This window comes from Actinotignum sp. usb-actsch-rep-73, from assembly GCF_059082735.1.
The window spans coordinates 1-57,671 of record NZ_JBHNPV010000074.1; the positions used below are offsets into that span (position 1 = coordinate 1).

Annotated in this window: 53 protein-coding genes and 1 tRNA gene; 11 read left to right on the top strand and 43 right to left on the bottom strand. The window is 56.7% G+C overall.

Annotated features, from left to right (window positions below; all coding sequences use genetic code 11):
* Positions 1–2,072: Cna B-type domain-containing protein (locus tag AC5RE1_RS06420; protein ID WP_493938465.1), on the bottom strand; the 2,072-nt coding region annotated here is incomplete at its 3' end.
* Positions 2,073–2,484: 412 nt separating this feature from the next.
* Here AC5RE1_RS06420 and AC5RE1_RS06425 point away from each other — a divergent pair.
* Together AC5RE1_RS06425 and AC5RE1_RS06430 are read left to right on the top strand one after the other, a co-directional pair.
* Positions 2,485–3,279: a hypothetical protein gene (locus AC5RE1_RS06425; protein ID WP_493938466.1), complete on the top strand. Its 795-nt coding sequence runs from the start codon at positions 2,485–2,487 to the stop codon at positions 3,277–3,279.
* A gap of 1 nt (position 3,280) precedes the next feature.
* Positions 3,281–5,326: a Cna B-type domain-containing protein gene (locus AC5RE1_RS06430; protein ID WP_493938467.1), complete on the top strand. Its 2,046-nt coding sequence runs from the start codon at positions 3,281–3,283 to the stop codon at positions 5,324–5,326.
* 182 nt (positions 5,327–5,508) lie between these two features.
* Here AC5RE1_RS06430 and AC5RE1_RS06435 read toward each other — a convergent pair whose 3' ends face one another.
* Complete coding sequence (locus AC5RE1_RS06435) at positions 5,509–6,345, bottom strand: ADP-ribosylglycohydrolase family protein (RefSeq protein WP_493938468.1); 837 nt, start codon at positions 6,343–6,345, stop codon at positions 5,509–5,511.
* 216 nt (positions 6,346–6,561) lie between these two features.
* Between AC5RE1_RS06435 and AC5RE1_RS06440 the strand changes: the two genes are divergently transcribed.
* The 5 genes from AC5RE1_RS06440 to AC5RE1_RS06460 all read left to right on the top strand — a co-directional run bounded on the left by AC5RE1_RS06440 (position 6,562) and on the right by AC5RE1_RS06460 (position 12,171).
* The gene (locus tag AC5RE1_RS06440; RefSeq protein WP_006681146.1) at positions 6,562–7,989 is read left to right on the top strand and encodes a purine-cytosine permease family protein; all 1,428 of its coding nucleotides are present in this window, start codon (positions 6,562–6,564) and stop codon (positions 7,987–7,989) included.
* Positions 7,990–8,018: 29 nt separating this feature from the next.
* The gene (locus tag AC5RE1_RS06445; RefSeq protein WP_285067357.1) at positions 8,019–9,779 is read left to right on the top strand and encodes an adenine deaminase C-terminal domain-containing protein; all 1,761 of its coding nucleotides are present in this window, start codon (positions 8,019–8,021) and stop codon (positions 9,777–9,779) included.
* 8 nt (positions 9,780–9,787) lie between these two features.
* Positions 9,788–10,786: an adenosine deaminase gene (gene add, locus AC5RE1_RS06450; protein WP_103631843.1), complete on the top strand. Its 999-nt coding sequence runs from the start codon at positions 9,788–9,790 to the stop codon at positions 10,784–10,786.
* Positions 10,787–10,984: 198 nt separating this feature from the next.
* Entirely contained in the window at positions 10,985–11,815 is an 831-nt protein-coding gene (locus tag AC5RE1_RS06455; protein ID WP_493938469.1) for a class I SAM-dependent methyltransferase, read from the top strand.
* A 2-nt stretch (positions 11,816–11,817) separates the two neighbouring features.
* Positions 11,818–12,171, top strand: coding sequence for a cupin domain-containing protein (locus AC5RE1_RS06460; protein WP_493938475.1), 354 nt, complete (start codon positions 11,818–11,820; stop codon positions 12,169–12,171).
* A gap of 106 nt (positions 12,172–12,277) precedes the next feature.
* Here the strand turns inward: AC5RE1_RS06460 and AC5RE1_RS06465 are convergent.
* A tRNA-Val gene (locus AC5RE1_RS06465) sits at positions 12,278–12,351 on the bottom strand.
* An 84-nt stretch (positions 12,352–12,435) separates the two neighbouring features.
* Positions 12,436–12,834 (bottom strand): DUF3052 domain-containing protein, encoded by a 399-nt coding sequence (locus AC5RE1_RS06470; protein ID WP_006681152.1) that lies wholly within the window; start codon positions 12,832–12,834, stop codon positions 12,436–12,438.
* Between the two features lie 282 nt (positions 12,835–13,116).
* Between AC5RE1_RS06470 and aceE the strand changes: the two genes are divergently transcribed.
* On the top strand, positions 13,117–15,855 hold the full coding sequence (gene aceE, locus AC5RE1_RS06475; RefSeq protein ID WP_480939155.1) for a pyruvate dehydrogenase (acetyl-transferring), homodimeric type: 2,739 nt from the start codon (positions 13,117–13,119) through the stop codon (positions 15,853–15,855).
* A 135-nt stretch (positions 15,856–15,990) separates the two neighbouring features.
* On the opposite strand, the gene aspA is transcribed toward aceE, so the two are convergent.
* The 18 genes from aspA to rpsB form a co-directional block, all read right to left on the bottom strand.
* Positions 15,991–17,454, bottom strand: a complete 1,464-nt coding sequence (aspA, locus tag AC5RE1_RS06480; RefSeq protein ID WP_493938470.1) for an aspartate ammonia-lyase — start codon at positions 17,452–17,454, stop codon at positions 15,991–15,993.
* A gap of 211 nt (positions 17,455–17,665) precedes the next feature.
* Positions 17,666–18,019 (bottom strand): acyl carrier protein, encoded by a 354-nt coding sequence (locus AC5RE1_RS06485; RefSeq protein ID WP_493938471.1) that lies wholly within the window; start codon positions 18,017–18,019, stop codon positions 17,666–17,668.
* Between the two features lie 3 nt (positions 18,020–18,022).
* Complete coding sequence (locus AC5RE1_RS06490; RefSeq protein WP_006681156.1) at positions 18,023–18,526, bottom strand: DUF3145 domain-containing protein; 504 nt, start codon at positions 18,524–18,526, stop codon at positions 18,023–18,025.
* Between the two features lie 138 nt (positions 18,527–18,664).
* Positions 18,665–19,156, bottom strand: a complete 492-nt coding sequence (gene def, locus AC5RE1_RS06495; RefSeq protein WP_006681157.1) for a peptide deformylase — start codon at positions 19,154–19,156, stop codon at positions 18,665–18,667.
* Positions 19,156–20,967 carry a proline--tRNA ligase gene (locus AC5RE1_RS06500; RefSeq protein ID WP_285067338.1) on the bottom strand — a complete coding sequence of 604 codons (1,812 nt, stop codon included), beginning with the start codon at positions 20,965–20,967 and terminating at the stop codon, positions 19,156–19,158. The genes def and AC5RE1_RS06500 overlap by 1 nt, the downstream gene beginning before the upstream one ends.
* 86 nt (positions 20,968–21,053) lie before the next feature.
* The gene (locus tag AC5RE1_RS06505) at positions 21,054–21,500 is read right to left on the bottom strand and encodes a hypothetical protein (protein WP_006681159.1); all 447 of its coding nucleotides are present in this window, start codon (positions 21,498–21,500) and stop codon (positions 21,054–21,056) included.
* Between the two features lie 103 nt (positions 21,501–21,603).
* Positions 21,604–22,098 (bottom strand): hypothetical protein, encoded by a 495-nt coding sequence (locus tag AC5RE1_RS06510; RefSeq protein ID WP_006681160.1) that lies wholly within the window; start codon positions 22,096–22,098, stop codon positions 21,604–21,606.
* Positions 22,099–22,115: 17 nt separating this feature from the next.
* Positions 22,116–23,291 carry a flavodoxin-dependent (E)-4-hydroxy-3-methylbut-2-enyl-diphosphate synthase gene (gene ispG, locus AC5RE1_RS06515; protein ID WP_006681161.1) on the bottom strand — a complete coding sequence of 392 codons (1,176 nt, stop codon included), beginning with the start codon at positions 23,289–23,291 and terminating at the stop codon, positions 22,116–22,118.
* A 226-nt stretch (positions 23,292–23,517) separates the two neighbouring features.
* Positions 23,518–24,567 carry a threonine aldolase family protein gene (locus tag AC5RE1_RS06520; RefSeq protein ID WP_285067335.1) on the bottom strand — a complete coding sequence of 350 codons (1,050 nt, stop codon included), beginning with the start codon at positions 24,565–24,567 and terminating at the stop codon, positions 23,518–23,520.
* A gap of 12 nt (positions 24,568–24,579) precedes the next feature.
* Positions 24,580–25,818, bottom strand: a complete 1,239-nt coding sequence (locus tag AC5RE1_RS06525) for a M50 family metallopeptidase (protein ID WP_493938472.1) — start codon at positions 25,816–25,818, stop codon at positions 24,580–24,582.
* Positions 25,815–27,029 (bottom strand): 1-deoxy-D-xylulose-5-phosphate reductoisomerase, encoded by a 1,215-nt coding sequence (gene dxr / locus AC5RE1_RS06530; RefSeq protein ID WP_219585177.1) that lies wholly within the window; start codon positions 27,027–27,029, stop codon positions 25,815–25,817. The genes AC5RE1_RS06525 and dxr overlap by 4 nt, the downstream gene beginning before the upstream one ends.
* Before the next feature lie 15 nt (positions 27,030–27,044).
* On the bottom strand, positions 27,045–27,596 hold the full coding sequence (locus AC5RE1_RS06535; RefSeq protein WP_101627854.1) for a DivIVA domain-containing protein: 552 nt from the start codon (positions 27,594–27,596) through the stop codon (positions 27,045–27,047).
* Positions 27,593–28,840 carry a dual-specificity RNA methyltransferase RlmN gene (gene rlmN / locus AC5RE1_RS06540; protein WP_006681166.1) on the bottom strand — a complete coding sequence of 416 codons (1,248 nt, stop codon included), beginning with the start codon at positions 28,838–28,840 and terminating at the stop codon, positions 27,593–27,595. Before rlmN ends, AC5RE1_RS06535 begins: the two co-directional genes overlap by 4 nt.
* An 8-nt stretch (positions 28,841–28,848) precedes the next feature.
* Positions 28,849–29,739: a phosphatidate cytidylyltransferase gene (locus AC5RE1_RS06545; protein WP_103631876.1), complete on the bottom strand. Its 891-nt coding sequence runs from the start codon at positions 29,737–29,739 to the stop codon at positions 28,849–28,851.
* Positions 29,736–30,293 (bottom strand): ribosome recycling factor, encoded by a 558-nt coding sequence (frr, locus tag AC5RE1_RS06550; protein ID WP_006681168.1) that lies wholly within the window; start codon positions 30,291–30,293, stop codon positions 29,736–29,738. The genes AC5RE1_RS06545 and frr overlap by 4 nt, the downstream gene beginning before the upstream one ends.
* An 18-nt stretch (positions 30,294–30,311) precedes the next feature.
* Positions 30,312–31,028 carry a UMP kinase gene (gene pyrH, locus AC5RE1_RS06555; protein WP_006681169.1) on the bottom strand — a complete coding sequence of 239 codons (717 nt, stop codon included), beginning with the start codon at positions 31,026–31,028 and terminating at the stop codon, positions 30,312–30,314.
* A gap of 90 nt (positions 31,029–31,118) precedes the next feature.
* Entirely contained in the window at positions 31,119–31,946 is an 828-nt protein-coding gene (gene tsf, locus AC5RE1_RS06560; protein WP_006681170.1) for a translation elongation factor Ts, read from the bottom strand.
* A 33-nt stretch (positions 31,947–31,979) separates the two neighbouring features.
* Positions 31,980–32,807 carry a 30S ribosomal protein S2 gene (gene rpsB / locus AC5RE1_RS06565; RefSeq protein ID WP_006681171.1) on the bottom strand — a complete coding sequence of 276 codons (828 nt, stop codon included), beginning with the start codon at positions 32,805–32,807 and terminating at the stop codon, positions 31,980–31,982.
* A gap of 349 nt (positions 32,808–33,156) precedes the next feature.
* Here rpsB and AC5RE1_RS06570 point away from each other — a divergent pair, with 349 nt between their 5' ends.
* Entirely contained in the window at positions 33,157–33,678 is a 522-nt protein-coding gene (locus AC5RE1_RS06570; RefSeq protein WP_006681172.1) for a M23 family metallopeptidase, read from the top strand.
* 45 nt (positions 33,679–33,723) lie between these two features.
* On the opposite strand, the gene AC5RE1_RS06575 is transcribed toward AC5RE1_RS06570, so the two are convergent.
* The 17 genes from AC5RE1_RS06575 to AC5RE1_RS06655 all read right to left on the bottom strand — a co-directional run bounded on the left by AC5RE1_RS06575 (position 33,724) and on the right by AC5RE1_RS06655 (position 49,791).
* Positions 33,724–34,638 carry a tyrosine recombinase XerC gene (locus AC5RE1_RS06575; RefSeq protein ID WP_040318557.1) on the bottom strand — a complete coding sequence of 305 codons (915 nt, stop codon included), beginning with the start codon at positions 34,636–34,638 and terminating at the stop codon, positions 33,724–33,726.
* 10 nt (positions 34,639–34,648) lie between these two features.
* Positions 34,649–35,803, bottom strand: coding sequence for a DNA-processing protein DprA (gene dprA, locus AC5RE1_RS06580; RefSeq protein ID WP_179369706.1), 1,155 nt, complete (start codon positions 35,801–35,803; stop codon positions 34,649–34,651).
* The gene (locus tag AC5RE1_RS06585; protein ID WP_006681175.1) at positions 35,787–37,346 is read right to left on the bottom strand and encodes a YifB family Mg chelatase-like AAA ATPase; all 1,560 of its coding nucleotides are present in this window, start codon (positions 37,344–37,346) and stop codon (positions 35,787–35,789) included. Before AC5RE1_RS06585 ends, dprA begins: the two co-directional genes overlap by 17 nt.
* Positions 37,343–37,753: a YraN family protein gene (locus tag AC5RE1_RS06590; RefSeq protein ID WP_006681176.1), complete on the bottom strand. Its 411-nt coding sequence runs from the start codon at positions 37,751–37,753 to the stop codon at positions 37,343–37,345. The genes AC5RE1_RS06585 and AC5RE1_RS06590 overlap by 4 nt, the downstream gene beginning before the upstream one ends.
* A 111-nt stretch (positions 37,754–37,864) precedes the next feature.
* Complete coding sequence (locus AC5RE1_RS06595) at positions 37,865–38,161, bottom strand: DUF2469 domain-containing protein (RefSeq protein WP_006681177.1); 297 nt, start codon at positions 38,159–38,161, stop codon at positions 37,865–37,867.
* Positions 38,162–38,196: 35 nt separating this feature from the next.
* Entirely contained in the window at positions 38,197–38,880 is a 684-nt protein-coding gene (gene rnhB, locus AC5RE1_RS06600; RefSeq protein WP_179369707.1) for a ribonuclease HII, read from the bottom strand.
* On the bottom strand, positions 38,870–39,577 hold the full coding sequence (gene lepB, locus AC5RE1_RS06605) for a signal peptidase I (protein WP_006681179.1): 708 nt from the start codon (positions 39,575–39,577) through the stop codon (positions 38,870–38,872). Before lepB ends, rnhB begins: the two co-directional genes overlap by 11 nt.
* A 107-nt stretch (positions 39,578–39,684) precedes the next feature.
* On the bottom strand, positions 39,685–40,041 hold the full coding sequence (gene rplS / locus AC5RE1_RS06610; RefSeq protein WP_006681180.1) for a 50S ribosomal protein L19: 357 nt from the start codon (positions 40,039–40,041) through the stop codon (positions 39,685–39,687).
* Between the two features lie 181 nt (positions 40,042–40,222).
* Positions 40,223–41,566, bottom strand: coding sequence for a tRNA (guanosine(37)-N1)-methyltransferase TrmD (gene trmD, locus AC5RE1_RS06615; RefSeq protein ID WP_219585183.1), 1,344 nt, complete (start codon positions 41,564–41,566; stop codon positions 40,223–40,225).
* Positions 41,566–42,090 carry a ribosome maturation factor RimM gene (gene rimM, locus AC5RE1_RS06620; RefSeq protein WP_179369709.1) on the bottom strand — a complete coding sequence of 175 codons (525 nt, stop codon included), beginning with the start codon at positions 42,088–42,090 and terminating at the stop codon, positions 41,566–41,568. Before rimM ends, trmD begins: the two co-directional genes overlap by 1 nt.
* 172 nt (positions 42,091–42,262) lie before the next feature.
* On the bottom strand, positions 42,263–42,502 hold the full coding sequence (locus AC5RE1_RS06625; RefSeq protein WP_006681183.1) for an RNA-binding protein: 240 nt from the start codon (positions 42,500–42,502) through the stop codon (positions 42,263–42,265).
* A gap of 2 nt (positions 42,503–42,504) precedes the next feature.
* Complete coding sequence (gene rpsP / locus AC5RE1_RS06630; protein ID WP_103631881.1) at positions 42,505–42,993, bottom strand: 30S ribosomal protein S16; 489 nt, start codon at positions 42,991–42,993, stop codon at positions 42,505–42,507.
* Between the two features lie 227 nt (positions 42,994–43,220).
* Positions 43,221–44,327: an amidohydrolase family protein gene (locus tag AC5RE1_RS06635; protein ID WP_219585184.1), complete on the bottom strand. Its 1,107-nt coding sequence runs from the start codon at positions 44,325–44,327 to the stop codon at positions 43,221–43,223.
* The gene (gene ffh / locus AC5RE1_RS06640) at positions 44,324–45,916 is read right to left on the bottom strand and encodes a signal recognition particle protein (protein WP_493938473.1); all 1,593 of its coding nucleotides are present in this window, start codon (positions 45,914–45,916) and stop codon (positions 44,324–44,326) included. Before ffh ends, AC5RE1_RS06635 begins: the two co-directional genes overlap by 4 nt.
* A 154-nt stretch (positions 45,917–46,070) precedes the next feature.
* The gene (gene ftsY, locus AC5RE1_RS06645; protein ID WP_493938476.1) at positions 46,071–47,348 is read right to left on the bottom strand and encodes a signal recognition particle-docking protein FtsY; all 1,278 of its coding nucleotides are present in this window, start codon (positions 47,346–47,348) and stop codon (positions 46,071–46,073) included.
* A gap of 88 nt (positions 47,349–47,436) precedes the next feature.
* Positions 47,437–47,781, bottom strand: coding sequence for a hypothetical protein (locus tag AC5RE1_RS06650; RefSeq protein WP_050998791.1), 345 nt, complete (start codon positions 47,779–47,781; stop codon positions 47,437–47,439).
* 117 nt (positions 47,782–47,898) lie between these two features.
* Positions 47,899–49,791 (bottom strand): RNA polymerase sigma factor, encoded by a 1,893-nt coding sequence (locus tag AC5RE1_RS06655; RefSeq protein WP_493938474.1) that lies wholly within the window; start codon positions 49,789–49,791, stop codon positions 47,899–47,901.
* Between the two features lie 198 nt (positions 49,792–49,989).
* On the opposite strand from AC5RE1_RS06655, the gene AC5RE1_RS06660 reads away from it, so the two are divergent.
* Positions 49,990–51,090 (top strand): polyprenyl synthetase family protein, encoded by a 1,101-nt coding sequence (locus tag AC5RE1_RS06660; protein ID WP_103631884.1) that lies wholly within the window; start codon positions 49,990–49,992, stop codon positions 51,088–51,090.
* Positions 51,091–51,194: 104 nt separating this feature from the next.
* Here AC5RE1_RS06660 and AC5RE1_RS06665 read toward each other — a convergent pair whose 3' ends face one another.
* Positions 51,195–51,545: an Rv2175c family DNA-binding protein gene (locus AC5RE1_RS06665; protein ID WP_006681191.1), complete on the bottom strand. Its 351-nt coding sequence runs from the start codon at positions 51,543–51,545 to the stop codon at positions 51,195–51,197.
* A 120-nt stretch (positions 51,546–51,665) separates the two neighbouring features.
* Between AC5RE1_RS06665 and pknB the strand changes: the two genes are divergently transcribed.
* Positions 51,666–53,708: a Stk1 family PASTA domain-containing Ser/Thr kinase gene (gene pknB / locus AC5RE1_RS06670; protein ID WP_103631885.1), complete on the top strand. Its 2,043-nt coding sequence runs from the start codon at positions 51,666–51,668 to the stop codon at positions 53,706–53,708.
* A gap of 369 nt (positions 53,709–54,077) precedes the next feature.
* Here the strand turns inward: pknB and AC5RE1_RS06675 are convergent, their stop codons facing one another.
* The 3 genes from AC5RE1_RS06675 to AC5RE1_RS06685 form a co-directional block, all read right to left on the bottom strand.
* Complete coding sequence (locus AC5RE1_RS06675) at positions 54,078–55,493, bottom strand: class II 3-deoxy-7-phosphoheptulonate synthase (protein WP_285084218.1); 1,416 nt, start codon at positions 55,491–55,493, stop codon at positions 54,078–54,080.
* Positions 55,494–55,501: 8 nt separating this feature from the next.
* Positions 55,502–56,719 carry a pyrophosphate--fructose-6-phosphate 1-phosphotransferase gene (locus AC5RE1_RS06680; protein ID WP_103631887.1) on the bottom strand — a complete coding sequence of 406 codons (1,218 nt, stop codon included), beginning with the start codon at positions 56,717–56,719 and terminating at the stop codon, positions 55,502–55,504.
* Between the two features lie 125 nt (positions 56,720–56,844).
* Complete coding sequence (locus AC5RE1_RS06685; RefSeq protein WP_006681195.1) at positions 56,845–57,663, bottom strand: lysophospholipid acyltransferase family protein; 819 nt, start codon at positions 57,661–57,663, stop codon at positions 56,845–56,847.
* Positions 57,664–57,671 lie beyond the last annotated feature (8 nt).

Sequence of the window (57,671 nt, forward strand, 5' to 3'; positions counted from 1 at the left end):
TCAGCCTCCACATCACCAGACCACCGCTTCTCAACATCAATCGACGTGGGAGGTTCGTTAACGATCTCGACCTCGATCGTCTTTGTGTCTTTGTTTTCCGTCACTACTGCGCCGTGAGACATGTAGCCATCGACGTCATGTTCGACGAAGGTCAGCGGGATCTTCTCGCCTGTCGCGGCGCCAATAAGGGTACTTGGATCGGGATAGTTGGCTAGCTCAGCCTTCCAACCATTCTCCTTTGTGAGCTTGATGGTCTCAAGTACCTTGTCCCCCAGCTTCACGTCCACCGAAATGCTCTCGGGGCGATCCTTGGGATCATCATTAGCCCACTTCTTTTCCAACTTCAGTTCCCACGGTTCAGGTTCGCCGAAGGTCAAAGTACCGTTGTTTGCGATACCTCCACCCGACATTCCTGTGCCGGTGGCTACGTTATCGGTGATCTTCACAGTCGCAAGAGTCTCTGCAATCGCCTTAGCGTCCTTAGTTGGCACCGACTTGAAGGCAATGTTGTTAGTAACTGTTTCGTTTGGTTTGATGGCAGTGTTGTCCCCATCAGCTGAGTAGCGTGGGACCTGGCTTTCAGCGGACCAGTTACTGTGAATATTGTATATGGAACCGTCCTGGAACCAAGCGCGGGGGCTTCCGCCGAGCATACGCTCAGTAACCTCGACCGCATGGCCCGCTACTGGCTTATCGAATTCGTGTTTGATAATGCTGGCGAAATCATCACCGGCACCGGCGAGTGTCCCCTTGACGACGTTAGGAGCCTCGTTATCAAAAATCGCTACGCCGCGCGTCACGTGCATAACGGTGGAACCCGTGGGGCAATTCCACACGCCACCACCTTGAGCGCTTGCAGGATGGTTACCAGCGCCTATCACGAAAACATCCTTGATTTTATTACCGCGTATAAGGCCGTTATAAATCGTCACCTCGGCCTTGGTGTCGTTGTACATCGCCCCGCCACCCCAAAAGCCTTGCGAGGTGTTGTCGCTCAGAATTGCAGCGTGGATCTCGGCTTTTGTAGTTCCACCGAACGAGATGCCTCCACCGGATTTTGCGGCCGTGTTAGAAGTAATGTCTGCGCCAGATATTTCAACCTTGGTATCATCCGCACTGATTGCCCCGCCGAAACCAGTGGATACGTTCTCTGTGAACGTTGCACCGCTGATGTCCAGCGTTCCTCCACTTTGATACAGGCCACCACCTTCACCTTTATACTCCCCGTTGTTGTTGCCTTGAACAACGACTCCACCTGATAGCGAAACATCACTATTGACAAAGGCAAGACCCGCACCTAACTCTGTGGTGTTCTCCTTAACGGTTCCTCCAGCGATATTCGCTGAGGTTCCCTCACCGTAAACCGCACCCCCGTAGCCATAGGACCGGGGGTGGCTGACAACGTTCCCGGTTAGTGTTCCACCCGTCATCTCGAAGGTTGGATGTCCACCGTCTCTGGCCCATAGGCCAATCGCGCCGCCGTAGCGCAACCCGTGGTTGCCGCTAAGCGTTCCACCCTCTACTCGCACGGTGCCGTTGTAGGCGGTGATTGGAGAGTATTTTTCTTTTTCTACCCCCGCCGGGAGAAGTTTGCCGGACTCATCCGAAACGTTGTTGCCAGAAAACTCAGCGTCTCCACTGATCGTCAGCGTTCCGCCATTAACAAAAACGACCGGGCCGGTTACCGCAGTGTCGCAGATCGCGCCGCCCACAAGGTTCATATCGCCCGCAACGCTAAACTGCGCGTTGGTGAAAGTCGGACCGGATAGGGTGAGCGTTCCACCCTCTTCTACCGAGAACAGCGGGGATCTCTTTCCGCTGATCTTTCCACTACCCGTGAAGGTGACTTGTTTCCCCGCGGGCACAACCAGCGGCTGAGCACCGTCCTCTACGGTGATTTCTGATGCGATTGACAGTTCTGTTGACTCGCCGTCACCAAGACCCTCTACCGCCGTAATAATGTCGTCCCAAGAACTAATACCGGCTGCTTGAGCTACTCCCCCGGACAACCCGACTGTTGCCAGCACTGTGGCCAGCAAAATCCCGAATGACCGCACCCAAGGGCCCCTCATTATTTGCTCCTCTCATACGAGCGACCTCCGGTCTGCTCAACAACGGGCCAGATTACGCGCAACGTAACTTCGAGTCTTTCACATATGGGACTCAATTCCCAAGTCTTTTCGCGATCATTTGGCTTAGCGAGATTTCTTGTGTTTCCGGCCACTTTTCACGCCGGGCGACATGCCGGATCGTATCTGACGATCCCCGCTAGGTGTTGGCTCGCGTTGTGATTATTTTGTCTACACAAAGTAGTATCTTGTTTCTTCGCGATTCCTCTGACAGTATGGCTTTAGTCCTACTAAGCTCTCCGGCCATTTTCCGAGGCTCTTCTTGCGCTCTAAAGAAAGAAGAAAAGTGAAAAGCACAAAGCGTTACAGTTTTCTCCCCGCCTTGTGGGCAGCATGTCTAACAGTATTTCTAGTGGTGATGGGCACCGGCCTTCCTCCGGTTGCCGAGGCCGCGCCAGAATCCCCGGACCGGCAGGTCCTCAAGTGCTATGAAGAGGGTCGGGTTCTGTACTGTGAGCCGGACCGCTTAGAAGAACTCATTGCGCAGGCTGGAACTACTCCGACCAGGATTGAAATTGGTAACGGTACCGAGACTCTGCTGACGAAGACTATTGTCATTCCCGCTGGCGCAGACATTGAGCTAGTGGACGCAGACATATCTCCGTGGTCATCAGAAAGCAAGATTATTCGTGATGACGGTGATTTCACCGGCAGCCTACTGAAGGTTGAAAAGGGCGCAAAACTCACCCTCTCTGATGGCACCGGAAAAGGCGAGGGCATCACTATCGACTCGCGCGCACAATACGACAATGTTGTGACGGGCTCCAGCTTCTCACCCACAATTCTTGTGGAGGGCGAACTGGTGATGAACGCGGGCACCGTTACTGGTGCGCGGAAGCTGAGTGGCTTCTATCAAGGTGCTGTCACGGCGCAGGGCGAAGAATCTAAATTCATTATGAATGGTGGAACGATCACCGATAATCACCGCCTGAAAAACAACCCCGGAAGCGTTCAGCGTGGCGCAGGTAACGTTGCATTGAATTCCGGCGCCACGATGGTTATGAACGGTGGCGAGATCTCCAAGGGCGAAACAGATACATCGGCGGGCGCTTACGGTGAAGTAGGCGGAATTGGCGTCTTTAACGGTGCCCAACCTAACAATCAACGGTGGCAAAGTCACGCAAAACACGGGGTGGATTGGGAATATTAATGTGTTCTCCTGGATCTGGGATTGCCCAGCGCGTGATGAAGACACGACGTCAACGCGAGCAACGTTCGAATTCAATGACGGTGAGATCTCAGAAGGTGATGCAAGCTTTGGTGGCGGTGGCATAAACATCTTCGGAAATGCCGACGTCACGATGAACGGTGGCACCATCGAAAACAACCATGCGGGCAACGGCGGCGGCGTAAATGCTATGGACCTGTTCGTGTGGGGCGCGGCTGGCACTTGGCAGGAAGTTGCCGGGGACGGTTTCAACTGCACCAAGGCTAAATACGGCGAACCGAATACGGAAGCCTGGACCAAACTTTCCCCCGGCGGCTTCACTATGAATGGCGGTAGCATTATCGGCAACAGTGCTTCCCGCACAGGTGGCGGCGTAAACGTGGTTTCCAACGGTGTACACCTTAACGCAGGTACGATCGAGGGAAATACTGCTAGCCAACAGGGTGGCGGTATCTACGTTGCAACCAAGTCGTACACCGCCCATTTCAAGGACACCCTCATCACCAAGAACAGCGCAACCGACGGAGGCTGGGTTGCAGTCGGCGGCGGTGTTTGGCTCTGCCCCACAGGGAGCATGCTGATACACGTCACGAACGGCGTAGCGGTATTCGATAACGAATCCCCAACGACTGCTACCGATCATCACTGGGGCGATGACATTGCGCATGATGCCTATGGAGGCTCCACTTCCGCACGCATGCTTATCGATTCGCACATGCTAGGTGGCGGCGAACCTACCCTGTATAAGGATGGCGGATTCAATCAGCCTCGTTTCGATGCCGAGAATCCTGGTAAGAAGCAGGTGTTCGATGGTGAGGAGAGGGAATCCGACGAAACCAGTGATTATCGGACCTCGCTTCACAACGCGGGCCTCAAGACCATTACTGACCAGAACGCGAAGAATAACGCGAACTCCTGGGCAAGGTTGATTATCACGAAGAACCAGTCTCCGCGCGGTGGCGGTATTGGCTCAAACGGTGGACTTGAGTTTGGAACCCCAGAAAAGACCGAGGTAAAGGTTTCCAAGGCGTGGAAGGACTCTAAGGGCAACGACCTTGTTGACGAAGCTTCTAAGGTTGCTGTCAAGGTGCAGCTGGTGGGATCAGTTGGCGGTGAGAAGTTCTACATTGGCCAGCCGGCAGAGCTCAATGCTGACAACAAGTGGACGCATACGTTCAAGGACCTGCCCAAGACCAAGACCGTCAAAGGTGAGCAGGTAGAGGTCACGTACTCGGTTGAAGAGCAGGGCGTTGACGGAGCCAACACAGTTAAATTGGAGGGCACCGCGCAGGACGGCCTGAAGATCACTGCCCCACGAGCTATATCACCTGTAAACGTGCAGCTCCTGCAATCTACCGACGGCATTAACACGAGCCCCGTGGGTGATCCAGTAGTGCTAGATGAAACGAATGACTGGACACATACCTTCGAAGAACTACCAGCCACGAAGATCACTGGGGACGAGGCTTCCGGGAACACCGAGGAACTCAATATCTCCTACTCCGTCAAGGAGCTGGGCGTGAGCGGATTTACCATCAAGGTAGAAGGTGATACAGAGAAGGGCTTCACTGTCACGAACACCCAGGTACCTCAACCCACGCAGGTGGATGTGACCAAGGTGTGGAAGGACAATGAGGGTAACGATCTTGACGCGGGTTCAACGAAACCGGTTAAGGTCCAGCTGACCAGAACAATCAATGAGGAAACCAACCTGGTTGGTGACCCTGTCGAACTAAACGCTGAAAACGAATGGAAGCACACGTTCACAGATCTGCCTCGGTTCATGATCAGCGACGGCAAGCGCGCAAGAATCACTTACGCCGTTGAAGAGCTCCCCGTTGACGGCTTCACCTCTACGGTTTCGGGCAATGCGAAGGATGGCTTCACCATCACTAACGTGAAGAACCCGCCGACGGAGAAGCCACGCAAACCGATGCCACGCACTGGTGCTGAGATTGGCTCGGCTATTGTCCTCGCACTTGCCCTGCTTGGTGGCGGCGTAGTGCTCGTAAGGCGCAACCGGGAATAACACACCACATGCGTCGCCCAATAAACCGGGTAGCGCATAGCCCGTAATAGTTTGGCCGGCCACTTCAAGTGAAGTGACCGGCCAAACTCATTTAAGGAACGTTGCGCATAATCTTTGCTCTACTCCCCGTACAGCGCAAGGCTCGGCAGTACCGTGACGGCGCGTAATGGAAGCAGGCTCGCCTAGAGCTCGGCTAGACCGGCCTCGTAGGCAATCACATACCCGCGAAGGTCTTGGGGAAGGTATTCGAGGGCGGTATCGGACATCAATCGCATTTGGGGATCTACTCCCCCGTTGTGCTTGTAATACGCCCAGGCGATCGAACCGGTGATGGCCCCCATGGTGTCGGAGTCACCACCCAGCCAGATGGTGTTTCGGATTGCCTGCTCAAAGCTTTCCGATTCGAGGAACGCCTGGATCGCCTGCGGCACGGTTTCCTGGCAGGATTCGTAAAATCCGTAGGTGGGTTTGATTTGTTCGATGGTGAAGTCGAGGTCGTAGAAGTTTTCGCGAATGTAGCCTGCTATCTCCTGCTGTGTTTTACCTGTTTGCGCTAGGTAGATCGCGGCAGCTACAGCCTGCGCGCCTTTAATCCCTTCGGGATGATTGTGTGTGACTTCCGCACTGGCCTTCGCTAAATACAAAGCCTCTTCAAGGCTGGTGGCAAGTTCTGCCGCTGGACACACCCGCATCGCACTACCGTTGCCCCACGAGTTGTAAGGCTCTGGATTCTCTTCGCCTAGCCACATCCCAAAACTGCCGCCGTATGCGCCTTTCGGGTCTGGAAACCTGCGCCCCATCGTTTGCATGTGCGATACGAGGATGTCGTGCAGGTTCTGCTCCGATCTGGTTCGCTCATCGAGTGCCTGGTAGTCCTTGATGGCCATGGCAACCGCGATGGTCATCAAGGAGTCATCGGTGAAGTCCGCTGCTTGAGGAAACAGCTCAAAGTCGTAGGTATCAACGGGCTGGAACTCATAGTCTGAGCCCACAATGTCACCAATAATCGCGCCAATCATCCTCTGCTCCCTGTTCAACTATTGTTGCCGCGGATAGGCATTCTGCATCCAGCTTCGGCAACTATCTTTCGCTTTGCAATCCACTCTATTTCTTTAGGGACGGCGTTAAACCAGAAATCGCTTTACAGCAAGTTGAATCGGCCTAGGCGGTTCTATAAACTCGAGATCGGATCCTAACCCAGTTCGGCTGGGCACCTTGAAAACTAAGGAGACAATTTGTCAGATCCAGCGGCTCTTGAAACCTCTTCAGGTATCGATCAACAGGGCATTGATCTCGTGCCACCACATCGTCGGCACGGAAAAGCTATCGACTTATTCTTCCTCTGGGCCGGCACAACCACGAACATCTTCACCGTCTCTTACGGCGCGCTGCTGGTGATTCTTTTCGGCCTCAGTTTCTGGCAGGCTATCGTGGCGATCGTCGTCGGCAACCTCATCGCCTACCCGCTGTTGGCGCTGGCCTCGTTGCAGGGCCCCAAGACCGGCACGACCAACATGACGATCAGCCGCTCTAGCCTGGGTCCTCGAGGCGGACGAGCAAATGGCCTGTTCTCGTGGCTGATGTTGCTCGGCTTCGAAGCTGCTGGTCTGGTGCTCGTTTATTACGCGATTGCCGCGCTACTAGGCATTTTCGGCATCGATATCTCGGGCGTTACGCAGGTCGCGGGCATCGTGGTGCTCGGCCTTATCCAAATGCTGCTGCCGCTGATCGGCTACAACTTCCTGATGGCAGCGCAGAAATTCGCCACGATCATTTTCGCCTGCGCGTTCGTAATCCTGGCAGTACTGATCCTGCCCAAGGTAAACATCGCGACGGGCGAGGTAGGCGCCGACATCAACGCGATGATCAGCGCGATCAGTCTAGTAGTGGTCTCCGGCGGCCTGAGTTGGGCATGCTCCGGCTCGAACTTCTCACGATATTTGCCCGAAGAAACCAGCCCGTTATCGGTTGGCACCTGGGCCGCGCTGGGCGGTTTCGTGCCGTACCTCTTGTTGCAGAGCCTAGGCGCCGCCATGGCTACGGTCGCAGTCGGCCCCGACGTTGACCTCTCCGACCCGCTAGCCGTTCCCGCGATCTTGCCTGCGGGGTTCTCTGTGCCGTTTCTACTTCTAGTGGGCTTCGGCCTGATGGTACAAAACGGCACCAACCTTTATTCGTCGTCACTTAACCTGCAGACCGCCGGCATCCCGGCAAAGCGCCCGGTGGTTGTCGTCACTGACTCGATCATTTGCATCTTGATCACTATCTTCGCGGTCGCCCAGTCGTCGTTCTACGCGCTGCTGAGCGCCTTCGTCGGTTCGCTGAGCGTCTGGCTAGCACCTTGGATCACGATCTATCTCGTCGATTGGGTCATGAGACGCGGCAATTACGATCTGGCTGGCTTGATGAACGACAAGGGCGGGGTCTACTGGGGCGTCGGGGGCGTGAAGCTGCCCGGATTCGTCTCGCTGATTGCCGGAATGATCGCTTCCGCGCTATTTGCCAACACCGGATATTTCATCGGCCCGATTGCAGCTGCGATCTCGCCGCAACACCCGGAATATGCCCCTGACTTGGCGATTCCCGCCGGGATAGTGGTCAGCGGCGTCCTGTTCATAGCACTCACAATCACCAATAAAAAGAAGAACTTAGGGATCGCGTGACCGCGCGCCCCTAAAGCGAAGGAGTAAAAATGCCTAACCGGCACGTAATGGATGTGGCCTACGGCAGGGCACATGCTGACAAAATCATCGAAAACGGCAAGCTGGTTAATGTCCTAACTGGCGAGATCTATCCAGCAGACGTGGCCATCGCGGACGGCCGTGTGGCTGCCGTCGGCGATGTGTCTGTGCAGAAGGGCCCCAATACCGAGATCATCGACGCCGAGGGCCGCTACCTGACCCCGGGTTTGATCGACGGCCACTTGCACATCGAGTGCTCGAAGCTCTCTGTGACGATGCTCGCCGACATGGTCGCACGTTATGGCACCACCTCGGTCATCTCCGGACTCGATCAGGTGTTGGTCGCCGCAGGCATTGACGGCGTCAAGGAGTTCCTGGCGGAGGCCGCCGACTCGTCGGTACACGTCTGGTGGGGAGCACCGGCTAAGGCGCCCTACACCATCCCCGAGTCCAACGTCGGTTATGCGTTCAAGGCCGAAGACCACAAGATAGCCCAGGAGCTGCCCGAGTGCGTCGGCCTCTGGGAGACGGTTCAGGAGATGGTTGAGGACGGCGACGAGGACGTTCTGGCCGCGATGGACATGGCGGAGAAGAACCGACTGCACGCCTTCGGCTGCGCGCCTCTGGTGGACGCCCGCAGGGTGGCTGGATACGCCTCTTCCGGGGTCGTCCTATGTCACGAGTCTTACTCGCCTGAGGAAGAGCTGGAGAAGATGCGCAACGGCATCGACATCATCATCAGGGAGTCGACCGCGGCCCCGATGCTGCGCGAGAACATCAAGCTGGTCACCGAGATGGGCGCCCCGAGCGACCGTGTCGGTTTCTGCACCGATGACATAACCTCGAGCGATGTGCTTGGCCGTGGCCATCTCGACTACGTGGTTCGCCTGGCCATCGAGTGTGGCGTGACCCCGATGCAGGCAATTCAGATGGGCTCGATCAACACCGCTCGCATGTACAAGCTCGATCACAAGATCGGCTCGATCGCGCCCGGCCGCTTCGCCGACATCCTGTTCGTGGACGACCTGAATGACTTCCGACCCGCACGCGTGATGACCGCTGGCCGCATCGTCGCCGAGAACGGCAAGTCGGTCGTAGCTCCGGTGGCGCCCGAGCGCACCTCGGTTGTGACCGACACCTTCAAGCTGAAGGAAGTGGACGCAAGCCGCATCAAGGTCGAGGCCGAGGGCTCCAAAGCAGTCGTTCAGGCGATAGTGCTCAGCAAGGACGTGGCCTTCCGCCGTCCCGGCGCGGAGATCGAGCTGGACATCGTCGACGGCGTGGTTCAGCCCTGCACCGAAAAGGACGCAATCATGGTTGCCGTCGCCGAGCGCTACGGCAAGACCGACAACCTGCCGGTTGCCTTCATCAACGGTTTCGGTATCAAGAAGGGTGCGATCGCGACCTCCAACTCGCCAGATGACAACAACGTCGTGGTGGCCGGAACCAATGCGGCAGACATGGCCCTCGCCATCAACGAGGTGACTAGGCTTGGAGGTGGCCAGGTGGCTGTTGCCGATGGCGAGGTCATCGGCAGGTTGCCACTGCCGGTAGCCGGCATCGTAGCTGACATTCCAGCTGAGGAGATGGCCGCTGCCGAACAGGAGATGGATCGCATCGCCCGCGAGGAGTTGGGCAGCGATCTGCCGTCGCCGTTCGGCCAGCTGTTGTTCCTGTCGATCACCGCAATCCCGGAGTGGGCGATCACCGATCTGGGCCTGATCGACTGCGTCAAGTTCGTCGTCACCGATCCTGTAATTTCCAGCAACTAGGACTCAAAGTGAAGATTTCACCCTTCGTTCAGAAACTGCCCAAGGTTGAGCTGCACCTACACATCGAGGGCACGCTCGAGCCGGAGCTGAAGTTCAAGCTCGCCGAGCGCAATGGCATCAAGCTCGCCGAGGAAACCCCCGACCAGGTTCGCGAATCATACGATTTCGACGATCTGGCGTCCTTCCTGGCTGCGTACTACGACGGCATGAACGTGCTGCTGACCGCCGAGGATTTTTACGACCTAGCCATGGCATACCTGAGCAAGGCAGCCGAGCAGAACGTGCGCTACGTGGAAATATTCTTCGACCCCCAGGCGCACACCTGCCGTGGCGTCTCGTTCCACACCGTCATCCATGGTCTGCACCGCGCCCAGGTCGAGGCCGAGAAGAAGTTGGGCATCAAGTCGGCTCTGATCATGTGCTTCCTGCGCGACTTCCAGGCCGAGTATGCGATGGCCACGCTGACCCAGGCCCTGGATTACAAGCACTGGATCATCGGCGTCGGGCTGGACTCCGACGAAACTGACAATGCGCCCGAGAAGTTCGCCGAGGTCTTCGCTCGCGCTCGCGAGGAGGGCTTCCTGCTGACTATGCACGCCGACGTCGACATTAAGAACTCGATCGAGCACATCCGCCAGCTGATCGAGGAGATCAAGGTTGACCGCATCGACCACGGCACTAACGTCATCGAGAACCCCGACTATGTGCAGTATCTGGTGGACAACAAGATCGGCCTGACCAGCTGCCCGATTTCCAACACCTGGGTTTCGGACGGCTCCAAGACTCAGCTGATCAAGCAGTTATCTGACAAGGGAATGAAGATCTGCATCAATTCCGACGACCCTGCATACTTCGGCGGCTACATCGGCGAGAATCTGCAGCTAGTTGCCGATGAGTTGGACGCAGATGAGGACTTCCTCAAGCAGCTCTGCCTGAATGCGGTGGATATTTCGTGGGCCACCCCGACGCTCAAGAATCAGTTGCGGGAAGAGATTGCCGCCTGCTAAACCTTTCCAGCAACATAATTGGAGCCTTGGCTCAATGAAGCTGCTCCCCCGCACAGCGCGAAGCTCAACACCCCATCTACGTTATTAATAGCTAGCTTACGGATTGCCGCGGACGTACATCGTCTGCGCAATCCTCTCTAACAACACAATGCGCCCTTAGGTTGGGCTCACCTAAATTGTTCTAGTACTGTTGGCATCATGGACACAAATAAGAACGAACCCCGCCTTCCGCAAAGTGACCGGTCAACCCGTGTTGCGGCAGGCCATTGGGTGCTTGCCCGGGCAGGCAAGCGAGTTTTACGCCCGGGCGGATTGAAACTAACGAATCGAATGTTGGATGCGGCCGATCTATCTGGCAAGAAAGTGTTGGAATTCGCTCCGGGATTGGGACGTACGGCCACGCTCATGCTTGAGCGAGGAATCGCCTCCTACACGGGCGTGGATCAAGATCCAGATGCCACCGCACGAGTGCAGGCAATGGTGGGGCCGAGGGGCACAGTTGTCAATGCCAATGCGCAAGACACCGGCCTTGAGTCCGAATCAGCTCAGGTTGTGGTTGGTGAAGCGATGCTGACCATGCAAGGCGATAAAGGCAAGCGAGAGATCATCGCCGAAGCGTTCCGACTGCTTCAACCAGGCGGTTGCTATGCGATCCACGAACTTGGACTCACCCCTGACAGCATAGACGCGGCGCTTGCGGACCAGTTGCGACAGCGCCTAGCCCGCACGATTAGGGTTAATGCTCGCCCTCTTACTCGCGCTGAATGGTGCGGATTGTTAGAACAGTCGGGTTTTTGTATCGAATGGGTGGGGTATGAGCCGATGGCTTTACTGTCCCCACGTCGTAATCTAGCCGATGAAGGCATAGTCGGAGTTGCGCGAATTATGCGTAACGTTGCGCGTGACAAGGATTTGCGTCGCCGTATATTGGATATGCGCGCAACGTTCAACGAATACCGCGACAGTTTAACCGGCATCGCTATCGTCGCGCGCAAACCCACCGCTAGCCTGGAAGAAAAGGAGATGTGATGATGACTGAACTCAAACCATCATCAGCAGGCGCGCTGGGGTTTATTGAAAACCTTGCGCAGCACGTTGAGTATTGTGCGAACTCAACCACTTCTACAACGCTCATGCGCGCTGAGGGGGTGAACGTGGTGTTGTTCTCGTTCGACGAGGGAGAAGAACTATCCGAGCACACCGCCGCGATGCCGGTGATTGTTCAAGCCCTTGAAGGCGAAATCGAAATCAGCGGGGACGGTAAAACGGTGACGTTGCGTCCCGGCGGAATGGTGCATTTTCCTACGCGCCTACCACATGCGGTTAAAGCACTAACCAAAGCAAAAATGGTGCTTTACATGATGAGCCGACCACCGGCGAACTAAGTAATTCACGCCAATTCGCGCAGGAGCGGACCGGAACCGGTCCGCTCCTGCGCGTTGACTTTAGACAGTATTCACGTTGGTGGGAAAAGCACGTGGGTACTAAAAGTGGGCCCGGCCGGATTCGAACCGACGACATCTGCGGTGTAAACGCAGCGCTCTGACCAACTGAGCTACAGGCCCGTTACCCGCACACGCGCGGGAACAGTCGAAAGCATACTGGACTTGCGTTTCTCGCGCGAATCCCAGTGGCTCTTTGAGACTAAATCAACGACCCCGAGGACGAGCCGTCAAACGAATACCCGCCCAGTCATTACCAACCGAGGCAGCGGACGTGGAATGCAATCCCGCAACCTTCGCAGCTTCTTCAACATCAGCAACAGGAACGGTTCCAGCACGACCCGGCTTCGGGATAAAGACCCAGATCAAACCACCGTCATCAAGGTTCGACAGAGCATCAACCAGAAGGTCGGCAAGATCATCTTCTTCAGCATCATCTGCACGCCACCACACGATGGCACCGTCAACGACATCTCCGTAGTCCTCGTCGACGAGCTGTTCGCCCGTCTCGGATTCAATGGAGACGCGAATCTGCTGGTCAGCATCATCGTCGACGTAAAATTCTTGAACAATCTGTCCCGGTGTGAAACCGAGGCTCACCGCCATGATGAACAACCACCCTTCGGCGTGAGCGCACGGAGCGCTGAAGTATCTAACACCCTTTTATCGTATTGCACATCACTGCTGAAACTCCATTTGTCCACGCCGTGAAGACCAGCGGAAAGGTCGAGCACATCTTCCCGATGGCACAGCGTGCAATAATGAGGCATTACTCATGGGTCAGAAGTCCCTGTAGGGGTCGCATGAAGAGCCCGAACAGTGGACAATAGGAACAAGGTCACGAAGCCGTGCACCACCGTAAAAGCTAAGCAATACCAGAGGGGATTCGTGAGTCACTTGAGCGAAAACCATCCCGTTGTTAACGGCCTGATTAGCCAGGTTCCGGACAACGATCCGGCAGAGACCGCCGAATGGATTGAGTCGCTGTCCGGATTGATCGACGAAAAGGGTGGTCCGCGTGCCCGCTACATCCTGCTTCACATGCTGGATCAGGCACGCCACCAGGGCGTCCATGTTCCGCAGGAATACACGACTCCTTACGTCAACACCATCCCGGTGCACGAAGAGCCCTACTTCCCCGGTGACGAGGCCATGGAGCGCCAGTACCGCCGTTGGATCCGCTGGAACGCAGCCGTCCAGGTGACGCGCGCACAGCGCCCCGGCGTCAAGGTCGGCGGACACATCTCGTCCTACGCATCCGTTGCCACCCTGTACGAAGTTGGTTTAAACCACTTCTTCCGCGGTAAGGATCACCCGGGCGGTGGCGACCACGTCTTCTTCCAAGGCCATGCCTCTCCGGGCCCCTACGCACGTGCGTTCGTCGAAGGTCGTCTTTCCGAAGAAGAAATGGACGGCTTCCGTCAGCAGGCATCGACCGAACACGGTCTGCCCTCGTATCCGCACCCGCGCCAGCTCCCCGACTTCTGGGAGTACCCCACCGTCTCCCTGGGCCTCGGCCCGGCAGAAGCCATCTATCAGGCATGGTTCGACCGCTACCTGCACCTGCGTGGCATCAAGGACACGTCGCAACAGCACACCTGGGCATTCATCGGCGACGGTGAAATGGACGAGCCCGAATCGCGTGGCATGCTCCAGCTTGCCGCCCAGCAAGGCCTCGACAACCTGACCTTCGTCGTCAACTGCAACCTGCAGCGCCTCGACGGCCCGGTCCGCGGTAACGGCAAGATCATCCAGGAACTGGAAGCCTTCTTCAAGGGCGCCGGCTGGAACGTCATCAAGGTCATCTGGGGCCGTGGCTGGGATCAGCTGCTCGCCTCCGACAAGGACGACGCTCTTGTCCACGTCATGAACGACACGCTCGACGGCGACTACCAGACCTTCAAGGCCAACGACGGCGCATACGTTCGCGAGCACTTCTTCGGTCGCGACCCGCGCACCAAGGCCATGGTTCAGAACTGGACCGACGACCAGATCTGGGCACTGCAGCGCGGTGGCCACGACTACCGCAAGGTCTACGCCGCTTACAAGGCAGCGATGGAGCACACCGGCCAACCGACCGTCATTCTGGCGCATACCGTTAAGGGCTACGCTCTTGGTTCGCACTTCGCAGGTCGTAACTCAACCCACCAGATGAAGAAGCTGACGCTGGAAGATGCGAAGCAGCTACGAGATCGTCTACAGATTCCGATCACGGACGCAGAGCTCGAACGCGATCCCTACATGCCTCCGTACTACAAGCCGTCTGAGGACGATCCGGCACTCCTCTACATGAAGGAACGTCGCGAGAAGCTTGGCGGTTGGGTTCCCGAGCGTCGTGACGACCGTCAGCCGAAGCTACCACCGTTGCCGACCAAGCCGTTCGAGGGTCTGTCGAAGGGCTCCGGCCCACTCGAGGTCGCAACAACCATGGCACTCGTTCGCCTGTTCAAGGACCTCTTCAAGGACAAGCAGGTTGGCCGTTACTTCGTCCCGATCATTCCTGACGAAGCCCGTACCTTCGGCCTCGACGCGATCTTCCCGTCCGCAAAGATCTTCAACACGCACGGCCAGAATTACACGGCCGTTGACGCTGACATGATGCTCTCCTACAAGGAATCCGAGCAGGGTCAGGTTCTCCACACGGGCATCACCGAGGCCGGCTCCGCCGCTGCCTTCCAGGCTGTTGGCACCGCATACGCGACCCACAACCTGCCGATGGTTCCCGTTTACATCTTCTACTCGATGTTCGGTTTCCAGCGCACCGGCGACCAGTTCTGGGCTGCCGGCGACCAGATGGCGAAGGGCTTCGTCATCGGTGCAACCGCTGGTCGTACCACGCTCGCCGGCGAAGGCCTGCAGCACATGGATGGCAACTCACAGGTTCTGGCTTCCACCAACCGCGCGTTCGTCTCCTACGACCCGGCATACGCCTACGAACTCCGTTACATCATGGAGGACGGCCTGGCACGCATGTACGGTGAGAACGATGGTCGTGACCCGAACGTCATGTACTACATCACCGTCTACAACGAGCCGATTCACCAGCCTGCAGAGCCTCAGAACGTTGACGTTGAAGGTATCAAGAAGGGTATCTACAAGGTCGAGGATCACTCAGGCCAGGGTCACAAGGTCCAGCTACTCGCTTCCGGCGTGGGTGTGCCGTGGGCACGCGATGCCAAGCGCATGCTTGCTGAAGACTGGGGCGTTGACGCAGCCGTGTGGTCAGTTACCTCGTGGAACGAACTGCGACGCGACGGCCTGGATGCCGACGAGCACAACTTCCTCCACCCGGAGGAAGCACCGCGCACCGCGTACCTCACGCAGAAACTGGCCGGTTGCGAAGGTCCATTCATCGCAACCTCCGACTTCGACACACTGACCCAGGATCTGATCCGCCAGTGGGTGCCCGGCGAGTACCGTGTGCTCGGTGCCGACGGCTTCGGTATTTCCGACACCCGCCGTGCGGCACGTCGCTTCTTCCACATCGACGCTGAGTCGCTGGTCGTTCGCACCCTGCAGACTCTCGCCGATCAGGGCAAGATCGATCGTAGCGTCGTTGCTCAGGCAATTACGCGCTACGACCTGTTCAACTGCGGAATCGATTCTGTTGCAGACCAGGCACACTAAGACGAACTACTACCCTGACGCGGCGCTCAGTCGCCGCGTCAGGCCTCGTCAATAAGACAAACGAAAACTGCTGGGATGCTCACCCGAGTGTCCCAGCAGTTTTTTATGCGCCGAGCGTGCGACGCATATGAACGATTACTCTTCGTCCTCCAATTCCACGACCGACGGGTCGCCACCCGAGTAGTATCTCATGTCGCGGTACTTCGGGCGCAACAGGTTTTCAACGCTGAGCAGTTCATCCAGCGCAGCCTCGTCCAGAAGTCCCATTTCAAGAACAACCTCGCGAACGTTGCGACCACTACGCGCACACTCGCGACCAACCGCGTCACCGTTCGCGTGCCCGATCACCTCGTTAAGGTAGGTGACAATACCGATCGAGTTCAGGACATTGTTACGACAGACATCCTCGTTTGCCTCGATGCCGATGACGCAGAGCTCACGCAGGGTCCGTATCGCGTTCGTCAGCAGGTTGATGGACTCAAACAGAGTTTGGCCGATTACCGGCTCCATGACGTTCAGTTGCAACTGGCCAGCTTCAGCCGCGAAGGTCAGCGCCACATCGTTGCCCATCACCTTGAAGCACACCTGGTTCACGACCTCCGGGATCACCGGGTTCACCTTCGCCGGCATAATCGACGATCCGGCAGCGCGTTCAGGCAAGCGAATTTCACCCAAGCCCGCACGAGGTCCAGACGACAGAAGTCGCAGGTCATTGCAGATCTTCGATAGTTTAACCGCAAGACGTTTAATGGAGGCGTGCATCGACACGTAGGCACCAGTATCGGAGGTTGCTTCCAACAGGTTGTCCGCTCCCCTGATCGGCAATCCCGTGACCTCACGCAGGCAGTGAACGACGGTGTCCTGATATCCGTCAGGAGTATTCAGGCCAGTACCAATAGCGGTCGCGCCAAGGTTAACTTCCAGCAGTAGCGCCGAGTTGTTACGCAGACGCGGGATCTCTTCACCCAAGAGCACACTGAATGCTTCAAACTCTTTGCCTAGGCTCATAGGGACGGCATCCTGTAGCTGAGTGCGCCCCATCTTGATGACGTCGCGGAACTGCAAGCCCTTCGATGCGAAAGATTCGATCAAACGCTCAAGTTCATCCACCAGATCGTCGACCTTCTTGTACAAGCCCAAGCGGAAGCCGGTGGGATAGGCGTCGTTTGTCGACTGAGACTTGTTGACGTGATCATTCGGGTTGACGTACGCGTAGCGTCCCTTCGCGTACCCTAGGTGTTCCAGCGCAAGGTTAGCGACAACTTCGTTTGTATTCATATTGACGCTGGTGCCCGCACCACCTTGGAACACGTCGATCGGGAACTGATCCAAACAGCGCCCATCTTCCAGGATTTCGTCGCACGCCCAAATAATCGCATCGGCGATTGTGTCGCTCAGTGTCCCCAGCTTCCGGTTCGCCATTGCTGACGCTTTCTTGACGGCAACCATGCCACGGACAAATTCAGGTTCCTCAGCGATTGTCGAACCGGAGATCTGATAGTTCTCGATTGCGCGGAGCGTGTGAATACCCCAGTAAACCTCGAGCGGAACTTCTCGTGCGCCCAAGAGGTCTTCCTCGATACGCTTCGTTGCCCTCACCTGCGACTCCTTCGTCTGTCGTCTGTGGCTACGTGTGCTGAGCGATGCTTGTGAGCATACTCAGCTTCACTACTGTGTTGCGCTATCTATGGTGACGTAAATCTAGGACGAAAGTCCACGACTTGCCGAAACTACACAAAAGAAAAACCGTCTCATCACCTTTTCTTGACCGAAATCAAAGAAGATGAAAAGACGGTCCTCGAACGCGGTTTCACCTACACATGCCCGCAACACCGGAAAGCACATCGTCCACTGTCTCCCACGCTTCAACCTCAGTATCTCGAATCGATAGCTTCAACTCGTGTTCAATGCGTGCAACGATCGCGTACCTGACCAACGTATCGATATCCAGATCCTTTTTCAGCGTCAGGTCACCGCGCGCATCTTCGGGGGCAAGGTCGACAAATTCCAAGATGGCATCCATCGTCACCTCACGCGCGTGCTCAGTTTTAGGGGACGAGGCCTCCCCCGCTTCATTGATCGCACCGCCTGTTTCAGGGGAGATATCGGACTTCTCCCCTTCAGCGTTGAGCGTGTACCCGAGCAGGTCAGCGATCGAACCCACCGGTTAGCCGACCTTGGAATTCAGATAGCGAACCGGTGCGCCGGCACCGGCGTGACGGAAGGATTCCAGCTCATCGTCCCACGCTTGTCCGAGGGCAAGATCAAGGCCTTCGCGCAATTCCTCGTAATTCGTGGCGCTCTCAATGGCGGCACGAATACGGTCTTCAGGAACGACGACGTTTCCGACAGTGTCCATCTGCGAGTGGAAGATGCCGAGTGATGGAGTATGAGCCCAGCGACCACCGTCCGTGGAAGCCGTGGCTTCTTCGGTGACCTCGTAGCGCAGGTGTTCCCAGCCACGCAGAGCTGAGGCGAGGCGCGCACCCGAGTCGACCGGTCCGACCCACGAGAACTCGCAACGCACCATGCCGGGAGCAGCGTCTTGCGCGGTCCACTGAAGACGCACATCTTGACCGAGAGCCGTACCAACTGCCCATTCGATATGTGGGCACAGCGCGGGCGGTGTTGAATGCACGAAAAGTACACCGCGGGTGTATGTCCCTCTCAATGTGACCTCCATAGTCTTTGAGGATCGTCTTCCCCTACGCCCTCAACTAGCACTGCCACATCTCACAACGGTGTAATTTAACTGTAAACGCCGTCGCACCATATAGCAAGAGGGTGCGACGGCGTTGCAACGACTCGATCAGAAGTGTGAGTTACGAATGTCCCTCAAAGCCTTCTTACGAGTCTTACGATCCAGGCGATCAATGTAGATCATGCCATCCAAGTGATCGCACTCGTGCTGCAGGCAACGAGCCATCAGCTCTTCACCTTCAACAACGATCGTCTTACCGTCCAGGTTGATGCCTTCGACGCGCGCATACCACGCGCGTTCGGTCGGATACCAGAGATCAGGAACTGACAGGCACCCTTCATCACCGTCTTGGAATTCGTCAGCCGACAGTTCCACAATCTTCGGGTTGAGGACGTAGCCGATTTCGCCGTCAATGTTCCACGAGAACGCACGAAGACCGACACCGATCTGGTTGGCGGCAAGACCTGCGCGGCCTTCCATGTCAACACCTTCAAGCAGATCCTCGACCAGCAGCTTCACCGAAGCATCAATATCCGTGATCGGATCGCACTGGGTGCGCAGAATCGGATCGCCGATGATGCGAATATCGCGGATTGCCATCATTTGCCTCCAAGAATCTCAGCGTGAGCAGCCTTCAGAGCTTCAACGGCCTGCGCGAGTGGCATTTCGGTCTTTTCACCGGTGGCGCGCTGACGAACCTCGACCAGACCATCCTTCAGGCCACGGCCAACAACCAGAGCCAGTGGAATACCGATGAGCTCGGCGTCAGCGAACTTGACGCCAGCCGAGACCTTGCGACGATCATCGTAGAGGACGTCCATGCCGGCGGCTTCGAGTTCTTCAGCGAGGCCCTTGGCAGTGTCGAAGAGCTCATCGCCCTTACCGGTTGCCAGAACGTGCACGTCGAACGGTGCGATCTGAGCCGGCCACGCCAAACCCTTATCGTCGTGGTTCGACTCAGCGAGTGCTGCGAGCACGCGGGAAACGCCGATGCCGTACGAGCCCATGGTGACAACCTGGGACTTGCCGTTCTCGTCGAGAACCGTCAGGCCCAGAGCCTCCGCATACTTGCGACCAAGCTGGAAAATGTGGCCAATTTCGATGCCTCGTTCGAGGTGAAGCGAACCTGAACCGTCGGGAGCCTGATCGCCTTCGCGAACCTCGGCGGCCTCGATGGTGCCGTCGACTGCAAAATCGCGTCCCATAACCAGGTCGATCACATGGTGACGATCCTGGTTTGCGCCGGTCACCCAGGTGGTGCCCTCAACGACGCGAGGATCCACAAGATAGCGGACGGAACCGGTCGGGTTCCCGTCCTCGTCGGTTGTACGTGCCGGCGAGTTCGGTCCGATCACCTGCGGGCCAATGTAGCCACGGACCAGTTCGGGGTGGTCCTCGAAGTCCTTGTCGGTTGCCATTTCAACTTCGGCGGGTGCGACAGCTGCTTCGAGGCGCTTCATGTCGACCTCACGGTCACCGGGCAGGCCAATGACGAGCAGTTCACGCGAGCCGTCAGGCTGGGTCAGAACGACGACAACATTCTTCAACGTGTCAGCTGAGGTCCATGCACGACCGTCTTCACGCGGGTATTGTGCGTTCAGCAGATCAACGAGGGACTCAATGGTCGCACAATCCGGGGTCGGAACAACGCGAGCCGGACCCACGTTGGACGCATCGACCGGAGCCGGTGCCGACGTCGTCACTGCCTCAGCGTTTGCTGCATAACCACCGGGTGAACGAACGAAGGTGTCTTCGCCGATCGGGCTGGGGTGCAGGAATTCTTCCGAACGCGAGCCACCCATGGCGCCCGACATTGCGGACACGATGACGAATTCAAGACCAAGGCGATTGAAGATCCGCTGGTAGGTCTCGCGCTGCGCATTATAGGAAGCGTCCAGGCCCTCGTCGGTAAGATCGAAGGAATAGGCATCCTTCATGACGAATTCGCGACCTCGAATCAGGCCTGCACGCGGGCGAGCTTCGTCGCGATACTTCGTCTGAATCTGGTACAGGGTGGTCGGCAGATCCTTGTATGAGGAATACATGTCTTTCACCAGTAGGGTGAACATTTCCTCATGGGTGGGAGCCAGCAGGTAATCCCCCGCCTTGCGGTCGTTCAGCTTGAACAGCGTCGGACCGTATTCTTCCCAACGGTTCGTTGCCTTGTAGGGCTCTGCCGGGATCAGACCCGGGAAGTGAACTTCCTGAGCGCCCATGCGATCCATTTCTTCACGGACGATGCCTTCGACCTTGCGCAGAACGCGCAGGCCAAGAGGCAACCACGTGTAGATACCGGGGGCAGTGCGTCGGATGTAGCCGGCACGAACAAGGAGCTTGTGGGAATCGACCTCAGCGTCAGCTGGGTCTTCGCGCAAAGTGCGCACAAAGTATGACGATAGAGTTCTCAGCACGCCTTCAAGATTAGTGCACCACGTCAGTGGTGTGCACCTTGAGGTCATCGACGAGGCCGAGCTCCTCTTTTCTCACACATTGACGTTCAGGCTCTCACGCCCACGAAGCGCCTAGCCGTACGAGCATTGAGTTCTTTTTCGGCGACTTTAGGGTGTGTTCGGTAATAGTGCTCTGCTCGCCAGCCGGGGTACATCCATGTTGGCAGGCTCTGTCCACACATAATCCAGACAGCGATCAAGGGAACCAATGCAAAAAGGAAGATGACAATAGTGCGTTCGAACAGTGTCTCGTGGCCGATGATGGTCTGAGCACTGTAGGCACCGACTGCGATCCACAGGCACCCAACAACGGGCACAGCCGGCCAAATGATCGCTTGGATCTGAGGAATAACTGGAGTGGGGCTATACGGGAACAATCGTTCCATGGCAACGACGCGTGTACGACGAGTGAGACCAGCCCATACCCAGCACCAGCCAACAATGATGGTAAGGCCAGTTACTACGAGCATTGCTACGCCAGCCCACGGCGCCATATGTCCTCCTTTGGACCAGCCCGTCTAGCACAAACGATTTTGGCGAGCCACGACGGTTTCTCTAGTGTAACCGTCGAACGCGCCACGCGTCTGATTCAGAACGTTAGATGGACTCAGCTGCCTTACGGATGTCGCGAAGCATCATCATCGCCCCGTAGGTTTCAAGGGAAAGCAATCCGTAGAGCTTTGCCTTGTCAAGGTTGGTTCCGTCGCTGGTGTGACGTTCGCGCATATGGAGCATCGTGCGACCATTACCCAAGTCGAGCAGGGCAAGAACGCACGTTCCCATCTGATCGATTTCTTCACCCTCGGTTCCAGGCTTGGGAGCATTCAGGATGATGCACGATTCTTCCTCTTTAGCCTTTAGCAAGGATTCGTCTTCAAGAGCAGCTTCGATGATCGACCAGACAGTAGAAGCCGGAGCGTTAATTCGAACTGCTCGATCAACCTGAACGTCAGCGCGGGGCACAAGAAGATCACCGGGAAGTGAAATCAAGGCTTCTGAAGCGGTCAGACCCAGACGTTTCGGGAAACCGGTGGCGTACAGTGAGGCGCCGGTTGCAAGCAGTCCCAGACCGAAGGCACGTGATTTTTTCATTCTTTCAAGTCCTTTTCTTAGCGACCGACGGGAATAACTTCGACTTGACCATCCCCCTCAGTCAGACCCATTTCTTCAGCTAGCGCGTGTGCGCGAGCAATCAGAGTTTCAACGATCTGATCTTCGGGAACGGTGTCAACAACTTCACCGCGAATGAAGATCTGGCCCTTGCCGTTGCCCGACGCGACACCAAGGTCGGCTTCGCGAGCTTCACCAGGTCCGTTAACGACGCACCCCATGACGGCAACACGCAACGGAACGGTCAATTCCTTGAGACCTTCGGTGACGTTTTCTGCCAAGGTCCACACGTCAACTTGCGCGCGGCCACATGACGGGCATGAAACGATTTCAAGAGTGCGATCACGAAGCCCCATGTATTCAAGAAGCTTGGTGCCAACCTTGACTTCCTCGACCGGAGGCGCAGACAAGGACACGCGGATCGTGTCACCAATGCCTTCTGAAAGAAGAACCGAGAATGCGGACACCGACTTGATGGTGCCTTGGAATGCGGGACCGGCTTCGGTCACACCGAGGTGCAGTGGCCAGTCGCCCTTTTCCGACAGCTGGCGGTATGCCTCAACCATGGTGAGAACATCATGGTGCTTCACGGAGATCTTGAAGTCGTGGAAGTCATTTTCTTCGAACAGTGACGCTTCCCAGACTGCCGATTCAACGAGGGCCTCGGGAGTCGCCTTGCCGTACTTCTTCAGCAGACGAGGATCCAGCGAACCAGCATTCACGCCAATGCGCAAAGAAACACCGGCGTCGGATGCCGCCTTACAGATTTCTTTCACCTGGTCGTCGAACTTGCGGATGTTACCGGGGTTCACGCGGACAGCTCCACAGCCCGCATCAATGGCTGCAAACACGTACTTCGGGTTGAAGTGAATATCCGCGATAACGGGGATACGCGATTGCTGTGCGATGATCGCAAGCGCCTCAGCGTCCTTATCCGTCGGGCATGCGACACGAACGATGTCGCACCCTGCTGCGGTGAGCTCTGCAATCTGCTGCAAAGTTGCACCGATGTCGTGGGTTTTCGTTGTGGTCATCGACTGGACAGAAACGGGGGCGCCACCACCAACGCGAACATCTCCAACCATGATCGACCGCGTCTTCTTACGCGGGAACGGAGACGTCTTTACTGCGGGGATGCCTAAAGATATTTCACTCACGCGCTCATTATCTCCCACTTCGGCTGTTTCTTCTTAGCGCAAAGGTGTGGGAAAGGTTAATGAAGATATGTCACTGTCACCATTTAGTCTCTGCATTTCACTCAATGGACGCGAATTCAAGGGAGAAACATGGAAACCCGCGCTTTCACTTCACACCGGGCATCCGTTATCGGTGTTGGTACAAGGTAACTCGGAACTGACTGGGGTGATGTGAGTCCTCAAGCAGCTAAGGAGCTACTGGAGGTTAACACGCAGACGAGGTCGCAATCCACTGAAGGAGGGCAGCTTCGTCTTCATCTGTGGTGGACCACGAAATGACGAAACGAACCGCCACCGTGTCGGCGACCGGCGCCCATTTTTCGATAGCAAAACGCTCGCGCGCGTCCTCAGCCATTTCAAGCGGGAGAATCGGGAAGAGCTGGTTCGTCGGAGAATCCACCAGCATCTCAAAACCGGCGTCTTTGAATGCCTGTTCGATCCGCTGAGCGCGCTGGGTAGCCTCGCGCGTAATGCGAAGGTACAGACCGTCGGCGAACATCGTGCGGAACTGCGAGCCCAGGATCCAGCCCTTCGACGCCAGTCCGCCGTGGATCTTCATCATCGCACGCAGTGAGTAGTCAGCCTTTGACGCGTCGGGCAGGACGAGGGCTTCACCCATCATCATTCCGCACTTGGCGCCACCAATGGAGAACGCATCGGTCAGCGTTGCCAGGTCAGCGAAGGTCACGTCATTTGCTGACGACCCCATCGCATATCCCAAACGCGCGCCATCAACGTAAAGGCCAACGCCGAAGGAATGACAGATCTCAGAAATCGCAGTCAGTCGTTCGAGCGAATACAACGTTCCAAGCTCCGTGGGCTGGGAAATATAAACCAGGCCCGGCGCAGTCACATGCTCACGCACACCGCCGTCGCGCCATTCAAGAAGAGTCGCTTCGAGCTCACTTGGGTCCATCAGGCCATCATGCGAAGGAATCGTATGAACACGGTGCCCAGAATTTTCAATCGCACCGGCTTCGTGGGTAGCAATATGACCGTCAGCGGTGGCGATCACTGACTGCCACGGGCGCAAAAACAGGTCGATCGCAAGATCGTTAATCAGGGTTCCACCGGCCATGAAACGGACTGCTCCACCAGGAATACCGCACTGGTCGAGGATCAGCTTTTCAGCTTCATCGCAGATCGCATCCATTCCATAACCGGGGAACTTCTGCATTCCAAACGCCGTCAAATCGGCAAGAATCTGCGGGTGAGCAGTCGCGGAATAGTCGTTCGTAAAAACAGCCTTGGCCATTTCAACTCCAGTTCAACGCAATGAAAGCGGATCAACAATGTCAGCGATAACAAGCACGATGCTCATCACCGCCAATAATGCTCCCACAACCCAGGTCAGCGGTAATAATCGGGCGGTATCGACCGGGCCAGGATTCGGCTTTCCTCCCATGCGTGCCACTCCTCCGCGCACGCCTTCGTAGAGCGCACCAATGATGTGCCCACCATCGAGAGGCGGCAGAGGAATCAGATTGAAAACCGCCAACGCCATATTCAGCGAGGCCATCAGACTCAAAAGGAACGCAATCTGAGAACGCACATCCGCGACGCCACTGCCCGCAGAATCGCTGGTCACCTCACCAGCAATTCGTGACACTCCAACAATCGAAATCAAGCCTGACGAATCGCGTTCGCTTCCCGTCACCATCGACATCGTAACGTTCCACAGGGACTGTGGAATCTTCGTAATTGCACCCACCGTGCCCGTGAACATGTAGCGATATTCCTTGGCCGCATCCCACATCGAGGCCGCCGTATATTCATATCCGGCAGTCACGCCCACCACGTACGTGCCGTCATCCATCTTGCGCGGATATAACGAGGCCTCATGAAGGTCGCCATCGCGTTCAAAGGTCACCTGAAGAGGCTGTCCATTGGACGAGGTAATGGAGTCTCTAAAGGCAGACCAGTCATTCAAGTTCCGGCCATCAAGCGCGATGAGAGTGTCGCCCCCGGTCAGACCGGCCTCGTACGCCGGAGACGCAACGGTACCCGCATTCGTCTGAATTGTCGCAGACACATCCGCAAGCGTTAACGAGGCAGTGCGGAAACCAATGCCGACCATCGCAATAACGAGGAAAAGGAACGCAAGCAAGAAACTCATCGCGGGTCCAGCCGCCATAACAATTGCTTTCTTCCACCACGTCAGACACCAGAATGCACGGTGTGCACACCCTTCGGGCATTTCTTGGGCACTCTGGTGGCGGGCTTCTTCAGCAAGATCCCGCTGTCCCTTCGAATTCAGCGTGCGACGACCCGGCTTGGCAGGGGCGAACATGCCGAGGATACGCACGTAACCACCCAGCGGAATCGCGCGAAAAACAACCAACGTGCCTTTGACTTCACGCGACACAATCTTCGGACCAAAACCGATCGCATATTCACTGACGACCGCGCCGAATTTCTTCGCCGGAACAAGGTGGCCAAGCTCGTGAAGACCAACGGTGATGATAAAGCCGACGACAACGGCAAAGATCCCCGCCAGGTAGCTCATGAAGATCTACTCACCAGCGCATTCGCCTGCGCGCGCGCCCATTCTTCGACCCCAAGAATGTCATCCAACGTCGGGTCTGCAATACCATCGTGAGACTCAACAACCTTTGTCAAAGAATCGACAATGCCCAGCCACGGTAGTTTCTTGGCTAAAAACGCATCGACGAACACTTCATTCGCAGCGTTGTACACCGCTGCGTGCGTCGGTGACGAGGCCACCGCATGACGCGCAAGATTGATGGCAGGGAAGGTATCGCTATCGACCGGTTCAAAGGTCCAACTCTGCGCATCGGCCCACGTCAGAGGCTTTTCCACGTCGTGCAGGCGCTCGGGCCATGTCAAGCCCAGGGCGATGGGCAGACGCATGTCGGGTGGCGAAGCCTGAAGCGTTGTTGCACCGTCAATCCACGTCACCATTGAGTGCACGATCGACTGCGGGTGAACAGTCGTCACAATGTGCTCGGGAGCCACATCAAACAGCAGGTGAGCCTCAATCAGCTCCAGCCCCTTGTTGACCAGCGTCGAGGAATTGATCGTGACAACCGGACCCATGTTCCACGTCGGGTGAGCAAGAGCAGCTTCCGGAGTGATATCAGCAAGTTCAGCGCGCTTCTTACCCCTAAACGGGCCACCTGATGCCGTCAGAACAAGATCGGCCACCTCAGTGTGGCCGGTGACCACTGGTGAAGTGAGGCCGGCCTCGTGAACTCCACTGGCCAACGCCTGAGCGATAGCCGAATGCTCGGAGTCGACAGGCACAATCTGACCCGGACGCACACAGGCGCTACGCACCACATGGCCACCCACAACCAACGATTCCTTATTCGCCAAAGCTAGCGTCGCACCGGACTTCAAAGCAGCCAGCGTGGGAAGCAGACCCACTCCCCCGGTGATACCGTTCAGGACAACTCCGTCAGGAACAAGTGAAGCCACCTGAGTTGCCCCGTCCGGCCCTTCGATAATCTGCGGGTGCGCAGACGAATCAATGGTATGAATCGCGTCGCGTAGCTCGCCACCAACACGGCGATCCACACTGACGACAGGAACATCGAACTCAACCACCTGGCGCGCAAGACGCTCAATATTGCCGCCGCCAGCAGCAAGACCTCGGATATCGAAACGCAACGGATTCGCGCGAACGATATCCAACGCTTGAGTACCAATCGAACCGGTCGACCCCAGCAGGACAATCGGCTGACGCGAAGAAGTCACGATTCGCCCTCCCAATCAGGAAACAGCCAGAAGAATCTCTACGGCGCGCCCAAGATAGGCGTCAACCGTTCCTTCCGTGTAGCCCTTCTTGCCACGAGCAGGCTGGAAAACAGCAAGACGAACGTCATCGACGCTCATCTCAGTGCCCTCGTCAAAATAGGCGGCCAAACGATCCAGCAGATCATCAACCTGAGCCGCGTCATATCCACGACCGGATTCCGGGTGTGAGAAACGCTCGCCCCGAGGACGCATCAGGCGGTCGTACAGCGTCGTTGCGCGCTCGGCAACCTTCTCGAACCATGCGGCCTCGCCGTTAACAGCAATATGATCCGCACGATCGCGCTGAACAAAGGCCGCTTCAAGACGGCTCATCGCGGAATCAACAGCATCAATCGCGTAGCCACGACGCTTCAATGGGAACGTCGCCTGGCGAACCTGCTGTGCAGAGAACTGCTCTGCCGGCAAGCCACCTTCATACGCCTGGCGCGCGTCCGCAAAGAAAGCGTCCACACGCTCAGTCGCATAGCCGTGACGCCAGAAGCTCACTCGTGGGAAAGAGTCACTCATCGAGTCTCCTGAATTGAAGTGGAATCTGAATTGATAGACCGACGCTTCGCATTCGCTTCCTTCACCGCTGTTGCGAGCTGACCGCACGCACCATCAATGTCAGAACCGCGAGTATCGCGAATCGTCGTTGAAATCCCATTGTTGCGCAGAGTAGCGACAAATGTGTCCTGAGCACGCCGAGTAGACGCAGTCCAGATTGTGCCGGGAGTCGGATTCAACGGAATTGGGTTCACATGAGCCCACCCGTGACCGCGCTTATTGAGCTCATCAGCAAGCAATTGGGCACGGTATTCCTGATCGTTCATATCCTTGATCAGCGCGTACTCAATCGACACGCGACGACCCGTCGCAACAAAGTATCGGCGAGCAGCATCAAGCAACTCCCCCACCTTCCAGCGCGAGTTAATCGGAATCAACTCGTCGCGAAGGTCATCATCGGGAGCATGCAACGAAACTGCCAACGTCACAGGCATGCCTTCTTTCGCCAGCTTGTCGATCGCGGGAACCAAACCCACCGTCGACACAGTGACGTTTCGAGCTGAAAGTCCAAAGCCTTCTGGGCTGGGATCAATCAGGCGGCGCAGAGTATTCACGACCGTGCGGTAGTTAGCAAGCGGTTCGCCCATACCCATAAACACAACGTTAGAGAGGTGCGTCGGCCCGCCGGGAAGCTCGCCATCCCGACACGCAATCTGCGCTTGGCGCACCTGATCGACAATTTCGCCCGTCGACAGGTTACGAGTCAGCCCCATCTGGCCGGTCGCGCAGAACGGACACGCCATGCCACATCCTGCCTGCGAAGAAATACACAAGGTCGTGCGCTGCGGGTAACGCATCAGCACGGATTCAACGCGCGCCCCATCGAAAAGCTCCCAAAGGTGCTTAATCGTCATCCCGCCATCCGCGTGTTGCGCGACGACTTGGCGAACCAGTTCAGGCAACAGACCTTCACGAATTGCATCGTGCATCGATGCGGGAATATCACTCATCTTCGCCGGATCGGCTTCGAAGTGATCAAAATAATGTCGAGAAAGCTGGTCAGCACGGAAACCGGGAAGACCCAGATCCTTCAGGACCTGCTTACGTCCTTTTGCATCCACGTCAGCGAGGTGAGCAGGTGCCTTGCCAGGTTTAGCTGGCGCGAAAGAAATCACCGGCTTCGCATCGGCTGACGTTGCTCCTTCTGGGGGCTGGTCAGTCGGACGCACTTCACGCCGACGCTGTTTTTCGAATTCGAGGCTCATAGGATTCCTTACAGCGTCCAGGTGAAGATCATAAACATAAGCGGTGCAACCATCAGCAAAGCATCAACGCGGTCAAGGACACCGCCATGCCCCGGCAGAATTTGCGACATATCCTTCAGACCGGTTTCACGCTTGATTAACGATTCAGTGAGATCACCGAGCGTGCCGACAACACACGCAACAACGCCGGCAAGGAGTCCGAATGCCCAGTGGCCACCAAGTGCCCAGAAAGCAAGTCCACCAAGTGCGACAGAAGCAATTGTCGAGCCGATGAAGCCTTCCCAGGACTTCTTGGGTGATAGACGAGGCGCCATCGGATGTTTGCCGAATAGAACGCCTGCGACCCAGCCACCGGTATCGGATGCGACGACTAAGCCAACGTAGGTGAGAACCACCCATGGGTTACCGAACTGGCGCATCATCAGCACAACGAACGAGGCAAGGAAAGGAACATACAGCGCGACAAAGACCGATGCAATGACGTCGTTAATCCGCCCCTTGGGGTTCGGATCCAAGATTCGCCACGCAACAACAGCGAAAATGGTTGCGTACAGGGCAAAGAGGAGCGCTTCTGCGCCAAGAGACCATGCGCACGTGACCATGCCGATAGCTCCCGCATACAGCGGAGCCATCGTCAGCTTTGTTTCTAGGTGGGCGAATGCGCCACCTAACTCATATAAACCCGCCAGCGACGCCAGCACAATGAACAGTGTCAAAAGTGGCGGTACATAAAACAAGCAGATACCGACGAAAAGAATCAAAACAACGGCAGTAGATACTGCTGCTGGAAGATTACGTCCTGCCTTCCCGGTGGCTGCCAGTGGTTCCTTCACCTTCGTTGGTTGCGGAGAGAAAAACTTCGCAACCAACGAAGGGGAAGAATGATCAGAGGCGCTCACAGCGTCAGGAGCTCAGCTTCCTTGGATGCAAGAAGCTTGTCAACCTGTTCGACCTGCTTCTTCGTCAGCGATTCGAGGCTTTTTTCTGCACGATCGACCTCGTCTTCGCCGGCTTCGCCGTCTTTCTTCAGCTTATCGAGCTGTTCCTTTGCCTTACGACGAACGTTACGAACTGCGACGCGAGCATCTTCGGCCTTGGTCTTTGCGAGCTTCACGTATTCCTTACGACGTTCTTCAGTCAAGGCAGGAAGAACAACGCGGACAACGTTGCCATCATCGGTCGGGTTCACACCCAGATCAGATTCACGCAGGGCCTTCAAGATCTCATTCGTGGCAGTGCGATCGAACGGGGAGATCAACACGGTACGAGCTTCAGGAATCTGGAAAGAAGCGAGCTGTTGCATCGGCGTGGGTGCACCGTAGTAGTCGACAAGAATCTGCTCGAACATCGCGGCGTTTGCGCGACCGGTGCGGATATTGCCAAATTCGTGGCGTGCGGATTCAACCGCACGGTCCATCTTTTCCTCGGTTTCAAGGAGGATGTCGTCAATCATTCGTGACTCCTATGTTGATCAGTCTTGCGCAGTCACAAGAGTACCGATTGTCTCACCCATCAGGGCAGCAGTCACATTGCCTGCTTCAGACATTCCGAAAACTCGTGTCTGTAAACCATTATCACGGCAAAGTGCCAAAGCTGTTGCATCCATGACCTTGAGTTCCTGAGAAAGGGCATCCGAGTACGTCAGGAATTCAAGACGCTTCGCGTCCGGGTTCAGGCGCGGATCGTCATCGTACACACCATCCACGCCGTTCTTAGCAACAAGAAGCTCGTCGCAGTGGGTTTCAAGAGCACGCTGAGCTGAAACCGTGTCCGTCGAGAAGAACGGCATACCGGCACCCGCACCGAAGATAACAACGCGCCCCTTTTCCATATGGCGAATAGCGCGCAACGGAATGTAGGGTTCACCAACCTGGGTCATCGTAATTGCGGATTGAACACGCGCAGGAACACCGGCTTGTTCGATGAAGTCTTGAAGCGCAAGGGCGTTCATCACGGTACCGAGCATGCCCATGTAGTCGGCGCGGGAACGATCCATTCCTGCTTTAGCTAGCTGTGCACCGCGGAAGAAGTTACCGCCACCAACGACGACTGCGACTTCAATGCCTCGACGGACAGCAATAGCAATCTGGTGAGCAATATCGCGAACGACAGTGGGGTCAAGACCAACGGCGCCACCGCCGAAAGCTTCACCAGACAGTTTAAGAAGGACCCTACGAGTATGAGGCATGCGCGTTTCTCCTGTTCACGCGGTAAGAAGCATTAGTACACAGGATAGCCGAATGACCCCGCCCATTTGGGCGGGGTCATTCATGCGTTATCAGGCTCCGACGTGAACGCGAACGAACTCGGTCACCTTTGCGCCGGCCTCGGCAAGAACCTTGCCGACCGACTTAGAGGGATCGCGAGCGAACGCCTGGTCCACGAGGCAGTTGTCCTTGAAGTAGGCTTCCATGCGACCTTCGACGATCTTGCCGACGATGTGCTCGGGCTTGCCTTCTTCGAGCGTGATCTTCGTGAGAGTCTCGCGCTCCTTCTCGAGGACGTCAGCAGGAACGGCATCGCGATCAAGGTATGCCGGCATGTAAGCGGCAATGTGCATTGCGATGTCGTGAGCAACTGAAGCGCCAGCTGCGTCGGTGACGACGAAGACGCCAACCTGCGGGGGGAGGTCGGGGCTGGTCTGGTGCAGGTACAGGTCAACGTTCTCGCCCTCGACGCGCACAACGCGACGGATTTCGAGCTTTTCGCCGATAACTGCTGCCATGGAATTGAGCTTGTCCTGAACGGTCTCGTCGCCCATGGGGGATGCGAGGAGAGACTCAAGATTGGATGCGCCCGAAGCAACGGCTGCTGCGAGAACCTCGTTTGCGAAGTCAATGAACTTCTGGTTCTTTGCAACGAAGTCGGTTTCGGAGTTGACCTCGACGAGGACGCCAACGCCATCGTCAACCTGAGCGACCAGAAGGCCGGCGGATGCCTGACGATCTTCGCGCTTGGAGAGCGACTTCAGCCCCTTCAGGCGGATGATTTCGAGAGCCTTTTCAGCATCGCCATCAGCCTCGGTCAGAGCCTTCTTCACGTCCATCATGCCTGCGCCGGTCTGCTCACGCAGAGCCTTGACGTCAGCAGCGGTGAAATTCGCCATTGATGTCTCTTTCTACTTTGAAGTTGGTAAAGATCAGTTCTCGGCGGGGGCTTCGGTAGCCGGAGCTTCTTCAGCCTTGGCTTCGCCCTTGTCGCCTTCGAGGAGTTCGCGTTCCCACTCGGCGAGCGGTTCTGCAACGGTTTCTGCCGAGTCAGCGGACTTGCGGGTTTCGGAACGAGCGAGGAGGCCCTCTGCGACTGCGTCTGCGATCACGCGGGTGAGCAGTGCAACTGCGCGGATGGCATCGTCGTTACCGGGGATGCGGTAGTCGACCTCGTCCGGATCAGCGTTGGTGTCGAGAATGGCGACGATCGGGATGTTGAGCTTGCGAGCTTCGGAAACCGCGAGGTGTTCCTTCTTCGGGTCAACGATCCAGATGGCGGACGGGGTCTTGGCCATGTCGCGGATGCCACCGAGTGTGCGAGCCAGCTTGTCCTTCTCACGACGCATCATGAGGAGTTCCTTCTTGGTGCGGCCGGATGCGGCGACATCGTCGAAGTCGATCTGCTCGAGTTCCTTGAGGCGCTGGAGACGCTTGGAAACGGTGGAGAAGTTGGTGAGCATGCCACCGAGCCAGCGGTGGTTTACGTACGGCATGCCAACGCGGGTTGCCTGCTCTGCGACGGCTTCCTGCGCCTGCTTCTTGGTGCCAACGAAGAGGATGGTGCCACCGTGTGCGACGGTCTGCTTCACGAAATCGTAAGCAATGTCGATGTCAGCAATGGTCTGCTGAAGATCGATGATGTAGATGCCGTTGCGTTCGGTGAGGATGAAACGCTTCATCTTCGGGTTCCAGCGGCGGGTCTGGTGACCGAAGTGGACACCGGACTCGAGGAGCTGACGCATGGTTACGACTGCCATTGAATCGTCCTTCCCCGCAAAACTGCGGGATCATGAGGGTTTTCACCCTCGGTTTCAGTTACGTGCTGTGCGCGGGTACGCAAGCCCTGGTGCCATGACTTAAGTTCACCTCGAAAGGACCTGGAACTTATGCCCACCGCGGAAGACCGCTGACGTGAAAATGGCACGCGAAGTCACCTGCAAGCAGGTGCTCAAATAGCTTATCTCATATGCCCTCATACTCCCTATTTCGCTTGATGTGACCCTCGTCGCCAGACTTTATCCACAGGTGCCTCACCCGATCGCGGAGTATCCACAATAAGCAATCACTCCATTCGCCCTTTGACCCGCGATCAACGACATTGAGTGCATGTTTCTTCGCAATGACCGTTATGCACATCTTCCTTTGACGATCCTTGCCGCCTTGGCTCTGTTTTCTTGCCTATTGACGAGGCCGGCCAACGCATCCGTCTGGCAACACTGGCAGTGGCCGACCGGGAATGCGGCAAGCGTGACCAGGGGTTTTGATCCTCCGGCGTTACGGTGGCTTTCAGGTCATCGCGGAGTCGATCTGAAGGTCGATGTTGGCGCTACGATCTATGCCCCGGCTGACGGGATTGTAGAAGTGGCCGGCGAGGTTGCCGGCAAGGGGGTTGTCTCGTTGTCCCATGGCCCGGTTCGTTCAACATATGAGCCCGTCGATGCTCTTGTGAGCGTTGGAGACCACGTCAGTGCGGGGGCTCCCATAGCAACCCTCAGACCCGGGCATGAGCCAGCAGGCGGTCTGCACTGGGGTGCCAAAACCTCAAGGGATCACTACGTTAATCCCCTACGGTTCTTAGTTGGCGATCTTGCCCTGAAACCCTGGGATGGGAGTAAAGTGCGCGGGTAGCCTCGTCAATCGTAGGCGGGGCGAAGCTGGAGGGCAGACGAAGAGTTAAGCGCGCGGGTGTGCCTGAGCATAGATAGCGGACAATCGTTTTGAATCAACGTGCGTGTATCGCTGGGTGGTCTGTAAAGAAGAGTGGCCGAGGATCTCTTGAACGCTACGCAAATCTGCTCCCCCTTCAAGCAAGTGCGTCGCCATCGTGTGCCGTAGAGCGTGTGGCGCAAGATCTGGGACCCCAGCTCGGGCAGCTTCGCGATGGAACATGGAGCGGACAACTCGAACATCGATCCGCTTGCCCTGGTCACCAATGAACAGAGCATTCCCAGAATCAGAATTGCTCAGTTGCGGACGACCGCGAACCGTCCACGTCTGTACGGCTTCGAGGGCAAGATCGGTCAGCGGAACAACGCGTTCTTTGTTTCCCTTACCCAAAACACGTCCGGTGTGGCCCGAATAATCGATGCTTGTCACATTCAACCCAACGAGTTCTGAGATACGCATTCCCGACGCATAGATCAGTTCAAGGATCGCCCAGTTCCGCAGATCTGTCGCATCGCCTGAACGGGCGTGGGCACGCGCATACTCCATCAGGGTCGTCGCATCATTCGATGTCAGAACCTGAGGAAGGCGTTGATCTACGCGAGCAGACGCAAGCGATGCAGAAGGATCATGAGCCAACACGTCATGGTCAATCGCCCACCGACAAAAGTTTCGTACGGCAGCGGTCTTACGTGACAGGGTCGAACGTGATGCACCCTGCTCACTCAGTTTCGCTAACCACAGGCGAAGACGGCGCGTTGTCAAGCGAGCGTCTAGTTGCTCGCTCGTTGGATTCGGGTCAACGCCGATGAACTCAAAACATCCAGCAACATCAACCGAATATGCCGTGATCGTATGGTCAGACAGCCGACGCGCATGGGTCAGGAATGATACCCATGCGTCGAAGATGCCTAACTCACTCATGCCTTCATTATCAGCACCGAGCTCCACCTTTGCGAGCCCAACCGCGGGAGTTAGAACGCACGTACCCGTCAAGCTCCAGTTCCGCGAGCGCCCGCAACGTTTCCTGTTCGCTCATGCCAGCGTTTGCGGCGATGGTGGAAAGTGTTGAGAGGTTGCGTATGGGAAGGGCTTCCCATGCCCTGCGCGCGTGGGGTGAGAGTGCATTGATTCCCTGATCTGGGCAGACGGGTTCACCGAAGAGTGTGCCTTGGAGTTGCGTGTGCAGGGGGTCGATCATTTCGTGGATGTCGGATGCGTTTCTGATGAGCGTGGCACCGTTGCGAATGAGCTCGTGGCATCCCGTTGAGGATTGCGAGGTGATGGGTCCGGGGACTGCTCCTACGGGTTTGCCTAGTGTCATTGCTCGTCTGGCTGTTGCGAGGGCACCGGATCTGGATGACGCTTCGATGACAATGGTGGCATCCCCCCAAGCGGCTAGCATTCTGTTTCGTCCAAGGAAGCGCCATTTTGCGGGTCTGAAGCTTGGTGGTACTTCTGAGACGATGGCTCCTGACGATTCGACGATCGTTTCGAAGTCGCGGGTATGAGAGACGGGATAGGGGTTTGCTACTCCCCCGGCAAGGATGGCGATTGTCTGTCCGTTTGCTGCGACTGTTCCCCTGTGGGCGGCGATGTCGATGCCGAATGCTCCGCCGGAGAGGATGGTATCGCCTCTGTCGGCAAGGTCGGATGCGATGTCGAAAGCGTTCCTTGTTCCGAGGTTTGTTGTTGCTCTCGCTCCGACGATGGTGACTGAACGTGTGTGTGGGAGTGTGCCCACGACCCATAGGCCAAGTGGTGTTGATTCTTGAAGGATGGTGAGTTCTTTGGGGAAGGATGGGTCTTCTTGGCTGATGAAGCGTCCGCTTAGGGCGTGGATTGCCTCAAGTTCTTGGTTGAGGTTGTTGCGTAGTGCACGTGGTTTGAAGCGTTTCCAGGCGTCTTCGAGTGTTTTTCGATGCTGTGACAGTGGTGGTGGGAGTGGGCCGGGAGAATCGGCGCATACCCATTCGACTGATTCAATGAGTCCAAGGTGAAGTCGTAGAGCGTGGGCATGGGCGTCTTCGGGTTCTTGGATGCATGTCCACCATGCCCAGGCGAGGTCGCGTTCATTGATAGAAGGCATCGAGTGCTCCTGAGTTTCTCAGTTGTAGTGCCTGCGCAAGGTCGGTGTCGTTGGGTGTGGATCGTTCGGCTAGGTCGGCGAGGGTCCACATGAGGCGTAAGACGCGATCGGCGCCTCTCATGGACAGAATTCCTCTGTCGACGCCTTGATCGATGCGGTCAATGTATGTGCGTGCTATGCCCGAGTGCTGTCGCACCCAGGGGCCGGGAAGCTGACAGTTGAGGGTCCATCCTGTTCCTTCTAGGCGTGTGCGTGCCCTGTCGCGTGCGGCGAGTACTCTTTCGGCTACTTCTTTGGATGTGCGTCGTTTGCTGGCGTTGAGCTGCGCGCGGGTGGGAGCATGCATTGCGATCGTGATATCAATGCGGTCAAGCAAGGGCCCTGATAGTCGTGTGATGTACCTGCGTTTTTGGATGGATGCGCATCGACAGGGGCGAGCTTTGGTTCCACCACCGCACGGGCAGGGGTTTGAGGCGAGGATCAGTTGAAATCTGGCAGGATAGGTGGCTTGTCCTTTGGCTCGATGGATCGTGATGACGCCTTCTTCGAGTGGCTGGCGCAGAGCGTCGAGGACCGAGGGGATGAATTCGGTTGCCTCGTCAAGGAACAGAACTCCCCCGTGTGCCAGTGATGCTGCACCCGGCATCGCAATCCCACTACCGCCACCAATCAGGGCCGGCATTGTGACGCTGTGGTGAGGGGATTGGAAGGGAGGGGTGCGCATCAGGGTTGCGTGGTCTTCGAGGCGGCCTGCGATGGAATGAAGTGCGGATGTCATCAGGGCCGTTTGATCATCCATCGGCGGCAAAATCGTTGGCATACGTGATGCGAGCATTGACTTTCCGGAGCCAGCTTCACCGATGAGCAACACGTGATGGCCTCCCGCGGCAGCCACCTCTAACGCGTCAACAGCTCCGTCTTGACCTCGTACATCTGCTAAATCTGAAACCGCGGTGATGCTTTCTGTCAGTCTCTCAGTCGGCAGAGCGTGGAGAATCGGGATAGGTGTTTTCGGACGTAGAGCATCTCCCCCAGCCCAGGTAACAAGATCAGCTAAGTGGTCGAAACCAATGACATCAATACCGTGGACAAGACGAGCTTCTAAGACACATGTTGCGGGAACGATGACACGTTGAATCCCGAGTTTCTTCGCCGACAAGACCGCGGGAAGAATTCCTCGGATTGATTGGATACTGCCGTCAAGAGCTAGTTCTCCTAATAGAGCAGCGCCTACGAATGCCTGTCTTTTCAGTGAGCCCGCAGCTTGAAGCACTGCGATGGCGATCGCAAGATCAAACCCTGAACCAGACTTTGGAAGACCCGCCGGTGACAGGTTCACGGTGATATGAGAGTCCATCACTTCCAAGTTGCAGGACTGCAACGCCGAGCGAACCCGGTCTTTCGCTTCACGCAAAGACGCGTCCGGCAGGCCAACCAGAGTGAACTTGACCAGTCCGCGCCCCACATGTGCTTCAACGCGCACCCGATGGCCTTCTATGCCCACAAGTCCAATTGAATCAATGTGTGCAAGCGAGGCGTTCATGCGATGCCTCGAATCCATTCGATGCGCGCACCGTAGTCACGTAAGTCCGCATCTGGACCAGACTCTTCAACGACTACGCGCATTGCCGGATCGACAGTGATCGCAACAATGTCAACGCGCAAGTGCCCACGGCACTCATGCGATCGCACCCAAGCAACCGACAGCGAACGTAGTTGCCTGACCTTTCGATCATCAACTGATTCGAGCGCACTCCCCTTTGCGTTCCCAAAGCGGGTTCTGACTTCGATGACAATCGTGTTCGAGCCGTCCGTCGCAATGATGTCGAGCTCGCCTGCCCTGCCGTTGCGCCAATTTCGATCAACAACCTGCAGACCACCTTCGCTGATGAAGCGCGTCGCAGTGACCTCGCCTAGCATTCCGAGTCGACGGCGAAAATCGTTTCCCATACTGACCTCCGCACCAAGCGTCGGTCAGGAATACACAGAAAGAAAGTCAGCGAAAGCGAAATTGTGGATAAGTAGCACCCACCTGAAATTGTGGATAACCCGCCGAAGGGGTCAGAGGTTCAGCTCTGGCTTGGTCAATTCTTCGACGTTCACGTCTTTGTAGGTGATGACCTGGACAGAACGCACGAAACGCGAGGAACGGTAAATGTCCCACACCCACGCGTCAGTCAGCGTGAGTTCAAAGAAAATATCCCCACCAACTGGACGGGCTTGAACATCGACCTGATTGCAGAGGTAGAAACGACGTTCGGTTTCGACCACGTACTTAAATAAGCCAATGACATCCCTGTACTCGCGGAAAAGCTCAAGTTCCAGAGAGTTTTCGTAGCTTTCGATGTCTTCACTCACGGTTCAATCATGCCTAACAAATTGTTCCTGACCCTTCAGGCGCGCTCGGCGCGCCCAGTGCCGGGAAGGTTCCACGAACGGCGATGAAGAGGAGAAACCCCCAGTCGCCTCAGAGCGTCAATGTGTTTTGCCGAAGAATAGCCTTTGTTCGAGGCCCAGTCGTATCCCGGATCTTCCACCGTTTTCATCCATTCGTCACGTCTGACCTTCGCGACAACGGATGCGCCGGCCACGACCGAGCATGATGCGTCAGCCTTGACGCGAGTGACAACGTGTGGCACCTCAATGTCCGGGTAGGGTGCGTCATCAATCGGAGAAAACAAATCGTCGGATCGCGTCAGCCAATTATGCGCCCCATCAAGCAGAACAATCACGCGTGCGCCATTGGGAATATCCAACTGTTGCAGAGCACGCATACCAGCCAAACGCAGGCCAACAATGATTCCGTGGGCGTCGACTTCATCATTCGAAGCAAAACCCACACCAACAGACTTCGCCCACCGGCACACCAGAGGCTCCAAGGCGACGCGTCTTTTTTCGCTTAACAGTTTCGAGTCGCGAAGCCCCGCTGGTTGAGGGGCCTCGTCCCCCGTGACAAGGCATGCCCCCACGACAACGGGCCCTGCAATTGCACCACGCCCCACCTCGTCCATTCCAATGACAACGTCATAGCGGGTAAGGAGCTCACGTTCGACATCGCGCGTCGCATCACTGGGCATCGGGAATACCAGCAAAAACGTCGCGACGATTCAGGCCTGCCTTCCAATGCGACGTCGGCCAAATAACTGCGCTCACGGTGCCAACAACCGCGTCTTCGGGAACGTAAGGTGTTTCACCAGAACCCATGTGGTAGCGAGAATCCGCTGAATTACCACGGTTATCACCCATGACCCAAAGCGTGCCCTGGGGAACCGTAATATCGAAAGAAATGTCAGAGGGAAGCTGACCGTCAGCAATGTAGGGTTCGTCCACGGGCACACCATTCACTGCAACCTTGCCTTCGGCCGTGCAACAGGTGACGTGATCACCGCCCACACCGATCACGCGTTTCACAAGTGTTTTATCTGAACCACCGGGAAGAAAACCAACAAATTTACCGACAGCATTGGCAAAAGAATCGTCGGTTGAAAGATTCGACGGGAGCCAGTCCAACTGATCGTGAAAAACAACCACGTCACCGCGCTCAATATTTCCCGTGTGTGCCGCGATACGTGAGACTGCGATACGGTCGTTTTCCACCAGGGTGTCGCGCATGGACGCGGAGGGAATCCAAAACACTTGGACGATAAAAATGCGGAGCAGAGTGAAGATCACGAACGCCGCGACCACGATCAGGGCAAGTTCACGAATCCAAGCAAAAAAGCCACCTGAACCGGTATCCCCATCAGAATCGATGGCGTAATCACTGTCAGTCACTCGTAATCCTTCACTTTTCAGAGGAGATGCCAACACCGGTTGGCATACGAACACGCAAGCCCGGTGCCCCGAAGGGCACCGGGCACACAGTGGTCATGCTCAGAGTTTCACTCTGCGCTGCCCGAGCGGTGTTCCTTAATCTTGGCAGCCTTGCCGTGACGCTCACGCAGGTAGTAGAGCTTTGCACGACGGACGTCGCCCTTGGTGACGACCTCAAGGCGGTCGATCGTCGGTGCATGCAGCGGGAACGTACGCTCCACACCAACACCGAAGGAGACCTTGCGGACGGTGAACGTCTCAGAGACGCCGTGACCGCGACGGGCAATAACAACACCCTGGAAGACCTGGATACGGGAACGGCTACCTTCAATAACCTTCACGTGAACCTTGACGGTGTCACCGGCGCGGAACGAAGGAAGATCGGAACGAAGGGAAGCGGCGTCGACTGCGTCCAGCTTCTGCATGTTTACTCCTTGACACTTCTGCCGCAGGTCAGTTGCGTCGAATACGGCAGGCGGGGCCTGCGCTTTCTTCAACGGGCATTCATGTGAGTGTCCCCCTGCGGCAGGTTGCACTCGAATGCACCGTGTTCAAGTGTGCCACATTCGTCAGGCGGTGCCCACTGTCTACGAGGTACGAATATGTCTATCGAACGGTGAGATTCCGCACGAGGACAACGTCTACGTTCATTACTCCCCCGACGTTGAACGTGCGACGCGCCTTCTTTTTGAAGCCGTGCTTCTTGTAGAACTTTTGAGCGCGAAGGTTACCGGTGTTTGTTGCTAAAACTAAGCGCGGGGCTGCATTGGAAGCTTCAACGTCCGCCACTGCTGCTTCAAGTAGAGCGCCCGCCAGACCACTTCCACGCCACGTAGCATCCGTGTAGCACTTGGACAGGTAGGCGTCCGACGCTTCGATACGTCCGGGGCGCACCATGCCTTTTTCAATCGCGTCTTCACCGATGATCGACAGGGTGTATCCGCCCAGTTCACCGCCGATTTCAGCGACCAGCACGCGGTATCGTTCCGGCTGAGCGATGAATCGAGCACATGCTTCAGGCGATAGCTGGTCGCCGATAAACGCTGCGATTGCTTCATCAGAAAGGACGTCGGGACAGGCGTCCGGGAACGTACGCGCCGCAAGTGCGGCAAGAGCGTCGGCATCGTGTGCCTGAGCCACTCGAATCGAAACCGTATGATGCCCGCTAGGGGTGACGAGGTGCCCGCAGGCAGCAAGAAACTCTTTGTCAGCTGAATCGAGATCCCCGTACTGCAACTGAGCAATCAAATCCGGCCTGCGCTCGACTGTCCGCTTCAGCGACAGGTCGCGTCGCCAGCGTTCGATCCGCCCGTGATCGCCACTGAGAAGAACGTCAGGCACCTCGATATCACGCCACGAACGAGGCTTCGTGTACGTCGGGTACTCCAACAGACCGTTCTCATGGGACTCTTCCTCGAGCGACTGAGGGTTCCCCATAAAACCGTCGAGTAGACGCGTCACCGCTTCCACAAGCACGAGCGCCGCCACTTCCCCACCGTTCAACACGTAGTCGCCGATCGAGTACTCAAGAACCTCGACACCTAACGCGCGGTAGTGATCGGCGACGCGCTGATCAATCCCTTCGTATCGTCCGCAGGCGATCATCAGCTGATCGACGTTAGTCAGGTTGCGTGCGGTTGCCTGCGTCAACGGGATACCGGACGGTGTTGGGATCGCAAGAACACGACGTTGCGCAACGTCCTGGTCTTGCCCAGCAGAGCACTCAGCAATGACCTCGTCGAGAGCCTCTCCCCACACGGTCGGCATCATCACCATGCCCGCGCCACCGCCGTACGGGGTGTCGTCAACTGTGCGGTGTGCGTCGTGCGTCCAATCACGCAGATCGTGGACATGCACATCGACGAGGCCAGTCTCGTGTGCCTTGCCCAGCAGAGACAGATTTACGGGCGCGAAGTACTCGGGGAAAATCGAGAAAAGGTCGATCCTCATCAGTTGGAATTCCTATCCGATGCATCGACATAGTCATCATCAAACAAGCCGGGAGGCGGAGTCAGAGTAACGCGCTTATTCTCAACGTCAACCTCGGGGACAAGCTCTTCAACGAAAGGCACCATGACTGTTGCTCCACTGACGGGCTTGACCAGAAGAAGATCCTGAGCCATTCCAAACTGCAGGCCAGTCACTGTTCCCAGTGTTGCGCCATCGGGCATCACAGCTACGCACCCCTTCAGTTGATGCGGATACCATGCGTCTTCTTCTTCAGTTTCTTCGACCAGAAGCTTCTTGCCACGCAGAGCCTCTACCTGTTCGCGGGTTGACAGTTCCTCGAAGCCAACAAGCAGGCGATCCTTGTGCATACGCGCACTGCGAACCGTCAGTTCCATTTCAGGCTCGCCCAGTACACCGAAGACAAAGCCGGGTGTCCAGATCTCAGGATCGTCGGAACGTACTTCCACCATTGCTTCACCACGAAGGCCATGAGCTGGCCCGATGATGCCTGCGGTCATCTGCATAGTGTGTCCTTCATCCTTCAGTTGTGTACACCGAGAAGTGACGTATTGGCTTCTAGTATCCCACGGCCAGCGAATCGGTCTGCATTCTGTTTACCGCTCATATCGTGGGAGAAATAAAACAGTGGAGGGGCTCAAAACTGAGCCCCTCCACGTGAGTTGTGTTTGCGAGCGCTTACTCGCGATCCGTGTCGACAACGTCAACACGAATAGGACCGCGCGTTGAAAGAGCGCCCATCACCGTGCGCAGAGCGCGAGCGGTGCGACCGCTACGACCAATCACACGACCGAGGTCATCGGGATTGACCCGAACCTCAAGGAGGTGACCGCGTCGCATGGAACGAGCCGAAACCCGAACATCTTCCGGGTGGTCGACGATTCCAGAGACGAGGTGCTCAAGCGCATCAGCCAGCATGATCAGGCTTCCTCGCCAGCTTCAGCCGGAGCTTCTTCAGCTTCAGCTTCTGCTGCCTTTGCTTCAGCCTCGGCAGCTTCAGCAGCGGCCTTTGCTTCTGCTTCAGCCTCTGCCTTTGCAGCTGCCTGAGCAGCCTTCGACTTTTCGGCTTCTGCTTCTGCAGCCTTGACAGCTTCAGCAGCTGCGCCAGCCTTGTCAGACTCGGCAACCTTGACGCGGGAAACCGCATCCTTCTTGCCGTTGAACTTTGCGATGTCGCCGGTCAGGACGAGCAGGTTACGAACCTGGTCGGACGGCTGTGCGCCAACACCCAGCCAGTACTGAGCGCGAGCCGAGTCGATGCGGATGATCGACGGGTTCGGCTGTGCGTCGTACAGACCGATCTCTTCGATGACGCGACCGTCACGCTTCTTGCGCGAATCGACGACGACAACACGGTATGCGGGAGCGTGAATCTTGCCCACGCGCTTCAAACGAATGCGAACTGCCACTTGTGTGGTCACTCCTGTTTCTAGTTCAGAGTTGGAACGTGCACTTCCCCGGTGGGAAACACAGGTCAATGTTTGTTCCGGGACGCGGTCAAAGAAGGTGAGAGGGTCCTTCAGTGCCCGAGTACGCCCTCAATTGTGCCATAGTTGGCGCCCGATGCCCCAAATCTGGGGCTCATCACACGCTTCAACCCGCCGTGGAATCGGTCACGTCCGAAACAAAGCGCAATTCAAGAACGCGAATAAACCAGCTGCCCATTGATCACGACATGGTCGGGCTGATCCAATGCACCGCTTGTTCGCGGATCCTCGCGGTAGATCAGAAGATCCGCACTGGCACCCGGACTCAACTGCTCAAAGTTCAGTGCAATGCGGGACTTCCATGTGGCGACATCGATCAGTTCTAAGCGCGATACTCCCCGATCCAGCCAGAGTTCAAACTCTTTACCGATCGTCCCATGCTCTTGGTAGCCACCAGAATCAGTACCCATCACCAAGGTGACGCCGAATTCCCGGAGCATCGCGAAATGCTCGCGACGCTCGTCGTACATACGAGACATGGTCGCACCGTATACGGGGTATTTCGCTCCGGCCTGATCAGCGAAGTCCTTGAACAATTCAACTTGAAGTAGCGTCGGAGTGATCAGCACTCCCCTGCGCGCGGCCTCATCTGCTTGATCCGCGTCCATGCCCGTCGCGTGTTCAATGTCGTCGACGCCCGCTTCAAGAAGCGAGTCGATCGTCGCGTGAGCGAAGGAGTGAACCGCCACTTTCGCACCGTTTTCGTGGGCAGCTGCAACGGCATCCACAAGAACCTCCGTCGGCCACAGCGGATCGAGGTCAGAATCTGCACCATTCGAGCGATCAATCCAGTCGCCGACCAGTTTCACCCAGCCGTCGCCCCGTTTCGCCTGCTCAGCGACGAGGTCCGGAAGATCAGCGAGATTCTCACAGTCGATGGGCATGCCACGAATGTATCGCTTGGGACGAGCAATATGACGTCCTGCTCGAATCAGTTTCGGCAGGTCATCGCGTGAATCCAACCAACGATTATCAACGGGAGCGCCACAATCGCGCAGAGCCAAGACACCCGTGTTCCTCTGGGCACGCGCCTGTACTTCTTGCTCTTCAAGGCCCACGGGCCCATCTGATCCAACGCCAATATGGGCGTGAGAGTCAACGAATCCAGGCACCGCAAAGCCGGTGAAGTCCGAACCTGTCGTCCCGGCCTCGTCGATCATGGTGATGCCGGAAGGATCAATCTTCCACGAACCGGTTGTCCACGACGCCGGTGAGCCGGAGGTCGCGGACCAGAGTAGCGATCCCTGAAAGATCACTTGAGGCCGGCCATCATGCGCTTGATGTCGTCTGGCAGATCATCCATCGACGGACGAGCTGTTGGTTCGGGAGCAGGCGCACCGCCGAATGCGGATCCTGTAGCGGGAGCAGACGAACGTTGCTCGGGCGGAAGAAGAGCCTCAAGCTCCTGCTGGCGACGCTTCGCAGGATTACCGGAACGCGCCTTCTTCTTGACCTTCGCACGCTTTGCCTGAGCGGCACGCGCATTCGCCTTCTGCTTCGCCTTACCGCCCTGGCCGGGCATGTTACCGAAGCCGGGCATTCCGCCCATCTGGCCCATCTGGCCCATCATGGACTTGGCAGCTTCAAAGCGCTTGACCAGCGAGTTCACCTCAGCAACCGTTACACCGGAGCCTCGTGCGATACGCGCACGACGCGAACCATTCAACAGCGAAACATCTTCGCGTTCCGCTGGCGTCATCGAACGGACAATCGCCTCAATACGATCGACCTCGCGTTCATCGAAGTTTTCAATCTGCTCGCGAATCTGGCCTGCGCCAGGAATCATGCCGAGCATCTTCTTCATCGAGCCGAGCTTCTTCACCTGTTGCAACTGCGAGAGGAAGTCACCCAAAGTCAGTTCGCCGGCCATTGCCTTTTGCGCCATGCGCTCGGCTTCTTCGGCGTCCAGCTTCTTTTCTGCCTGCTCGATCAGGGTGAGGATGTCACCCATATCGAGGATGCGTGACGCCATACGGTCAGCGTGGAAACGCTCAAAGTCATCGAGGTTCTCACCCGTGGACGCGAACAGGATCGGTGCACCGGTCACGCCTCGCACGGAGAGCGCAGCACCACCGCGGGCATCACCGTCGAGCTTCGACAGGACAACACCGGTGAAGCCCACGCCATCGCGGAACGCGGTCGACGTTTGGACGGCGTCCTGACCGACCATCGCGTCAAGCACGAACATGATTTCGTGCGGTTGAACAGCATCGCGGATCGCGACAGCCTGAGCCATCATTTCTTCGTCGACACCCAAACGACCCGCGGTATCGACGATGACCACGTTAATGCCGTTTTCAATCGCGTGGTTCAGACCCGAGCGTGCGACCTGCACCGGATCGCCAACGCCATTACCGGGTTCGGGCGCCCACACGTGAACGCCAGCACGCTCACCCACAACCTGCAACTGGTTCACTGCATTCGGGCGCTGAAGGTCAGAGGCAACAAGAAGAACGGACTTGCCTTCTTCGCGGAGCCACTTACCGAGCTTTCCGGCAAGCGTCGTCTTACCGGCACCCTGCAGACCAGCAAGCATGAAGACCGTCGGACCACGATCGGCAAACTTCAGTTCACGAGTTTCGCCGCCCAGAATCTCAACCAGTTCCTCGTTGACGATTCGAATGACCTGCTGTCCGGGATTCAGTGCCTTCGAACGCGCCGCACCGTAGGCCTTCTCACGGACCGAGTTGGTGAACTGACGGACAACGGGAAGAGCAACGTCAGCATCAATCAGGGCGCGACGAATCTCTGAAATTGTCTGGTCAACATCTGATTCGGTCAGCACACCACGAGAGCGAAGCTGTTTAAAAGACTGAGTCAGCCGATCCGACAGATTTCCAAACACGTTGAGTCTCCCAAAAGGTGGAAAGCAAAAAGGGTACGAGGCCACGACCTCGTTGAGTGGTCAAAGCCTATCGCACGCGGGCTATCACAGCCGTATGCGAGGCAGCCCTCACACAGCGTGAGACTGACCCGCCTAACGTGCAACTCGAAAAGTGTCAGCCATTCACGATGGCGTCAACGAAGCCCTGCGGATCAAACGGAGCAAGATCGTCAGCGCCTTCACCCAGGCCAACGAACTTCACCGGAACACCAAGAGCCTTCTGCACGGAGACAACAATGCCCCCCTTTGCAGACCCATCAAGCTTGGTCAGGACAATGCCGGTCACTCCAACAACTTCAGCGAAAACCTCAGCCTGCTTCATACCGTTCTGACCGGTGGTCGCATCGAGGACCAGCAGAACCTCGTTGACGGGAGCCTGCTTTTCCATGACACGCTTGACCTTGCCAAGCTCATCCATCAGCGTCGACTTCGTCTGCAGACGACCAGCGGTATCAACCAGCACGACATCAATATTCTTGTCTGCGCCAGCCTTGAGCGCATCGAAAGCAACCGAAGCCGGATCTGCGCCCTCGCGGTCAGAAGCAACGACCTCAACACCAACGCGCTCGCCCCACGTGCCCAGCTGTTCGCCGGCAGCAGCGCGGAAGGTGTCAGCTGCACCCAGCAAAACGCTCTTGCCTTCGGCAACGAGAACGCGAGCCAGTTTGCCAACGGTCGTCGTCTTACCGGTGCCGTTCACGCCAACCATCAGGATCGATGCGGGAAGCTCACCTTTGTCGCCCTGACGATCAAGATGCAGGCTACGATCCATCGCAGGATCAACCAGCGCAAGAAGCTCTTCGGAAAGAAACCTCTTAATGGAATCAGTGTCGTGAACACCTTCGACAGCCACGCGATTCTTTAGTGCCTCAATCAGCGTGTCGGTCGCTTCAAGACCAAGATCAGCGACAAGAAGCGTATCTTCGACTTCTTCCCAGTCAGCGGCTTTCAGCTCACCACGGGACAACACCGAAACGATAGCCTTGCCCAGCGTGCCCGAACGCGACAGGCGCGACCGCAGGCGAGCCATACGGCTCGGCAGTGATTCAGGAACCTCAACTGACAGTTCAGGTGCTTCGACAGTCTCTTCAACAGGTGCTGTCAGCTGGTCTTGCCCGCCATCTACGACAGGGGCAGACGTCGGAGCGCACAAGGCGGCCTCGTCGATCGGCGACGGACTACCGCGCGCATCAGGTGCATCTGCGGGGACCTCATCCGCAGGAGTTGTCGGCGCGGCCGTAACTGGCGTGGCCGGAGTAGCAGGCGTAATAGTCGGCATGGACTTCTTCGAGCTACGCGCAACTCCAATACCAATGCCCACGATGACAACGACGAGCAGTGCAATACACGCAATGCCCGCCGGAGAGCTTAAAAATGAAAGAACAGCGTCCATGGGCTCATCATCTCCCATGGACGCTATCAAGTTCCACTTATTGGTTGAACCTAACGGAGTCGAACACTAGTGGCACGCTAGGCAACGTTTACTCGGCCGAAGATTCCTTGCCTGCCTTGCGGTGCTCCTGCATCGCTTCAAAACGATCCGTCACACGCTCAATACGATCAACGCCGGGCAACCGATCCGCATCAAAATACGCGTTCTTCATCGACGACGTATCACCCATCAGATCCGTCAACGTTGTCGAGTGAGGTGACACGGGATCGGCATCATTTTCGGGAGCATTCGTCAGCTTCTCACGCTGGTCACGAAGATGTTCCTGCCAAACGGACGCAGGGCGACGCTCAAGTGCCAAACCAACGATCACCGCAACAGCGATAACCACAACGAGCAGAAGAACAAAGGCCATGATGAGAAAACCCGAGAGCATGTAACTATGTTCTAACTGTTCGAGCCCGCCCGCCACCTCACACTTAGTGACTTCATCGTTTCGTGACCATGAGATGACTCACCGCAACGTTACTGAGATAAGACAAACGCGAGGTGATCAGTCGAGGTAATCGCGAAGCACCTGGCTACGCGACGGGTGACGCAACTTCGACATCGTCTTCGACTCGATCTGACGAATACGCTCGCGCGTCACGCCATAGACCTTGCCGATCTCATCCAGGGTCTTCGGCTGACCATCGCCCAGACCGAAACGCATCGACACAACGCCAGCTTCACGCTCCGACAGGGTGTCGAGCACGTTGTGGAGCTGTTCTTGAAGAAGCGTGAACGACACAGCGTCGGCGGGAACGATTGCTTCAGAGTCTTCGATCAGGTCGCCGAACTCAGAATCGCCATCTTCGCCCAGCGGAGTGTGAAGCGAGATCGGTTCGCGACCGTACTTCTGAACCTCGACGACCTTTTCGGGCGTCATGTCGAGTTCCTTCGCCAGTTCTTCCGGCGTGGGTTCACGACCAAGATCCTGAAGCATCTGGCGCTGGACGCGAGCGAGCTTGTTGATGACCTCAACCATGTGGACAGGAATACGGATCGTGCGAGCCTGGTCAGCCATTGCACGCGTGATCGCCTGACGAATCCACCAGGTTGCGTAGGTGGAGAACTTGTAGCCCTTCGTGTAGTCGAACTTCTCAACTGCACGAATCAGACCGAGGTTACCTTCCTGGATCAGATCCAGGAACTGCATGCCACGACCCGTGTAACGCTTAGCCAGCGAAACGACCAGACGCAGGTTTGCTTCCAGCAGGTGATTTTTCGCCAGCTGACCGTCGGATGCCATGAAGTGCAGCTCACGACGTTCCTTCGCCGTCATCGAATCGGCTTCGTTCTTCAGCTTGTATTCAGCGTAGAGGCCAGCTTCAATACGGCGGGCAAGGTCAACTTCCTGCTCTGCGTTCAGCAGCGAAACCTTGCCGATCTGCTTGAGGTAGTCCTTGACCGGGTCCGCGGTTGCGCCCGCGACGGTCACCTGCTGGACGGGCTCATCGGACTCGTCGGAGTCGGAAACGACGAAACTCCCCTTCGTCTTTGCCTTCGACGTTGTTACCTCAACGACTGACGGCTTAGGCTTGGACTCTTCATCTTCCTCTTCATCTTCCTCTTCAGATTCGTCTTCAGATTCCTCTTCATCATCTGACGTATCGTCGCCATCTGTGTCTTCAGTATCGTCGAGTTCTTCTTCGTCGTTCAGATCGATATCAGCATCGTCGATATCGTCTTCAGTCTCTTCTTCAGACTCTTCAATTGCCGGTTCTTCGACCTTGGGCTCGTCCTTCTTCTTGCGACGAGTCGTCTTCTTTGCAGGCTTGTCTTCTTGAGCCTCTGTAGCCTCTGCAACCTTCTTGGTACGACGCGTAGCTTTCTTCGCGGGCTTACCTTCTTGGGTCTCTGCACCCTCGACGGTCTTCTTGGTCGTGCGACGAGTTGCCTTCTTCGTGGACTTGTCTTCTTGAACCTCGGCAGATTCGCCGTCCTTCTTCGTGGTGCGACGAGTCGTCTTCTTTGCCGTTTTTGCGGGCTCTTCCTGGGTAAGCGGAGCCTGCGCGTCGGTTGTAGGAGCATCACTAGAAGCGACTTCAGCGGTCGCCTTCTTCGTGGTACGACGCTTGGTCTTCTTTGCAGGAGCCTTGGTGGCTTCAGCTTCAGACGAAGCCTTTGCAGTTTCGTCGGCGACCTTCTTCACGGTACGTCGAGTCGTTTTCTGAGCAGGCTTCTCTTCGGGAGCGACGTCGCCAGCTTCCGCGGTCTTCTTTGCCGTACGGAGCGTGGTCTTCTTTGCTGGAGCCTTGGTAGCTTCGTCGGTAGCCTTTTGAGTCACAGCCTTCGAAGCACGCTTCTTCGTTGCTGGTGCGGTCTTTTCTACCTCTACTGTTTCGTCAACCCTACTAGCCTTGGAAGTAGTCTTGGACCCCTTGGTAGTGCTCGATCCGGCCACACCTATCCCTTTCGCAGAAAATGGGGACTTCTTCGCGCCGATTCGGGCGCTGAAAACCTACTTTTAATTATAGTCCGATAGTGCAAATTTTCCTGATGAACTCACCTGTCAACCCCTATTTTTAATGATGTAGCTCACCAAAGGTGAAACAATAATGACCAGCACCACATTTACACGTGTCACGCTACAGTGTGACCTATGGAAACACTTACCGCACGGTTCGCCGAACTCCGCCCCACCATCGACAATGCGACTCACGATCATCTGATCGCGTTGATGGATGAAATCGGCACGTCACGAGTCTCGGATGAATTTACTCAGACCTGCGTCGCCTCGATCCAGTCAGGCAAGCGTTTCCGCGGACTTCTGGCATATTTCGGGGCTTCGTTGGCCTTGCAACGTCCGCTGGATGATCCGGATCTTGACCTTTCGGCGTTGGCAGCCGGCCTTGAGCTCTACCAGGCCTCAGCATTGGCGCACGACGATCTCATTGACCATGCTGATACGCGTCGCGGAGCCCCCACTCCCCATGTTCGCCTTGCTGAGATTCATCGCGATAGGGGCTGGGAAGGGTCTGCAACCGCATTCGGTGCCGCCGGCGCCGTTCTTGTCGGTGACCTGTTGTTCTCCGCCGCCCAGGCCGCAGTCAATTCTCAGTGCTCACTGTTGGCCCCGGAGCGCGCCTTCTTGCTCATGCAGCGTTTTACGACGATGCACGCGGAAGTGGGCTTGGGGCAATACCTTGATATCCGAGCAGAAAATCTTCCGTTGGACGTCGAAGATAACGTTGCCATCAGCGTCGAGGATGTCATGGAGGTTGTCCTCCACAAGAGCGCGCATTATTCGATCGTCCACCCGGCGATTCTCGGGGCGATTGCCGGCGGTGGTTCACCCGAGCTGATCCAGGCGTTGGACTCCATCCTCACTCCGTGGGGTATCGCTTTCCAGCTTCGCGATGACGATCTGGGGATCTTCGGCGACCCGGCAACCACGGGCAAGCCTGCCGGCGATGATCTGCGTGAGGGCAAGCGAACCGTATTGCTTTCTTTGGCGTGGTCTCATGCGACTGTAGACGAACGTCGCACTCTGCTCGGAGTGCTCGGCGACGAGGATGCTTCGGATGAAGCGATTGCCCAGTGCGCGACGATTATTGAAGAACGCGGTCGACGCGCCCACGAGTCGCTGATCGATTCTCTAGTGAAGGAAGGCCATCGCGGTTTTGACGCCTATCCATTCACTGAAGATCAGCGTCGCGATCTGACCGAGTTGGCTGAGATCATCACCGCCCGTACGGCGTAACCAGTCACCTTACGCGTTCAGATTTGCCTTCTGTGATAATGAAAAGAACGAGGCAACGCACATGGCGAGCCTCGTTCTTTGTTCAAGCGCGGGTCGGAATAATCTCAGAACGCCAGAGTTGAGGCGATTGAATTGACCTTGTGGTGGCGCCCCTTCAACAGGGCTTCCATGGGCGTTTCACCGAGTTCGTCTTGAACGGTGTACAACCAAGCAGCCGCTTCTTCGGGCGTAAAACCGTCGTCCTCCAGAAGCGTCAGCGTGCCAGGAAGGCTGAACAGTGGCTCCCAGCCGTTTGCACCTAAGACAATGATTTCGCGAGGAATCGCAGGCTTTCCGCTCTCGCCCTTCACGGCAAACAAAACATGATCACGCACAAACTGCTTGATCCGGCGTTCTTCGACGCCCAACAGACGACCGGCTTCTTCAAACGAAATAGTTTCCACATTCTGGGTCATGTTCTCAGCCTAGCCGTCAAACGCTCCCCCGGCCTCGTCTCGAGGCACTGAGCGCACGAACTCACATGGCGCGCCGTCTTGCGTACGCCCACTACGGCGCCCCTCTAATACAATCCGAACGTGACCGATTTTGATTCAGACCGACGCACCCCTGACACTGGTTCGCAGCCGACTGAACGCCTGCAGACCCTACCAGGGCATCGTGTTGCACCTGAATCACCCGAGCCCAACGATCTTTCATCCCCTACGAGCGACCAGATTGATCCGCTTCTAGGAATGCTTATTGACTCGCGCTATCGCGTAATCCGCCTGCTGGCTCGTGGCGGAATGGCAACCGTGTACGTGGCACAAGACGAACGCTTGGAGCGCCCGGTTGCTTTGAAGATCATGCATCCGCATCTTGCCCAGTCACAGGATTACGTTGCTCGTTTCCGTCGCGAAGCGCGATCCGCTGCCCGCATTATTCACCCCGGTGTCGTCTCGGTTTTCGATCAGGGTGTTGTTGCTGGTCAGGGATTCTTGGTCATGGAACTCATCGACGGACCGACCCTTCGCACTGTCTTAAACGAGCAAGGTTCTTTTACCGTTGGGCAAACCCTGTCCTACGTTCACGACGTTCTTGACGCACTCCGAGCCGCTCATCGTGTTGGTGTGATCCACCGCGACATCAAGCCAGAAAACGTCCTTGTTCCCGCAGATCCGCCTGCTCGCGTGACCGATTTTGGTTTAGCACGCGCGGCCTCTGAAGTGTCACTTTCGACCACTGGTTCAATGCTGGGAACCGTGGCCTACATTGCTCCGGAAGTCGCCCTGTCACACGACGTTGATCAGCGCACCGACCTTTACGCCGTTGGCATCATGGCGTTTGAAATGCTCACGGGTTCAGTGCCGTGGGAAGGCGAAAACGCTATCCAGATTGCTACGCATCATGTGAATGATCCCATTCCGATGCCGTCGGCTCTGGTCAGCTGGTTGCCTCGCGAAATTGATGACTTTATTTCAGCGTTAGCTGCAACGAATCCTGATGAGCGACCAACAGACGCCGGTGAAGCACTTGAGCTCCTTGCTCGCGTCGAAAGTGGACTGCCGGAAGAGATCCTTGCGCGTCGAGCCGACGTTGCACCAAAGGTTGCCTCTTCTGCGGGAGAAACTGCCACTTGGGAGCATCTGGGTGTGACGTCTTCACTTCCCCCGAATGGTCATTCCACGTCCCGCACTGTTGTCCAGGCCGCTGGAGTGCAAGGAGCGATGCATTCTCCAAAAAAGAATCGCCGTTCGTTCATCGGCAAGTTCCTGGCCATCATTGCCTTCGTCTCTATCATCGGTGGTGTAGGTGGCTGGTGGTGGTGGAACGAGTATGGCCCCGGCTCATACTTGACCATGCCTCAAACAGCTGGGCGTTCCTCACAGGCCGTGAAGTCAGAGCTTGCAGCTCTTGGGCTTGGAGTGATTGAAGAGGAAGCGTTCTCTGACACCGTCCAATCCGGTATCGTCATTTCTTCTGATCCCGGTGGTGGGCAGCCTGTTCACAAGAACGCAGAGGTTCGCGTAACAACCTCCAAAGGCATCGATATGCGAGCTGTGCCCGATCTTGTTGGAAAGAACAAGTCTGAGATTGAGACTGTGCTCACCGATGCTGGTTTAGCCGTGGGCACAATCAACGAAGAGTATTCGGAAGAGGTTGCCAAGGATATCGTCATTTCTCAGTCCTTGGATCCCGATACGTCGATCCCCCACGATACGAAAATCGATGTTGTTGTCTCGAAGGGTCGAGAACCACTGACGGTTCCGGACCTCATGGCGATGAGTAGCGCTGATGCTCAGGCTGCGATCGAGGCACTGGGATTGGTCGCGTCGCCAAGTGAAGAGTACTCGGACACTGTCGCCGAAGGCTCCTTGATTTCTCAGACAACAGCAGCTGGCACGACTCTCTATAAGGGCGACAAGGTCGAATATGTCGTTTCCAAGGGGCCAGAAACAGTTGAAGTCCCCTCCATTACGGGTAAGCAGGAAGCTGAAGCGAAACGAATCTTGGAAGCTGCCGGCCTGAATGTCACGGTTCAACGCGTGCTCGGTGGCTTCTTCGGGACCGCGCGTTACACAGATCCCGGTGCTGGCACGGTTGTGAAAAAGGGATCGACGGTCACCCTCTTCATCGTGTAGTCGATAGCTCTGCATAGAGCTTCTACCGATACAGCTTCCACCCTCTTCTAAGTTTACTGACCTAGAACCAACCCCACGACCGCACCAAGTACACCCCACGCGACACAACCACACATTTCAGAGCAAAAGCGTCGCGTCAGGTGCAGCCGAGAACAGAAAACCCACCCAACCACAACACCATCGCCTCACACGACAAAACCCGACAGCCTGCACCTCGTGCGCGAGCAACAACGTCATACGAAGCGACAAAACCAGCTCCGCAACCCCCACACCATCGCCACAGACGACCAAAGCCACCAGAACAAGGCCGCGCCCGCCAAGCAATACGATGCTTGTGCGGGCACGGCCTTGTTGTATCGGGACTAAGATTTAGAGATCGCGACGCAAATACTCTGCGACTTGGAATGCCATTTCTAGCGACTGCTGGTGGTTCAAACGTGGATCCACCAGGGTCTCGTAGCGCTTCTGAAGCGACTCATCGTCAAGCTTTGCTGAACCACCAATAACTTCGGTGACATCGTCACCGGTCAGTTCAACATGGATGCCACCCGGGACGGTTCCTGCTTCATCATGGGCATCGAAGAAGCCTTTCACTTCCTCCATGATCGTTTCAAAGCGACGCGTCTTATATCCGGTCGACGCGGTGATCGTATTGCCGTGCATGGGATCGGTAATCCAGGTGACGGGGCGACCGTCAGCCTTCGCAGCGCTCAGCAACGGAGGAAGATTTTCAAGAATCGTACCTGCACCCATGCGAGTGATGAATGTCAGACGTCCTTCTTCCCCTTCGGGATTCAATCGATCCATCAATCCAAGCAGATCGTCGGGGGTCGTTGTAGGACCAACCTTGACGCCGATCGGGTTACGCACACGTGCAAGAAGCTCAATATGAGCACCTTCAAGATCACGTGTGCGTTCCCCTACCCACAAGAAGTGACCAGATGTGTCATAGGGCAAGCCGTTACGCGAGTCGATACGCGTCATTGCTGACTCATATTCAAGCAGAAGTGCCTCGTGCGACGAATACAGATCAACGTCACGCAGTGAATCAAAGTCAACACCGGCAGCCTGCATGAATTGGACGGCGCGGTGGATCTCTTCAGCCAACGACTCGTAGCGTGCGTATGCGGGGTTCTGCGTAAAACCACGGTTCCAGTGGTGAACCATGCGCAGGTCAGCGTAACCACCCTTCGTGAAGGCGCGAATCAGATTCAGCGTCGACGCAGCATGGTGGTACGTCTGAAGAAGACGATCCGGATCCGGGATACGCGCTTCGGGCGTGAACTCGTAGGAATTCACCGCGTCTCCTCGGTACGACGGAAGAGTCACGCCGTCGCGGGTCTCCATGTCGGAAGAACGCGGTTTCGCATATTGTCCGGCGATACGACCAATCTTCACAACGGGAAGCGAAGCACCGTATGTCAGGACAACCGCCATCTGAAGAAGCGCCTGAATCTTTAGACGCAGGTGATCAGCGGTGGATTCTGCGAAGGTTTCGGCGCAGTCTCCACCCGTGAGGACGAAGGCTTCACCGCGTCCCGCAACTCCCAACCAGGTCCGCAGATCGTCCACTTCACCAGCAAACACAAGCGGTGGCTGGCGACGCAACGCTGTTGTTACGTCTTCGACTGCCTGCGCATCCGGGTAAGTCGGTTGTTGCAGGGCTTCACGGCTACGCCATGAGTCCCACGGCGCGTCCGTACCGGCTTCTGGAGCTACGAGATTCTCCGGGTCGCGGCACGCCGGGTACTGTGCGAACCGTGGCGTGCCGCGACCGGGATTCATAGGAAAACTCACTGTGCAGCGGGCTTCACTTCCTGGCCGATCTCGGCCATCATGTCGAGGAACCACTTCTGAGAAATATCGAAGGGTTTGCCACCGGCAATACGCGGGAAGGCGATTGCGGTCAGACGGTCACCGTTTTCTTCATCGTGGCCGATAACGCCGGATTCGCCCTTGAGAGCACATTCGACAGCAAGATCAGTCATGGACTTGATCAGGCGCAGGTCCTCAGCGTTTGCACGCGAAGAACGTGAGAAGTAGCCCGACTTCTGGACCATGACCTTCTCAGCGTCAATCTTGGATGCGAACTGCTTGGCGAACCACTGGCCGGGGTTGATGGTGTCGAGCTTGACGTGGCCGAAGGGATCGCGTTGGACCTCAACGCCAGCTGCTTCCATTTCAGCGATGATCTCAGGAACGCCTGCACCCTCGGAGAGGAAGATGTTGACGTTGCCCTGCTCGTCCATGATGGCCTTGAGGCGCTTGGCCTCGGCGTCGATGTCGAGTGCCATTTCGGGCAGGAAGACAGCGTGGATGTCCCAGCGTTCCTGCGACAGGCCGATGGAGGGAACCCATTCCTGGGTCTTCAGCCAGTTGTGGTACTCAAGCGAACCAGCAGCGGTCAGCCAACCGCAGTGCCGACCCATGATTTCATGGATGATCAGCATACGGGGGTTGGAGCGGTGCTCGCCGATGACGTTCTGTGCATACTCGGAGACTTCTTCAGCGGCGGTCCATGCACCCAGGGACTGACGGATCGGCACAACGTCGTTGTCGATCGTCTTGGGCAGGCCGACGACCGTCAGGTGGTAGTCATGTTCTTCGAGATAGGCAGCAAGATCTGCAGCCGTGGTGTTGGTGTCGTCACCACCGATGGTGTGCAGGACGTCAACGCCATCCTTACGGAGCTGCTCAGCAGCCTTTTCAAGCGGGTTTTCACCTTCGGCGACAAGGCCACGCTCGACGAGGTTCTTCGCGTTGGTCAGCTTGACGCGCGAGTTACCGATCGGGGAGCCACCGAAGCGGTGAAGGACGCCAGCATGCTTACGAGCTTCTTCGTCAACGACGACGAAGTTGCCGGTCAGCAGACCGTGGTAGCCGTTCTGGTACGCGATAATCTCGATCGAAGGATCGATTTCGTTGTAGCGCTCAATGAGGCCACCAACAGCGGAAGAAAGACACGGAGCGAAGCCACCGGCGGTGAGCAGAGCGACGCGACGAACCGACATGGAAACACCTTTCAGCGTTGGAACAAGTGCGGTCGGACGACACGCACCTCAAACACCACTAGTTTAAAGCCACAGTGGAGTTGGTATGGGGGTCGCCCGTCCCATGGACGGGCGTGCACACGCATTTATTCTGCGTTTTCACCCATATGAGGATCCGTTTCTCTGGATTCTTCTTCGGGGCGATGAGGTACCTCGACGATCGGAGCGGTACGCCCGCCGGGGCCGGGTCGACCATTCGTGGGAACCGGGCCGTCGAACTTTCCGTCGGCGGCAAGCTTCGCCTTCACGTCTGCTGCATAAAGGTCAACGTATTCCTGACCCGAGAGCAGCATCAGGTTGTACATGATTTCGTCCGTGATGGCGCGCAGGACGAAGCGATCCTTGTGGAGACCCTTGTAACGGGAGAAATCCAGGGGTTCGCCGATGACCATGCCAATGTTGGTACGCGACGGGATTTTCTGGCCGATCGGTTGAGCAGCGTGCGTGCCGATCATCGCGACGGGAATAACTGGGGCTCCGGACAGCAGAGCAAGTCGAGCAACACCCGTTTTACCGCGGTAGAGACGTCCATCGGGCGAACGGGTTCCTTCGGGGTAGATGCCGAAGAGTTCACCGCTGGCGAGGCGGTCAAGACCGGCCTTCAAAGCACCTTCGGATGCGCGACCGCCCGAACGATCAACGGGAATTGTGCCAACGGCGCGCATGAATTCCTTCGTGACCCAGCCTTTTGCACCGGTACCCGTAAAGTAGTCGGCCTTACCCATGAAGACGACCTCACGGTCGAGCATCATTGGCAGGAAGACAGAATCCCACACCGCGTTGTGGTTTGAGGCAAGAATTGCCGGCCCGGAGGTCGGGATATTCTCTTTGCCACGAATCCACGGCTTGTATGCCGCCTTCAGGATCGGACTTCCGGTTGCCTTCAATGCTTGGTAGAACGCCACGGCCCCTC

Bases quoted from the DNA above. Each gene is read 5' to 3' on its own strand.
- AC5RE1_RS06435 (WP_493938468.1), bottom strand. From the start codon at position 6,345: ATGATTGGCGCGATTATTGGTGACATTGTGGGCTCAGACTATGAGTTC.
- AC5RE1_RS06445 (WP_285067357.1), top strand. From the start codon at position 8,019: ATGCCTAACCGGCACGTAATGGATGTGGCCTACGGCAGGGCACATGCT.
- AC5RE1_RS06455 (WP_493938469.1), top strand. From the start codon at position 10,985: ATGGACACAAATAAGAACGAACCCCGCCTTCCGCAAAGTGACCGGTCA.
- AC5RE1_RS06460 (WP_493938475.1), top strand. From the start codon at position 11,818: ATGACTGAACTCAAACCATCATCAGCAGGCGCGCTGGGGTTTATTGAA.
- AC5RE1_RS06470 (WP_006681152.1), bottom strand. From the start codon at position 12,834: ATGGCGGTGAGCCTCGGTTTCACACCGGGACAGATTGTTCAAGAATTT.
- def (WP_006681157.1), bottom strand. From the start codon at position 19,156: ATGGCAATCCGCGATATTCGCATCATCGGCGATCCGATTCTGCGCACC.
- AC5RE1_RS06505 (WP_006681159.1), bottom strand. From the start codon at position 21,500: ATGGCGCCGTGGGCTGGCGTAGCAATGCTCGTAGTAACTGGCCTTACC.
- AC5RE1_RS06510 (WP_006681160.1), bottom strand. From the start codon at position 22,098: ATGAAAAAATCACGTGCCTTCGGTCTGGGACTGCTTGCAACCGGCGCC.
- AC5RE1_RS06520 (WP_285067335.1), bottom strand. From the start codon at position 24,567: ATGGCCAAGGCTGTTTTTACGAACGACTATTCCGCGACTGCTCACCCG.
- AC5RE1_RS06525 (WP_493938472.1), bottom strand. From the start codon at position 25,818: ATGAGCTACCTGGCGGGGATCTTTGCCGTTGTCGTCGGCTTTATCATC.
- AC5RE1_RS06535 (WP_101627854.1), bottom strand. From the start codon at position 27,596: ATGAGTGACTCTTTCCCACGAGTGAGCTTCTGGCGTCACGGCTATGCG.
- rlmN (WP_006681166.1), bottom strand. From the start codon at position 28,840: ATGAGCCTCGAATTCGAAAAACAGCGTCGGCGTGAAGTGCGTCCGACT.
- frr (WP_006681168.1), bottom strand. From the start codon at position 30,293: ATGATTGACGACATCCTCCTTGAAACCGAGGAAAAGATGGACCGTGCG.
- pyrH (WP_006681169.1), bottom strand. From the start codon at position 31,028: ATGCCTCATACTCGTAGGGTCCTTCTTAAACTGTCTGGTGAAGCTTTC.
- tsf (WP_006681170.1), bottom strand. From the start codon at position 31,946: ATGGCGAATTTCACCGCTGCTGACGTCAAGGCTCTGCGTGAGCAGACC.
- rpsB (WP_006681171.1), bottom strand. From the start codon at position 32,807: ATGGCAGTCGTAACCATGCGTCAGCTCCTCGAGTCCGGTGTCCACTTC.
- AC5RE1_RS06570 (WP_006681172.1), top strand. From the start codon at position 33,157: ATGTTTCTTCGCAATGACCGTTATGCACATCTTCCTTTGACGATCCTT.
- AC5RE1_RS06575 (WP_040318557.1), bottom strand. From the start codon at position 34,638: ATGAGTGAGTTAGGCATCTTCGACGCATGGGTATCATTCCTGACCCAT.
- dprA (WP_179369706.1), bottom strand. From the start codon at position 35,803: ATGCCTTCTATCAATGAACGCGACCTCGCCTGGGCATGGTGGACATGC.
- AC5RE1_RS06585 (WP_006681175.1), bottom strand. From the start codon at position 37,346: ATGAACGCCTCGCTTGCACACATTGATTCAATTGGACTTGTGGGCATA.
- AC5RE1_RS06590 (WP_006681176.1), bottom strand. From the start codon at position 37,753: ATGGGAAACGATTTTCGCCGTCGACTCGGAATGCTAGGCGAGGTCACT.
- rnhB (WP_179369707.1), bottom strand. From the start codon at position 38,880: ATGCCCAGTGATGCGACGCGCGATGTCGAACGTGAGCTCCTTACCCGC.
- rplS (WP_006681180.1), bottom strand. From the start codon at position 40,041: ATGCAGAAGCTGGACGCAGTCGACGCCGCTTCCCTTCGTTCCGATCTT.
- trmD (WP_219585183.1), bottom strand. From the start codon at position 41,566: ATGAGGATCGACCTTTTCTCGATTTTCCCCGAGTACTTCGCGCCCGTA.
- rimM (WP_179369709.1), bottom strand. From the start codon at position 42,090: ATGCAGATGACCGCAGGCATCATCGGGCCAGCTCATGGCCTTCGTGGT.
- AC5RE1_RS06625 (WP_006681183.1), bottom strand. From the start codon at position 42,502: ATGCTGGCTGATGCGCTTGAGCACCTCGTCTCTGGAATCGTCGACCAC.
- ftsY (WP_493938476.1), bottom strand. From the start codon at position 47,348: ATGGACGCTGTTCTTTCATTTTTAAGCTCTCCGGCGGGCATTGCGTGT.
- AC5RE1_RS06650 (WP_050998791.1), bottom strand. From the start codon at position 47,781: ATGCTCTCGGGTTTTCTCATCATGGCCTTTGTTCTTCTGCTCGTTGTG.
- AC5RE1_RS06660 (WP_103631884.1), top strand. From the start codon at position 49,990: ATGGAAACACTTACCGCACGGTTCGCCGAACTCCGCCCCACCATCGAC.
- AC5RE1_RS06665 (WP_006681191.1), bottom strand. From the start codon at position 51,545: ATGACCCAGAATGTGGAAACTATTTCGTTTGAAGAAGCCGGTCGTCTG.
- AC5RE1_RS06675 (WP_285084218.1), bottom strand. From the start codon at position 55,493: ATGAATCCCGGTCGCGGCACGCCACGGTTCGCACAGTACCCGGCGTGC.
- AC5RE1_RS06680 (WP_103631887.1), bottom strand. From the start codon at position 56,719: ATGTCGGTTCGTCGCGTCGCTCTGCTCACCGCCGGTGGCTTCGCTCCG.